Below are 55895 nucleotides of genomic sequence, written 5' to 3' on the forward strand. Positions count from 1 at the left end.
GAAAAACGATGATTTTGCCTTGTAATGGCGAGCGCCTTGTCATTTTTTCATCATCTTCGCCAGATCGGCAAAAGGGTTGTAAGTCGCGCTTTGGTGATCATCTTCACCTGGCTTGATTTCGCTGCCATAGCGCTCGTGCTCTAGGTATTTGCTGTGCTCATGGTCGTGGCAGTAGAGACAAAGCAGCTCCCAATTGCTGCCATCTTCCGGGTTGTTAGTGTGGTCGTGATCTTTGTGGTGCACGGTGAGTTCACGAAGATTGGAGTAAACAAACTCTCGGGCACAACGGCCGCATACCCAAGGATAAAGTTTCAGCGCTTTTTCACGATAGCCCGCTTCTTTGCGCGCATAACCTGCGCTGGTTCCGTAGTAATCTGATGACATGCGTGTGTCTCTGTGGAAAAAGAACGTGTTGATGGTATCACGCATACACTAATGAGACCGTGATTTAAACTTGATCGTGCTTCTCAAACCCACCAATTATCCACTTTGAATTTAAATGTAGAGATTATCCAATCGATGATTGGATTGCTCACATTTGTACCGAGTTTCTCACTCTTGCCATTTTGAAAAGCGCTCAAGAAGATAATCGATCGCTAACCTTGCTCTCAATGGCAGGAAGTGACGGTTCTGATAAACAATCCAGCTACTATTACCACTTCCCCAATAAGGCTCCAGAATAGGGACCAATCGACCGGATGAAAGGGCATCGTTAAAACTGCTTTTGGGTAGATACGCGATGCCTAATCCTTCGCTGCAAGCCTGTAAAACAGTGTGGACATTGTTGCTTTTCCATCTCCCCTGAACTTTGACGCCATCTAAGGGCTTTCCATCCTTTTCAAACAACCAGACATCCTTATTGGCAATGATGCAGCTATGCTGCTTTAGCTGCTCTGGATGAATAGGCAGACCATGTTCATCAATATAGTGCTGGCTGGCTGCTGCTGCCATGGGTCGATCAACGAGTTTTCTCGCGACCAACCCCGAATCACTCAACCGTCCATAACGGATGGCAAAGTCAAAACCATCTTCAATAAAATTGACCATACGGGTGTTGAAGTTAATTTCTACGGTGAGATTCGGATGCAGTTTCGCGAATTCCATTAGAGCAGGAGCGACATAGTTTTCAGAAAATGCGCCAGCGGCACTAACACGCAACGTACCACTTAACTGAGTTTGCTGTGTCGTAAGCTGTTCGTTCGCTTGTTGGAGCCCAATCACTAGCTCTTTGCATTGCTGGTAATACGCTCGACCGGCCTCAGTTAAGCTCACCATCCGTGTTGAACGAGCTAACAACGCCACACCCAGTCGTTCCTCTAATTTCGTCACTTGGCGGCTAACGTGACTCGTACTGCAACCTAATTGTTTTGCTGCAGAAGAAAACCCTAAGCTCTCCGCGACCGTAACAAATTCGTTGATACCCTCAAAGCTATCCATAGTTACCTTTGCTATTTAGCAATAATGTTTTGTCAAACCAGTGTATTATCACTCATTTGAATAGCAAATAGTATGAGGGTGTTGAACAAAGAGACGCAAATCATTTGAGGAAAGCAGCATGAAAAAAGTACTAATTATTGTGACAAACCACGCGACACTCGGTGATACCGACCAAGCGAACGGAACTTACGCGCCAGAGCTTACTCATGCGCTTGACCAACTGCTTGAAGCTGGCTTTGGGTACGATATTGCTTCAATCAAAGGTGGTCAGGCGCCACTGTACGGTACCGATATAGAAGGTGATGTGGTCAACGCGAAAATCTTAGCGAATGATGATTTCCAAAACCGCATCAATAACACGATCCCCGTATCACAAGTGAACGGAGAACACTATGATGCGATCTTCTACCCTGGAGGCTTTGGCCTTCTTTCAGACCTAGCAAGCAATGAAGAATTCGCAAATATCTCCGCAACACACTATGAAAACGGCGGTATTATTGCGGCAGTATGTCATGGTCCTGGTGCTCTTCTGCCAATCACACTCAGCAACGGTGAGAAGCTCATCGCCTCTAAATCCGTGACAGGCTTTACTCGCGAAGAAGAAGTTGACTTCGGTACAATCAATGACATTCCTTTTCTTCTTGAAGAGTCTCTCGCACGCAGTGCTGCACGCTACTCTAAAGTCCAGCCATGGCAAGAGTTTGTGATTGTCGATGACCGCCTTATCACAGGGCAAAATCCAACTAGCGCGCACGCTGTTGGCAAAGCCATTGTGGATTTATTGGCCTAATTAACCAATCAAACCATCAACAGCTCAATTGAATCGAGCCGCTTCGGGGGCGTTTAGTTTTAATTAGCCACCCGAAGCGTGTAGTGTTCGACGGTAATATGAGTGACTTAGCGGTTGCTCTGTTTTTCTGGGACTTGGGACTCAATAACCCGTCAGTTGAAGCTATTGATTTTTAATCCAATAGCTCAAATTTGTTTGAGTTCTCTGAATAATTTCACACTAAAACTTCTACTTTATAAACTCATGAATAACGGTATTTGCATTATCTTGGACTGACTCTTGACCAATAATTTCCGGCCAATGTATTGCTTGGTTGGCTAATTTTCCCGTTAACCCTTTTTCACTGCCCCACCAAATACCAGTCTCAAAATCCTCTGTATTTAGCATCACGTCCACATAACGTTTGGCACCCACTTCAACAGAATGTGCTTTACCAAAGAACTGCAGAACTCTCATTGTGGCATTGGTTGCCCATTTTTGATACCAAGGGAAAGCATCTGCCCCCGATGTACCCGCTGCCATTCCTGGATCAACAGTGACAAACCTAAAGTTCGGATGTTTGCGTGCCATGCTCATGGTCCATAGGGCACCCATAAGTTTTACCGAACCATAGTGGTCAGTATATGCCTTGTTTTGGGCAAATTTTTCTCCATTTACAACCGATACCCACTCTTCTATCGAGCCTTCTGTAATCGGCGGTTTCGCGGCGCCAATCTCAGGCGCTCCTCTTGCTGCAAAGCTGGCGACATACACGACCGATCCCCTAGTGTTTAACTTCCCGGTATTCATTAAACGTTCCGCTAAATGGATATTCCCTAATACATTAACTGCGAAGGTAAAAATAACACCATCTTTTGTAAGTTTTGTAGGCTCAGAACCGCCTGCACCACCAGCATTTAATACAATGCCATCGACTTGGGTATCAAGATTTTCAGCTGCTTTTCGACAGGACTCTAAATCACTTACATCTACAATCAATGTTTCGAAAATGTTCTTGCCTGTGAGTTTCTCCAACTGCTGAAGCGCTTGTTCCGCTCGCTCTTCACTTCGGCATGCCAAAATAATTTTTGAAATACCTTTTCTTTGGGCAAACTGTTTAGCAGCCTCAAACCCAAGTCCAGAGTTTGCGCCGGTAATTAAAATTGAAGAATATGTCATATCGAGTACCGAGTAGAAATAGAAGAACTACAATGAAAGCGCTATTGATATAGTGAAGAAAACTTCTGGATCAAATTTAAATTTTTACGCAGCGAACACTGAACATATAATCTTTTGAGCTGGTCGCACGACGAATTTCGCCTTTGTGCGCATTCCACCAAGAGTAAGCCAATGTGCGAATGATACCTTTAGCGTCAGATGCGCTATCGGCAGTCCAAAACTCGGTATAAGCTCCCTCTGTGATGTAAAAGCCATTCCATTTAACACCAGCAGGTCTGGCAAAGAAGTTATGTTTGTTGACTAAAGACTGATCCACCTTTTTAAATGGCCCGTCAGCTTGTGCCTCTTTTAGCTGTAAGCCAAGCTGTTGGTCACCGCCTCGCCAACCTTCTTGGTGAACTTCCTCTTCAGGCATGCCAATGCTTCGCTCAAGCTTTTTCCAGTCCTCATCTGTCGCAACTCTCCAACCCGCAGGACATAAGTTTCTCTCATCAGCGACATCATGCCAGTTGTATAGTCGACCATATTTCAACAAGTTAGCTTCATCATCTTTTGGAATGACGTCAGAGCTAACAGCCGAACCATCTTGGAACTTGGTACTTCTCAGCCCTTCAGCTAACCAGACCTGATCACCGATGGTCACCGTTCGATAGACATTACCTTCCATGTCATGAACCGTATTTTCCAGTTGGTAAAGATCCTCATTGATGTCCTTAGCAAAGGTTGTAGTAGCAAGTGCCATACTGACTCCTATAGATAGAATAATTTTTTTCACGGCAAGTCACCTTTCACTGACGCAGTGGAATTACTATATCTATCACCCAGAACAGGAAATAGGCGAATTGCTCTTTAAAAAATGCCTATTTGTATCAAATAGGCATTTTAAACTATCTAATAATTCGCTAACTACGCAATATTCTCAATCATGCCCTTGGCTTGACTCCATTGCTTAGGCGATTGGCCATACATACGTTTAAACTCACGGCTGAATTGAGAAGAGCTCACATACCCTACCGCCATTGCAGCCTCGTTAACGCCCATCCCTCCTGCTATCTTCATAGCGGCTTTGTTTAAGCGCATAGACTTCATAAATTGGATAGGGGACATACGAGTTGCTTGTTTGAATTTACGATGGAAAACTGCACGACTCATGCAAACGATAGAAGCGAGCTCATCAATAGTGACGTTCTTACTCAGGTTCAGTGACAGGTACTCGATCGCCTTCGCGATTTCGTTTCCAATTCCAAACGCTCTTCTTGCAGAAATACCAGCATCGCCTTTCAGCACTGCGTAGTAGAATTCCCGCAGACGGCTTTCACCCAAGATAGCGGTATCGATACTACTGTCGCCCAATTGAAGTAACCTAAGTAGCGCATCAGAAAAGGTATCATCCCAATTAGCCAGTGACATACCAGGTGGTTGCGAGCCACTTTCTGGTCGTTTTATCGCGCTGACGGCACTCTCCATTTCAATCACCAGTTCAGTCATAACCTTGGTATCTAGAGAAATATAAACGCCTAGCAAAGGCTCTTCTGGAGAGGCTTCAGGTGTCCCCGCTTCGACGGGTAGAGAGACTGTACAGCACATATATTGACTGCTGTCATATACGTAATGATCGCCGTCGAGAATCGCTTCTTTCTTACCACTCAAAATAACAATCACCGTCGGTTCATATACCGCAGGTGCACAGGGTATCGAGTGCGTCACTCGAAACAAACTAACACCTTTGATGCCCGTTTCGACCATGCCATCTTCAACAATCCGGCTCTCTACTATTTGTTTAATTCTCTGTTTCATTTTGTGCCTCAATCGCCGTGGTGATACAAATAGGCATTTTTTAAAGAGTATTTGACCTATTTGAGCAAACCTTTTGAGAGATATAGTCAACTATTATTGACGATACTCGCTCCGATAGCAGCTTACAAATCGAAGTAACTAGCTCAACAAGATGACAGAGGATCAGACGATGATGATTCCACAATTTAGGAAAATTTGATGTTCAAGAGGCTAATGTTTTCAGTCATAGCAGCCAGCTTAGTGGCTTGCTCTTCTCCTAATGTTTACGAAGACCTTAACGCAGTAACGACCCCAGTACCTGATAAACATGAACTCGGTATTGCTTTTGGCGGTGGTGGTGTTCGAGGGTTTATGCATCTTGGGGTTATTAAAGCGCTCGAAGAAGAGGGGGTAAAAGCAGAAGTGGTGAGCGGCACTTCCGCAGGTTCAATCGCGGCGGTCCTCTATGCATCGGGCATGAGCGTTGAGAAAATGGAAGCGGCAATTGAAGAGATTGGCATATTAGATCTGGCCGATTTTGTGGTGTCTTCAAGAGGGTTAGTTAATGGGAAAAGACTCTCTGAATGGATAAATAGCCAAGTTGACTATGATGACTTAACTGATATGCCAATACCTGTCGCCGTTACCGCTACCAATCTCACAACGCAAGAAGTCGTGATGATTCGTTCCGGAAATCCCGGTAACGCGGTGCAAACCTCATCAACAATCCCTGGGGCATTTGTCCCGATTGAGCACCAAGGAGATATTCTGGTTGATGGTGGTGTTCTTAGCGTGATTCCTGTCGATGCGGCAAGAGAGTTAGGCGCACAAAAGATCATTGCAGTCGATATATTTTGCCACAATCAACCGACTCCTGACGCACAAGCAAGCAAGGTCACCCTTGCTACTTTTCGCATGCAGAGCTGTCGGTTATCTCAGCAAGAGCTAAATAGTGCAGACATCATCATTGCCCCAAAGTTTGAGCCAAGCAGCAGCGGTGCATTTGATGAAAAAGAGCAGGCTATTGAAGCCGGGTACCTCGCCACAAAAGAGGTGATGCCAAAGATAAAAGCGCTGCTAGTGGAATAACTTCTGAATTGTGATGGGACAGAAGGATGTGGATAATTTTGTAATTCAACGATCCATTAATCAATCTGCCCAAAACAATGGTATAGCAAGGAGACGCAGCGGGAAAGCATGAGAGGTGATGAAATCTCACTCATGCTTGTGTGGCCTATAGCACCGTTAACACTGAATCAAGAGCCAGCCTCGATTTAGGTAAACTTGCATTATAGTCTTCTTCTTGATGGTGGTAACCCATGGCCAGTGCGACATCACATTGATACCCACCCAGTTCTCGGCAAAACTCTTCGCTGATTAATGCAGAGTCTACGCCTTCCATTGTAGTAGAGTCGATTCCTAATCGAGCCAACACATGTAATGTATTACCCAATGCCAAATAGGTTTGTGCTTTGGTCCAAGCAGAGGTATCGCCGGAATCATGGGTATTTAGCTCGGCAAATGCGAAACTACCAAACGCTTGCTCTCGATTCTCCGGCAAGACTCGCCCATCAGCAATCCCTTTATCAACAACCTTCGCGTAATCTTCACGGGTATAGCTAGGGTTATGCGCAAACAGAATAATATGAGAGGCTGCCTTAATATGGGGCTGATTGAAGTGATGCTTATTTCTAAACGTGCGATGCATACGCTCTTTTGCCTCATCACTTTCAATAACAATAAATTTCCAAGGTTGCGAGTTTATTGATGACGCAGACAAACGAATCGCTTCATAAATAATATTCAGTTGTTCTTGGGGAATGCGTTTATGTTTGTCGTAACGTTTTGCTGTGTACCGTTGCTCTAAATCCTTGATAATTTCACTTTTCATAATGATTTTTCCGCTTAATCAGTCTTGTCAACAATCAGTCATACACACTCAGTGTATCTAGCGCTGATTTAATATTTAATTGCAGTTTTGCCAATTGAAGCACCACTTTCTATGCGTTGATGTGCCTCTTTGAACGTCTCGACACTGAAGCCCTTCAATGTTGTGGTAAGTGTCGACTTAATACGCCCTGCATCGATCAAGTTCGCAACTTGGAAGAGAATCTCTTGCTGCTTCTGAAGATCGTCAGTGTTAAACAATGAGCGGGTAAACATTAACTCCCAGACAAAGCCTGCTGATTTACCTTGTAGTGCAGAGAGATCGACACCACCATCGAACTCTACAATTGAACTGATCATGCCTTGTGGAGCAATTAGCTCGACCATCGCATCCCAATGACCTTTGGTATCAGCCACATTGAAGATGTAGTCAACATGTTCGATGCCCTTTTCACGTACAGATTCTACTAGATTACGGTGATTGACAACGTGGTCAGCGCCCATGCCCTTTACCCATTGTTCTGTCTCAAGCCTTGAAGCCGTAGCAATCACAGTCAGATTAGTGAGCTGTTTCGCCAATTGAATAGTTATTGAGCCAACGCCCCCCGCACCACCAATAATCAAGATCGATTTCTTTTCTTCTGGACGAATACGCAGACGATCAAACAAAGCTTCCCAGCCGGTCAATGTCGCCAATGGCATCACTGCCGCAGACTCATCAGAAAGACTATGTGGTGCGTGAGCGGTAATTCGGTAGTCGACTACTTGGTATTCAGCATTAGCGCCCATACGAGTTACATCACCTGCATAATACACACGATCACCTATGTTGAAGCCTGAAACATTGCCACCCTTAGCAATCACTTCACCAACTGCGTCGTAACCGAGTACTTTGGGTTGCGCTAGAGTTTTGTCTTTTGCATTACGGATACGAATTTTCGCATCTGCAGGGTTAATGGAAGTAGCACTCACTTTGACGAGAAGATCGTCCTCTCTTAGTTCAGGAATACTTGTATCAAACTCAACCAAGCTTTCCTTCTCGGTAATTGCTAATGATCGGGTAAAGCCAATGGCTTTCATTGTATTTGGGACTGACATTGTTCATTCTCCTTTAATTGGACAGCTTAATGATAGCGTTCTGATATTCGCGATAAAGCGCCCAATCTTTTAGTCACATTCAATTAATTTTTGAAAATCAAAGGGCTCTACTGCTTAGTACAAAAAGGTCATTGCATAACCAAATAAATTTTAATGGACGAGAGTGGCAACCAAAACAAAAAGCGTATGTTATGGCGAAGAGCATACGCTTAATAGTGGAGGGAGTAGTGACAACTCACTAGTATAGTTTGATGCGTAAAACGTGGAACGGTTTGCTTGCCCCTTCCTCTCCTTCATTCAGAGCAGGATTTAGGTGCAGGGAGTTTTGCGTAATGTAGAGGTAGCCCCCGTGAATGGAGAAGCCATCCGCCCATGAGAGCAATTCATCGTCTTGTGCAAATGTCTTGAAATTCTCACTGGTTACAATACTCACCGCGTTTTTCTCAACATCGCCCACATAAATATCTCCATTTTCCGAAATGATCATACCGTCACTCGGCCGTTTTTCGTTATAGAACTCAATGGAGTGAGCTAGCTCTATGTCAGTCAGATTTTCGTTTGCAAGAGCGCCCGCTGGTAACCGGTAGATAGCGCTACCATTAACCGTGCCGAAGTAGACCCATTCGTTCGCCGCATCAATTGTGATAGGATTTAGTCCAAGGTAGAGTGCATCCGATGAACCATCTTCGCGCTTCGTCCCCATCAATGAGCCATCAATTACCACATCATACTCTGGTGATAGTAAAGCCTTATATGATTCAAGCACGCGTCTAGACTTACCAGTTTCTAGATCCACCACAATAAAAGCTGGTGCCGGCTCACCAAATAGATTTCCAAGGCTAGTATCCGCAATATACATCTGGTTGCGTTTTGTATCTAAAGCAAAGTCTTGCAGGAAAGAGTTGCCAACTGTCACATCTTTGCTTATCTCTAAACGCTTAAACAAGGTGTTTTTTTCCGTATCCCAAGCAACAATCTGCGCTGGCGCTTCAGCACTGCCCATATCGAGAATCCAAACGACACCGTCGTCTGTACTATCAATACCAATCACCGAAGACAAACCGACCTCGCCAATCTCGGGACCATTTGCCCAATCCTCACTAGGAAAAGGTTTTGTTGAACCATCTTTCATCAGCTCAACAACACGGTGTTGAGGTCCATCTAGAGGTTGCATAGATAGGAATGTGCGGCCTTGTTCAGTAACCGTGATGTTTCCTGGACGTGTTCCGTTGAGCTGGGCGACAACTTCAATATCCGCGGCTTGCGCAGTGTTTAAGATAGCCGCAATCGTAATTGCTAGAAGTGGTTTGATGTTTTTCATTCGATATACCTTAATGGGATACTCTGGAGAACGGGCTACGACAAATAACCAACGTGCTCCCAATACAGAATTACGCGATTTGAGTCATTTCGTTAATGGTAAAGCTCGCTACGGCTCCTTCTGTTGCCGCCAGGTAATCGGCTAGGTGTTTGTTCCCCATGTGTGCTTGCCACAGTTCACGGGATGCCCAGTTTTCGAAAAACAAGAAATGAGCTGGATTTTCGTTGTCTTGATGTAAGTCATAATTAACGCACCCTTCCTCCGAGCGAGTAATGTCAATCAACTTGAGTAGCTCTGTTTTTACCAGCTCAACTTTATCTTCATTCGCCACAATATTTGCAACAATAGTTAATTTAGTCATGTTTGCTTCCTTTATATATCAACGCATTAAAAATCATACAAAACAAAAAGTTAAACTCCTTCCAAAGCAAAAGAGCTTGCTATACCATTTAGTATAGATACAGTAACTTTCAGGTTTATCCTTTCATTTTTTAAGCAGTATCAAAAATCATTTGATAGTAGCGTGACCACTACACTTGGCGGCGTGTTTCGGTTCGTTTGTATAGTAGAATAATCATTTACCATTAAAAACAGGTGATAAATTGAATTATTTTCAAAAATAATTTGAAAATAGATTGCTCAAAACGCTCCATTGCTATATATGGTTTAACTCATACCTCAATGTTGTCCTCTCTGGACTGGAAAGGTCTCGTTATGCTCTTGGAAGATTTACAGGTGATTTTGAAAGTGGCGGAGTTTCGTAGTATCACCGCAGCGGCAACCAATTTAGATATGCGCACCGCGACAGCTAGTGCTGCAGTAAAGCGCGTAGAAGCCTCTTTGGGTGTCGAGCTTTTTGTGCGCACTACACGCCACTTGAGACTATCGCCTGCTGGAGAGCGCTACTTACCTAAGTGTGAGGAAGCACTAAAGCAACTTGAACAGGCCAAAATGAGCCTACACGAGGAATTAGGCACTATCCATGGTGAGATTCGTATCGCCCTATCCTCTGATTTAGGCCGAAACCTTGTCACGTATTGGTTAGATGAGTTTTTGTGCCAATACCCAAATGTATCACTGCGCTCAAACATCAGTGATAGCACTATTGATTTTTATCGTGACTCTGTTGATCTGGCATTGCGCTATGGGTCACCAACTGATGCCAATATGTATGGATTTAAGATCTGCGATGTACCTAGGGTATTGTGTGCAAGCCCGAGCTATTTATCTGAGCATCAAACGCCAACGCACCCCAATGATCTGCTACAACACAATGCACTGTTTTATCAGCTACATGATGTCTTGCAAAATGAGTGGCAATTTAGCGATCAAGGTATTACTCACAAGGTAAAGCTGAAGGGTAACAGGGCTTCAAATGATGGGGACCTAGTGAGACGCTGGTGTGTTGCAGGGAAAGGGATCGCTATTAAGTCTTGTCTCGATATGTCCGATGACCTTCTGAATGGGCGTGTCGTCAGTATTATGCGCAATTATAAGCCCACACCGACCGAACTTTGGTTGGTCTGCCCTAGCAGACAGTCAATCACGCCAACGGTTCGTTTATTGAGAGATTTGTTTAGAGAGAAAGCCAGTTCAATTCTCGACCAATTAGTGGAAAAGAAGGCAATTTAATGGGTTTACCTTCCCAATCTACCGATCACGAAGGGGTCAGCGCATAGTGATATCCATTCAGACAACGATAGGCACTGTCGCTAACTACTTAGACTGATTGGCCGTCTTCTTGGCTAGCTCTTGCATGGCTTCAGAAAACGTTGTGGTACGGCCTTTAGTTTGTACCTGGACGACCTTATATCCCATATTCTCTAGTGCTTGGCGCTCGGCCAATACGGCTTGGTCGTCTTGCTGACTGCCCTTAGCAGGTTGATGAATGTAACACCCTTCCAATTGACCATCTTCGACTAGTTGGTGGTGTTTCAGTGCGTTGATATCAAGTTTCATACGGTTTCTTGTCGTTAAAGTGGGAGTATCTGCGGCAAATCATAGGCGCTTTAGCGGTTTTACCACGCTATCTAACCCTTCAATTTTGAGTGCGAGGCACAGCTTCAATAACTGACCAAGCTCACCGTTCGGCCAGCCTTTTTTATCGAACCACAGCAGGTATTCTTCAGGTAGGTCAATGAGCATGCGGCCCGCGTATTTGCCAAAAGGCATAGGGGTGCGAGCCAGTTTGATGAGGTTTTCTTTTTCAAGCATGGTGGGGTAACCAGAGTGCGCTGTTTGGATAAATGGGTCGCGCGATACCCTAACATGACTACCCTTCTCGCACCACATGTGCGTATTCGACAATCACTTGATTGCCTTCGATATAGGCGTTTTGGATTTCGCCATCAACGCTCATACGGCTCTGCAAGTAGACAATTTTCGGTCCCTGATCGCTGCGTTCTTTTAAGCTGGGCACCACCAATTTGGGGTCTAAGTGAAGTAAGTGACAGAACTTGGTGACAAAAGGCATTGTCATCGGCGCCTCACCGCGCAGCACGCGCGAGAAGCTCAGTTGGTTCATGCCCAGTTTCTTCGCAAACTCCATTTGCGTTAGGCGCATCTTTGATTTTTGCGACATCCAAGTCGTGTAGATCGCCTCTCTGTCTTGTTCGGTAAATTCCATGCTGCTCTCGTTGTTCAATGGTCGCGATAATAAAGTTGAGTCAATAAGGCGGTATTGTCCGCGCAGCGCGTCAAGACGATGTCAGAGAGAAGTTAGCGCAATTTGAATCTTTGGCGAGAAATCTGCGGGCACAAAGTGCCCGCGATATATCGAGGGGAGAGTTAGAACAGGCTCGCTAGCAGGCGCTTAAACCAATCCACCAGCTTCTTAAACAAGCCACCTTCCTCGACAGGTTGCTGGGCAATCAGTGGGGCCGTCGCCACGGTTTCGCCATCGATGCTGTAAATGACTTGTCCTAGGGTTTCGCCTTGTGCAATCGGCGCAACAAGATCGGAACTAAATTCAACTTCGGCGGTGAGCTTGGTGACGTCTCCTTTCGCTAGAGTGATGAAAACATCTTTTTCCACACCCACGTCCACGGTATCGGTTTTACCCATCCACACTTTAGGTGAGGCGACCGATTGACCGGCTCGGGTTGGCGAGATGGTATCGAAGAAGCGAAAACCGTAGCTCAGTAACTGCTTGCTTTCTGACTCACGTGATTTGGTGCTGCTTGAACCCATCACAACCGATATCAAACGCATGTCGCCACTGGTTGCTGATGTCGCTAAGCTGTAGCCGGCGCCGCTGGTATAACCGGTTTTCATACCATCGACATTCATGCTGCGGTCACGCAATAAACCGTTACGGTTGTATTGAGTAATGCCGTTGTAGGTGTAGGAGGTTTCGCTGTAGAGCGGATAAATGTCCGGTAGATCACGAATAATCGCTTGGCTGAGCTTAGCGATATCCCGAGGTGTGGAGAACAGACCATCGCTATCTAGACCATGGGGGTTGGTGTAGGACGTGTTGGTGAGTGTCAACTTGTCCGCCCAAGAGTTCATCAAGCTAACGAACGCGTCCTCGCTGCCTGCCACATGCTCAGCAATGGCGACACTGGCGTCATTACCTGATTGAACAATCAACCCGCGGTAGAGATCCATCAACTTCACGTCGGTGCCGACTTCAATGAACATCTTCGATGAATCAGGGAAGTTCTTCGCCCATGCGCGTTGGCTAATTCGAACATCATCGTCTAAGGAGATGTTGCCTGCTTTCACTTCTTGCCCAGCGACATAGGCCGTCATCAACTTAGTCAGACTGGCTGGGTTAAGTTTGGTGTCGGCGTTTTTCTCGACTAACACGTGACCTGTGTTGTAGTCCATCAAAATATACCCATTGGCGCCCAACACCGGCGCATCAGGAACAATCGTTGGAGCAGCCACTGCTACGTGAGCAGTCGCCAAAGAAGAAAGGAAGACCGACGCTATCAAAGAGTGTTTTTTCATATTTCGCGGTAAATGTCCTGTTGGGTTAACACACATACCTGAGTATAAACAACCTGATGCTGCTTGCAGCCCTGTTGTAATCAATGGTTACTATTGAGCGAGATTTGACGTAAAAATCACACGGCAACAGGTAAAAAGAGTAAGGACGAAAAAGCCAGCGACTGGTCGCTGGCTTTAGCAATAGGTCACAACACTCAGCATCGATGCTTAGTGTGGATTTCGCTTATCAATTTGCGGATCCGGAGAGCGTTCGTTTCACCGAAAATGGATTTTTGATGCGTCGGTTGCGGTAGCGATACCAAAGGTACGTCGCGACGATAGAGAAGTAGAGGTAGCTCATCACAAATACCAGCGGTGAAGTGATTAGGCCTTGTGATACACCGAAGAGCACGCCCGCTGCGGCGACAAAAAATTTCGCGAACAAACCGAGTATCAACATCGCCAACGCCAATTGCGGGAATTGAACACGCTGAAACGCGCACCAGTAGCAGCTTGCGACTGCCAGTGTCGCAATCGAAACACCGAGCAAGAAAGAGTGAAAGTGATCAGCAGACGCTACGCCCGCAGATACAGACATCATAAGGATAAGAAACAGTTTCATTGTGTGCCTCGCTTTTTAAACCTAGAAAAAAGCTTCCTTTCATTTTCGCAAACTCATTTTGCGTATATTTTCGCCTTTCCCCCACCAAATGCAAGCGCGTTTTTTGACCCAAAATAGGCTCATCCGACCAGAATCAACAATGGTTAAATAATTGTTACAGATAGATTTACTGGAGTGATTACATTACCTGGGCTTGCAGCCTTCACACACATAAATCGGCACAAAAATTACAAGTCGATAACAAACGTTACATCTAAAAATAGTGGCTGTTTTATGATCTAAATCACTTCAACACAGGCAAAAGTAGCGCCATTTATATACAGCAAAACCCTAGTTTTCATTTTTGATCCATAGATTGGCATAAGCGCATGCGTCATCAGTTTTAAAACATCGGTTACCCCACCTCTATAACAATGCGCTGTTCGATATTTACACGCTAGTCACGCTCTGATACCTTTCGCGCACTCAACTTTGTGCATTCCAACGGATGTCATTCACTCATGCCTTCAGAATACCGAATCAAAAAAATCGTCGAAATCGGAGACACGCTCCATCGCAGCGGCTGTGCGCCTTATAAGCTAGAAAAATACACTAAGTTTTACGCCCGTAAACACGACGTCGATGTGATGGTTCAAGCCACGCCTACCACGGTGAACTATCAGTTTCCGGATGACAATAACGCCGTCGTGATGCGCCGCCATCCTCTCGCGTCGATCAATCTGAGTTTATTGGCCAATACCATCATTCGTATTAACCAACCCAGCTCCGAACCTGTTCCAGAGCCTATCGGTTACCCGAAATGGGTGATTGCTCTGGCGAACATGGGGATTCCACCGGCCTATTTGATGCTGGTCGGCAGTACCATCGATGCGATTTTACTCTCTGTGCTACTTGGTTTTGTGGTGTGGATGACGCAGCAAGTGTGTAAAGCTCGCCGTGCGATCGCGGTGGAGTTTGTCTCGGCGTTATTGACTGGCATTCTGGTGGCCTATTTTGCCAGCACATCGGCGCAGATACCGGTCTGGGCACTTTGTATTGCCTCCATCGTGCTGTTCGTTCCGGGGTTGTCGATTGCCAACTCCCTTGAGTGTCTCGCCTTCAATGATTTGGTGTCTGGCACGAGCTTACTCGGACAAAGTGCGCTCTCGTTGATTAAGCTGTTTGTCGGTATCGTCATGGGGCTCAACATTGGTGAAGCCATCTGGGGGCAAGCTGCCGCTAGCACCTACATCAATCAAGTTCCGATTTGGTTACACGTCAGTGGCCTGTTTCTGATTTCGATTTCACTCGGCATTATCTTTAACGCAAGACCAAAGGACATTTTGCTGGGGCTGCCGGTAGCGATGCTCGGCATGTGGGGGCCATTTTATTTAGGCTTTGAAAGCGGCTGGGTCGTCGGAACTTGGGTAACGACAGTGCTGATCACTTTATACGGCACATGGTTGGCGAAAAAAATGGAACTGACGGGTAGCATCTACATTGTGCAGGGCATCATCATTTTGGTTCCGGGTAGCCGCGTGTTAGTCAGTGCGGGCCAATCCGTCTTTGAACAATCGATTTTGCCCATTCCAAGTATCGGGCTTTCTGCGTTGTTTATGTTCTCAGCGATCGTGGCAGGGCAGATTACCGCATACTCCCTCTATTCGCCAAAGATTGAACGCTAACGCCAAACACTCTGGCCTCTGAAATTAAGAACCCTATTCGATAGTCACCTTTAGGCAGCTATGGAGTAGGGCTCTTTGCCTTTGTATTTCATTTTACGACTGAAACTGCCTTTGCCTTTCTTCGCTTTCTCTACTTGTGTTCGATACATCGAACTCGTCACAAGTGCTTTTAAGGCGTTATCTTTCACCACCCCTCTGCCCATATCATGCTCCAACGTCACACTAGGCGTGAAATCGCCCTTACTTTTTTCCATCACTTTTCCTTTTTCTCTTTGATTTGTTCGGTTTATAAAACGGTTTATTCGACTGATAAAACACTCAATAGCAGGATTTCACCAGTCACTTAGCCACACATTCAACCAAGCAATCGAATGTTACACTAGTTATACGAACTACGATAATATTTTCGAAAGTAAACCTAGCGCAAAATTCTAATGAAAACATTTGTTTTTCTAAATTATTTACACCGATTTTTATTGACTTAGTTGCACTTAGCATTAGACTGTCAGGCAGCTAGAAAACGGTTCTTGTTTACTTTCGCCGTTATCGTTAGATTTCTTGTATATCTGCCTTAACGTCGTGCGCAATAGCAATCTCCTTTTCCACGCTATAGGTGCCGTCATGGCTTTATAAGATTTATCAAGGATATACATTATGTCTAACACTGTTACTGGTACAGTTAAATGGTTCAACGAAACTAAAGGTTTCGGTTTCATCCAACAAGAAAACGGTCCTGACGTTTTCGCTCACTTCTCTGCAATCACTGGCGACGGTTTCCGTACTCTAGTTGAAGGTCAAAAAGTTGAGTTCGTTGTTTCTCAAGGTCAAAAAGGCCCACAAGCTGAGAACATCAAAGTACTTTAATTTTCAAGTACTAAAGAATTATGATAGCCAGCATTCGCTGGCTATTTTTTTATTGAAGTATTATGGCACTCAAACCCACTATTTATAAATTTCGCATCAACTTGTCTGATACCAATCGTGACTTGTACGATGCCACTCAACTGACGCTTGCCCAGCACCCGTCAGAAACGACCGCTCGTATGATGGCCCGCGTCTTAGCGTACTGCCTACAATGGCAACCGGATTTAGCCTTTACTAAAGGTCTCTCTACTACCGAAGAACCTGACCTTTGGGTCAAATCACTCGACGATCAAACACTGCTTTGGGTCGATGTGGGAGAGCCTTCTCTTGACCGAATCAAAAAGTCGACGCGAATTGCTCAGCAGGTGATCGTCTACTCGTTCAATAGCAAATCTGATGTATGGTGGGAGCAAAGTAAAAACAAGGCCCATCAATACCCTGCGTCGATTTACCGTTTAGACGCTGACGCCGTCGAAGCGCTTGCCAATGTGGTCGCTCGCACGATGGATTTGTCGGTGATGATCACCGGCGATAGTCTCTTTATCGATTGTGAACAGGGTTCATTTGAAGTCGCAGTCACGACACTTCAGCATCAGCACTGATCCTCTATTCGGGCGACACACCCATTGTTGTGTCGTCCTTTTCAACACATTCTCTTCAAATACACTAAGCTAATATCTGTGACTTATAGGTCACTCATAGTTATCCTTTCGGTCCTGTGCCACAATGGACGCTCACCATTGTAAAAATGGGTACTTACCTGAAAAAACACGAGATTGTGTATGCCTGAAAAGAAAGTGTTGGTGCTTTACGCACACCCCTCTTCTGCGCGTTCAGAAGTCAATCAGCGACTGTTTGATGCAGCCAAGCAATGCCAAGGTGTCACCGCGGTCGACCTCTACTGGGAATACCCAACCTACAACATCAATATAGACAGAGAGCAGCAACGTTTGCGCGAACACGACGTGGTGATTTTCCAGTTTCCGCTTTATTGGTACTCCACGCCCGCCATTTTAAAAGAGTGGCAGGACTTGGTGCTTGAGTACGGCTTTGCTTACGGGCAAGATGCCAATGCGCTACACGGTAAGGTGTTTTTTTGCGCTTTATCGGCTGGAGGTAAACAAGATGCCTACCAAACCGACGGTTACAATCACTTCCCCATTCGTGCGCTACTGCATCCCATTGAACAAATGGCGACACTCACTGGCATGACCTACCTACCACCGTTTGCTCTTTTTGGCGCTCGAACCGCTAAGGAAGATGGTCGGATTGCGGCTCACTTATCACAGTGGACCCAACTCCTGAATGATCTGGTCGCAGACCGTGTGGAGGTCAATAGCGCCGCAGATGCCGCCACACTCAATGACTATCTGAGTCAAGGAGGCCATGCATGACCCTCTATTTTCTCCAAGCCTTTATCTATTTAGTCGCGGCTGTGATTGCCGTGCCCTTAGCCAAGCGATTTGGCCTCGGTTCTGTGCTGGGCTATTTGATTGCGGGCGTGGTGATCGGGCCCATTATCGGTTTGGTCGGTGAAGAGACCACTACAATCCAGCATTTCGCTGAGTTTGGTGTGGTGATGATGCTGTTTTTAGTCGGCTTAGAGCTTGAACCTAAAATGCTCTGGTCAATGCGAAATCGTCTATTAGGGCTGGGCGGATTGCAAGTCACGCTCACGACACTGGCCACCATGTACATCGCGATGTGGTTTGGGATCACATGGACGATAGCGTTAGCGATAGGGCTGATTTTTGCCCTCTCTTCGACAGCGATTGTCCTGCAAACCTTTAACGAAAAAGGGCTATCCAAAACAGAGGGTGGGCAAAACGCCTTCTCTGTGTTGCTCTTTCAAGATATCGCCGTCATCCCTATGCTGGCCTTTATCCCGCTGTTAGCGTTACCTGAGTTGGTCGAGCAAGCACAAAACCTGGCAGCTAATGCCGCCGAGCATCATGAAGAGCTCAGCTTGGTCGCGCATCTGCCAGGCTGGGCGTATGCGATGGTGATTGTCGCCTCAATTGCAGGGCTGGTCATTGGTGGGCACTACCTGAGTCGGCCACTGCTTCGCTTTGTAGCCAGCTCCGGCCTGCGTGAAATATTCACCGCAACTGCTCTGATGCTGGTTGTGGGTATCGCCGCGTTGATGAGCTTAGTTGGCCTGTCCCCCGCACTGGGCACCTTTTTGGCGGGGGTTGTTCTGGCAAACAGTGAGTTTCGTCATGAGCTCGAATCCAACATTGACCCCTTTAAGGGCTTGTTACTGGGGCTCTTTTTTATCACGGTCGGCGCTGGCATCGACTTCTCAATTCTCTTTAACGATTTCTTCCTGATTATTGGTCTAACACTGGGCGTGATGGCACTGAAAGGTGGCATCCTTTATCTTCTTGCTTGGGCTTTCCGAATTAAAAACAACAACCGTTGGCTATTCACGCTCAGCTTGGCGCAGGCAGGGGAATTTGGCTTTGTGCTGCTCAGTTTCAGTATGCAAAATCACGTATTACCGTTTGATATCGCTCAGAGGCTCTCTTTAGTCGTCGCGCTATCGATGTTCCTCACCCCTGGCTTATTCATCTTTTACGATAAGTTTATCTTGCCGCGTTTTCAGACGAAGGCCAACGATCAGGACGCCGATGTGATTGATGAAAAAGGCTCAGTGATCATCGCTGGGATTGGTCGATTTGGCCAAGTGGTTAATCGCCTACTGGTCGCTAACGGCGTACACACCGTTGTACTGGATCACCAAGCGGATCAGGTGGATATGATGAGGCAAATTGAGACCAAAGCCTACTTTGGTGATGCGACTCGTCCTGATTTACTCCATACCGCAGGCATTGAAGAGGCGGCGATGATCATACTCGCCATGGATAATCGCGAAAGCAGCGTAGAGCTGACTAAGTACGTGAAACACACCTACCCTCATGTCAAAATTCTTGCCCGTGCGTTCGATAGAGGACACGGCTATCGTCTTCGTCAGGCGGGGGCTGATGTCATTGAGCTAGAGACGTACCACTCCGCCCTAGAGATGGGCGCGCAAGCTATGAGGGCCCTAGACTTTCATCCGTTTTATGTCGAGCAACATAAAACCGCCTACAAAGAAGTGGAAGAGCGCAAATCGGATATGCTCTATCGCGCTTGGGAGGATGATTCCCACGGCGAACGTTTTGACAACAACTATCGCAAGCTCTTTATCGAGTTAGAACAGCAAATCAAATTGTCGATGTCCACCGATAGACAGGATCAACATGAACCCGGAGAACGAGGTTGGACACCACCCCCCAAAGGATACGCGGACAAACTTGATGACAACGATCCCCAAGATCGAGCCTAGCTCGGTCGCCATGTTTTACCAGCAATGAAGTGACCATGAAGAGAAAATCCAACAGCGCTACTAACACACAGACAAGCTCACAGACAAGCTCACAGACAGCCTCATTAGGCCAGCAACTGTTCACCATGACTTGGCCTATGCTGTTTGGCGTCCTTTCGCTAATGAGTTTTCAATTAGTGGACAGTGCATTCATCGGCCAACTCGGTGTGCTTCCACTCGCGGTGCAAGGATTTACCTTGCCTATCCAAATGATCATTATTGGCATTCAAGTTGGCTTAGGTATCGCCACGACAGCAGTCATCGCCAAAGCACTGGGCGCCAACGACACTCGCTACGCCAAACAACTGGGTGGGCTAGTCCTTACCATTGGTAGCGTAGGGGTTGCGGCCTTCGCCGTTGTGCTTTATCTACTGCGCAAGCCAATACTGAGCCTACTCAGTGCACCAGACTCTGTCTTACCGATCATCGATACCTACTGGATCGTTTGGGCGGCGAGCGCATGGGTCGGCGCGGTATTGTACTTTCTCTACAGCATATGCCGCGCCAACGGCAATACTCTGCTACCCGGCACCATGATGATGGTCACCAGCGCAATAAACTTAGCGCTTGATCCTGTGTTTATTTTTACTCTCGACCTTGGGATAAACGGCGCCGCAATAGCCACCATTGTTGCTTTTGGCTGCGGTATTCTGGTCGTCGCCCCTAAAGTGCTGCGTAAAGAGTGGATGAGCTTTGATTGGAGTGACTTGAACGTGCTCAGCAGCGTGCGTTCTATTGGCAATATTATGGGCCCAGCGATGGTCAGTCAGCTCCTTCCGCCCCTATCTTCAATGCTTGCGACCAAGCTTGTTGCCGGTTACGGCACCGCTGCCGTGGCCGCATGGGCATTGGGGTCGCGCTATGAATTTTTTGCCATCGTCTCAGTGCTGGCATTGACGATGTCTATGCCCCCGATGGTCGGTCGCTTACTCGGCGCCGGCAATATTAAGGATATCCGCCAACTCGTCACGATTGCGGTTAAGTTTATTTTGCTGTTCCAGCTCGCGATTGCACTGGTGACCGGTCTTAGCTCGGGTCTGTTAGCCGATCTCATGACGGGGGAAAATCAAGTCGAATCGATCCTCTCGATGCACTTGGTGCTAGTACCATTTAGCTTAGGTCCGCTGGGGGTGTGCATGTTGATGGTCTCTATTTCCAACGCTCTGGGTAAAGCCTACACAGCGTTAACCATATCTGCCTTGCGACTGTTTGCCTTCTTCCTACCCTGTTTGTGGGTCGGCGCTTATCTCGGCGGGATTCAAGGGCTCTTTTGGGGAGCGAGCATCGGTAATCTCCTCGCGGGTGCCTGCGCTTGGGTACTGTATCAGCGTACGTTACGCTCGATTGAATCGGCCAAATAAAATAAGTTGAAATGAAAGGTGGCTTTCGCCGTTCTTAATACAAAGCAGACAAAAACGACGTACCTAGGAGAGACATATGGCAGCGCCAATCAAAGTAACCCTCTATCGCTGGGCGGGCAGTTGGGGACCATTCAAAGTGAACATTCCCTGTGGTGAGTGCACGCTGACCAAAGACATTCTCACTGATACCTTCGCCAACGAACTGGCCGATGTGCCGGTCGAACTTGAGGTGAAAGATTGGCTCTCTCATTGGTGGGAGCCGCTCAAAGCCGGAGCGTGGCATGCGCCAATTGTGATGGTCGAGGGTAAAGTGATCAGTCAAGGGGAAGCCCTCAACCGCGGTGTATTGGTGCAGTCGATCATAAAAGCATGGACCGAGCACGATACACTGAGCGGTAATATCGTCTTTGGTAAAGCAACATGCCCTTATTGTGTAAAAGCGAAGGCATTGCTCGATGAGGCTGGCATCGAATATCGTTATCACGACGTGGTCAAAGAGAGTGCGGCTTTGTATCGAATGATCCCGGAAGTAAAAGCGATCATCGGTGAAAAAACGCCCGTTACCGTGCCACAAATATGGCTGGATGGTCACTACATTGGCGGGGCAGACAACTTAGAGGCGTGGCTTGTCAACAAAGGATTAGGCAAGGTGCCTGACAATGTCGTCATTATGCAAAATCAGTCCTCTAACGGCTAGCACTGGCTATCAGGTTGACGTTTTGAACAAACAATTAAGCCCCATCGAAAATGGGGCTTAATATTATCTATTCGTTCGTTTGGCGTTAGATTCACCAGTGCCAGATTACTTAGCGATTTTGTTCAGTACACGCTTAAAGAAAGACGCTTTTTTCGCTTTTGGCTTGCCGTAAAACATTTCGTTCATGGCGTGCTTTGCAATCATTTGGCCTAGGTATGCACCTGCTAGATCGTTGTTCATGATTTTCTCCTCAAAGAATATGAGTGTGACTTTAATCACAAAAACAACAAAAGCAAGAGATATGTCACATTTATTTTATTTAATTGCACACTTGTTTCATTTTAGTGCGCGATAGATCATTTGGGTGCAAATAACGCTGCTCTCAAACGGTCACCTTCATGGCTGCGTGTCGTTAACTGCGCTTGGGTTGTTGGTAGGTTTTACCCGCCATTTGGTAGGTATCTTTACGCTTAACGTCAAACTGCGTATCGAAGAACCAAGCCACAAAGCGAATCACCTCATCCCCTTCGTTCATCACGTGCTCAATGAATTCCTGCTCTTCGCCTTGCTCGTTTTCTTGCAGAGTCACATGGTAAATACGCGATTCCCCATCGACTTCCGCTAGAGCAAACTGACCCGTCAGTGCCTCGGCCGCCTGCGCCACTTCTTCATCGCTACTGGCTTTCAGCATCTCTAATGCTTGTGGCAGACTGCCTTGTTCGCACAGTGCTTTCACTAAACTTTCAAACTCTTGGTATTCCATTGTCGATCTCTCATCGCATTCAAACCGCGCCATTGTACCTACATCCTCTACTGAGTGGTACTCCAGACGAAACCCCGTGCGTTTTCGTCGTAATCTATTAAGATGTGGTCTCATTACTTCCTAAAGCGAAACAATGAGCCAGTATGGATTGGATTCAAAGTGTACACAGTTACCTTCGTGTCGTAGACGAAGGCAGTTTTAGCGCCGCTGCGCGTAAACTCAACACCACCAACTCCGCGGTCAGCAAGCGCATTCACTGGCTTGAAGAGCGCCTCGGTGTCCAGCTGTTAAAGCGCACCACGCGCTCAGTCACCCAAACCGAAGCGGGCGCGCTTTTTTATCAGCGGGCTAAAGTCCAATTGGATGAGTGGCAATCGATCGTCGATGAAACGCGCTCGGTCAATCAAAGCCCAGCTGGGCTACTCAAAATTGGCGCGACCTTGGCGATAGGGTCGAAATTTCTTGTCCAATACCTCAATGATTTTTTGCAGATGTATCCCGATATTCGTATTCAGTTGCTGACGACGACCCCCGGCCAACTGCCAGAATTGAGTTTGGATCTTTTTATTAGCCGAGAAATCGAGCAGCTTAACTCACTAAGTTTCAAAGCCTCCGCCTTGTTTGAACACAAAGGCGCCTTCTATGCGTCACCGTCCTACATCGCGCAGTATGGGGAACCTAGCTCAGCGGATGATCTGCTCAATCATAATGTTCTGATGTGGGGAGAACGCCCACAGCGTGAAGTGAGACTCAGTCAAGGACAGCGCTTGAGTTTATCCGGAAATTTCGCCACCACCAATCCAGAGGCGCTGTTTTATGCGGCCAAAAGTGGCATGGGCATTTTGCTCACTTACGATGTGATGATTAAAGAGGATCTCAAGTCCGGTGCGTTAAAACGGATCATGCCCGACATCACTGCCGACGAAGCGACGGTGTATGCGTACTACCCAAAACTTGATTATCAGCACACTCGAACCCAACTGTTTCTCGATTATTTAAAGGCCAGACTCTCTGAAGAGCGCGTCCCTCTGTAGACGATGTTCTCACCCGCACTGCGAAGTTGAGCAATTGAGCAACCTGTCCATAGTTAAAGCGCTAGAGTCCGCTGAAGATCAAACACAGTCGCGGCGATCGCTTGGCTAAACACAATCAGAAGTGGGATTGAACAAAGGTACGGCGCACAATCATTGGCGAGATTACAAAGGGACTTCGATGGTCATCATCACATCGCCTTCGTAGTCATCATGCCAGCGGTAGTCGAGCCTCATTCTTGGCTCGCCGGCTTTTTTGTCACCAAAACCGACACTGAACTGCAAACCATGATTGCGTAACCACTCATCCATGCTCATCGTGGCCATCTTCTCTTCGAGCTCAGAAGGCATCCACACGCCGATACCAAAATAGTTGGACGATAAGTGGCGGGACAAAATTGGGTTGCTGGCACTTTTCAATACCCAATCATCCCAGTAAGAGGCGTAGTCTCGACTGTCATCATCGAGATAGAACTCAAGATCGTCGAGCGCTTTAACCGTGTACTCGATGCCATCTAGCATCGAAAAGCAGAGGCCTTGGGCTGAGTGAAACATCAGAGAGTTGGACGGCTTGTTTTTCTCTTCATACGAATAATCGTATAAATCGCATGCTTGTGATGCGAATGCCATTGCACCAAAACAAAACCCTATATATTGAGAAAAACGCATTCATATCTCTTATGTAACCACTAAATACACCCTCAATAATACGCTTTTTTACTCAATATGCGATTCACTTTTTCTGTTGTCAGGTGGGAAATAGGCGACTTGTCCTGTAGGGCATTTCTTATGTCCGTACTGCGAATCGCCACCTTTTCTGGACAACTCAATACAGACCAACGAGTTAGGATCTCCTCGGCGTTATAAAACTTGGCAAAGTTTAATAAGTTGTCTGGCCCCATCACAAAAGTTAAATGGGCATTAGAGTATTGCGCCTCTAACGCTTGCAGGACAGCAAACGTCGTAACGCCACCATCTTGGCTAAGCAAACTTTCTTCGATTGGCGATCGCTCGACATTAGGCAGCGAGAGATCATCAATAAACGCATCCACCAGTTCACAACGCAGCGCATAATCGAGCATCACTTTGCCCCATGCATGGGCAATACTTGGCACGAGCAGCACCTTATCAAAATGAGTCAACGACTCTATGACGCTTTTATGCCCTAAACTGGGTGGATTAAACGCGCTTCCAAACACCGCAATATGGCTCATTTTCTTCCTTTCTGCTGCTAAACGGTCGTAGCAGTTTTCTAATCTGTTCAAATTGGTATGATATCGGCTAGACGCTTTAAGGGTATCAAGAATATCCGCAAATTTGAAAATACATTTCTTGCAGGAAGGAAACACAATGGAACAGTTGATTCGCGATGAGATGCGTGTCTTACCTTCAATTGACCCTGAATTTGAAGTGACACGTCGAGTCGATTTTATTAAACGCAAACTGCGAGAAGCAGGCTGCAAGTCTTTGGTACTGGGGATCAGTGGAGGGGTGGACTCCACCACTTGTGGCCGCTTGGCTCAGCTAGCCGTCAACCAACTCAATGAGGAAACCGATGGCGGTTACCAGTTCATTGCCGTCCGATTGCCCTATGGTGAACAGAAAGACGAAGATGAAGCCCAAATTGCATTGAAATTTATTGAGCCGACACATTCTGTCTCCGTCAATATTAAAGCGGGTGTGGATGGTATTCACGCCGCCACACAAACCGCCCTTGAAGGCACCGACTTGCTACCGACTGACGCACCAAAATTGGATTTTGTTAAAGGCAACGTGAAAGCGCGCGCGCGCATGGTTGCGCAGTACGAGATCGCAGGCTATGTGGGCGGGCTCGTACTCGGCACCGATCACTCAGCGGAAAACATCACTGGCTTTTACACCAAGTTTGGCGACGGCGCCTGTGACCTTGCACCGCTATTTGGTTTGAGCAAACGTCAAGTTCGTGAAGTGGCAGCTCACCTCGGCGCCCCAGAGCTATTAGTGAAAAAGACGCCAACCGCGGATCTTGAAGAACTGGCACCACAAAAAGCCGATGAAGACGCGTTGAACCTCACCTATGATCAGATCGATGATTTCCTAGAAGGGAAACCGGTATCAGAGGAAGTCTCGCAGCGTCTTGTGCACATCTACACCATCACGCAGCACAAACGTCAGCCTATCCCGACCATCTACGATTAATCTTATCGATAGATGCAGCGCGTTTGACGCCCCGTCACACGCGCTGCCCCACCACCCATCACCCAATTATGCCCTCCCCCTACCCAACGTCCACCTAAGCCGCTTTATTCGCTATTATTGGTCGTATCAATAAAACGACTAGCACCTCGGCACTGTTTTCACTAAAATGCGACCGATCAAACAAATTTCTTTCATTATCGCGTTAATATACCCATTAAGCGCCGCTTAACGTCGCGTTGGCTTGGGTGATAATGAGCGACGTAATAACCAAAAACCATGCATGTTGCAGCCCAGGTGGCTGACTGTAGAAAAGTGTGATTGTTTATGGATCAAGATAAGTTTACCAATATTTATCGCTTACCCACGGCGATTCAAATTCGCATTGGCAAATGGCAGCAGACCTTCAACGGAACATCAGACATTGTGCTTCACCGTGCTATTGAAGCGCGTAATAAACAGTACCGTAAACCTGATTTTTTCCCGGCGGGGTGGTGCGTCAACCTGTTTGATAATCAGGACATCTCCATCACCGAGCATGGTAAGTATATTCAAACCGCGATGCGTACCATGATGGACCGTAAGGTGTCGTATAAACGCATTTACCTCTCTCGAGTGCCGCTTGAGCAAGCGACGCCAGCCCTGGTCGCGTTCAAACAAGAGTTCATCGCCAAGCACAATCGTGTGGCGAAAAAATACAATCAAATTAAGAAAAAACAGTTCTTGCGCTTCGCATTAGAAGAGCTAGAGACACTCTATCCCTCGATACCAAAAGAGAAGTTTGACGTAACCCTGTGGAACAAATTGGTGGTGTCAGAGCTCGGCCAAGCGAAGAAATTTGCTAACCCCTACTTCGTGAAAAAGCACACCGTCTAGACGGCGCTGAGATTACACCGCCTTGACGATATCAGTCTGACGTTAGAGGCCGCTATCATCACAGTCCGTCACTCGTATTTGGCTAAAATCTCTTGATAACGGCTTTGTCCTTGCTCACCTGGCATCGATTTAAGCCGTTCAATGCCGCGCTGCAAATTAGCGATGTTTTTAGACGCGTGCCCACTTTCTGATTCGCGGCACAGTTGGTGCTTTGGTGACCAAGAATACCGCCAAAGCGGCTAAAACAAAGCCCATCACGCCCATCGCATCGAACGATTCACCAAACATCAACCACGCTTGGAAGGCGGTGACGGGCGGAACCAGGTAAAACACCGACGCCACACTCGACGCCACGCCATTTTCCACCATATAGAGTAGCAAGAGAATCGCAATGCAAGAGAGCACGACCACCATCCATACCAAGGTCATGATAAAGGCAGGAGACCAAACAATCACATTGGTTTCAAAGGTCAGCGCGACGGGTACAAACAGCAGTCCCGCGGCAAAATACTGCACGGTGGCCCCTCCAACCATATCCACGCCTTGGCAAAAACGCTTTTGGTACAGGGTGCCCAATGTAATGCCGATGAGCGACACCAAACAGACGGCAACCGCTAAGGTTTTGTGTTGCTCGGATTGCCAGTCCATTTTACCCATAAGCACAAGGCTAATACCCGCAAACCCAATCACCAGCCCTAACCACTGCGAGGGTTTAAACGAGTGCTGAGTAAAGACCACCAACAAAAACGCAGTAAGAATGGGTTGCAGACCAACCAACAGAGAGCTAAGACCCGCAGGCATACCAAGATGGATCGCAAAGTACGTACCGCCGAGATAAAAGCCGTGAATGAACAGCCCTACCACGCCACTATGAAGTAACGCTTTACCTCTCGGCAAGCGACGACGAAGTAGCACAATCAACAGCAGGAATAACGCGACGTTGGCGATCATTCGCAGTGACAACAAGGTCGCTGGCTCGGCGTACTGAAGACCAAACCTTGCTCCAACAAACCCCGATGCCCAAAGCACCACAAACACAAAAGGGATCAATCGCGCCCACATACACATTCTCCTCGCTTTTTATTCTGTTTTAACGTTACTGTAGTGGGTACAGGTTGATTTTAAAGGCACAGATCAGGTTAGTTTTATGGGTACAGAAAGATGGACAGTCGCAGCAAGTATCGCCAAGTAGAGCAGCTCATTCGCCAAGGTATCGAGGAGGGTCGATATGCCAGTGATGACAAATTGCCCTCTATCCGCACTTTATGCACGGAGTTAGACGTGGGCAAAAACACCGTCATTCGTGCCTATCAAGAACTCGAGGCGCAAGGCGTGATTTATACGCAGCAGAGATCGGGCTACCGAGTCAGCGCCAAAACGACACCACCGGCCCCCACTCAAAGGCCCATGCAAGTCGATTTACTGAGCGCTTGCAAAGAGATTCTCACCTACACCCCAAGCCAAGAACGGCTCGTAACCGGGTCTGCACACCCTTTTATCGACACACCGGCGATCAAAAGCCTGTACGCCGAAATTGGCCGCCACAGCCGACGCCAAGCACACATTCCTAGCCATTACCAACTGCCACCGGGGAACGATTTGCTGATCCGGCAGCTGGCGAAAATAAGTCATGATTTGGGGGTGGATGCACGCGGTGAGTCTTTGTCTGTCACCCATGGTGCCCAACAAGCGATCAGCCTCGCCCTGCGTGCACTGACACAGCCAGGCGACATCGTCGCGGTCGAATCGCCTTGTTACTTTGGCAATCTGCTACTGATGGAATCGCTGGGCCTTAAAGTGGTAGAAGTGCCGAGTTGTCCTCGAGATGGCTTAGATCCGAACGCACTTGAACAAGCACTTGACCGCTGGGATATTAAGGCGATTTTAGTCACTCCCAACTTTACCAACCCAACGGGAGCCTGCATGCCACTCGCGGCCCGTATTCGATTACTAGAGGTGTCAGGCGCGGTGCCCATCATTGAAGATGATGTGTTTGGCGCATTGGCCTACGACCAAAGCATCACGCCACTGAAAACACTCGATAAGGACAACCGGGTCATCTATGTCAATTCGCTCTCGAAGATGCTCGATTCGCGGTTGCGGATCGGCTGGATTATGGCGGGTCAATACCAAGCGCAGATTGAGCGTTACCTGATGAGCGATAACATGGGCAGCCTTAACCTGATGCAGTCTGCCGTGGCAGAGTTTCTCACCACCGGTAAATACCGCTCGCACGTGCAGAAAATGCGCCGGCTCTATCAGCACAACACTAAACTGTTTATCACCCAGTTGGATCTCGCCTTGCAGCGCTATCCCACCCTTTCAGGTCGCTATTCACTACACCAACCGCAAGGCTCTTTTTTAGTCTGGCTAACCTTGCCCGACCACTGCGACAGTCAAACCATCTATCAACACGCGAAGCCACGTGGAATAAGCCTTCTCCCCGGCTCACTCTTTGCCACCGGCACGCAATTCCAACACTCGATGCGCTTTAGCTGCGCCAACTTAACCACCACCGCGGATTGGCAGCAAGGTATTGAGGATTTGGCAAGCCTCATCGCTCAATCCTCTCACTGAGTCTTGTTAGACAAGTAAAAGGGAGCCTGTGATTACCCTCACAGGCTCCCTTTTGTCTTTTTCGCTGATTGATTTAGGCAGCAGCTTTCTTTAAGCGGATAATGGCTTTAAGCAGATGATGACTTTAAGCACCTGACTATATTACGCGTTAGAGGCTTTGCGATGCCCTTCTTGCAGGTGGACAAAATCCACCAGATCGTCACCAGATACTTGATACGCCTGACCAAATCCCTTAACGAACAAGCCCTGCTCTGCTTTGAGATTAAACAGCACAAAGTCTTGCAACTGACTCAAGCCATCAATGATCTCACCAAAGCGCTCTTGCATCTGCGCGATCACTTGTCGCCATTGCTCGCTTTCTCGCTCCACAACGTGTGCAGTGGCATCAAAGGTTAAGCGCTTGCGAGCAAAGAGTTGCTTGGAGCTGTCTTCATCTTCAATCAACATGATGGACACCGTCGGGTTCGCCTGCAAATTGCGCGCGTGACGGGCAATCTCAGAAATCAGCACAAAGTATCCCTCTTGATTTTGTACAAACGGCGCGTAACTGACATTGGGTTTGCCATGTTCGTCGACTGTCGCCAACTGCAATGTCTTACGCGCTTGACGAAATTCTTTGATTTCTGGACCTAAGCGACCTTGCAAGCGTTCCTGCTTGACCTGTTGTTCCATGTTGAGCTCCTGATTGTCTTTCTCAATTTTATGATTGTTGTTAAGTCCTGGCGGTGCGCGGTTACTTTGATAAACCTTTATAATGCGCATGCCACTGGTGAAACTGTTCAACCTGACTCGCAATGAGTTCACGTTTTTCATTGCGCCCCAAGTAGATCTTGAAGATGTTGTTGCCCTCTTGACTAAAGAAACCAAAATAGTGGCTCTCACGTCCCATAAAAGGCTTACTGACTAAGGCAATCGCACGTACGTTGTCGAGTTTGAGATGCCCATGCATCTGACCTTCGCGTCCCATTAGGTTGTAGTAGCCGCGGGCCACTTTCCCTTTTGGAAACGGCGCTTTGACTTCAAAAATAGAGCCAAATGAGTGGACTATTGTCGTCACTGGCCCAAAGTCAACCAACGCTTCCAGCATAGCTTGCGCATGGTCGCCCGAGATCAAGGTCACCATCTCCGTCGGCAAAGCGGCCACCACGTCATACTCACTGACTCCTAACTGCTCTGCGATGGCAGCAGGCAATAATGCTGGGTCGCTGTCTAATAGCGCTGCGACTTGCTGAGCAAGCGTGTCTGGCTGTTGGGTCTTTGTCATTACTGAATCCATAAACGTTCCATTTCTAAGCGATTGAACCGACATGATGAGGGCTCATTGAGGCGGGTTGATAATAAAATTGTAGAACCTTGATCGCCGCTTGTGCCAAGTCTTGAGGTTTTATCCGCGAAGGCAAAATGCAACGGATCAGAGGTTTCTTTACCGAGCACTGATTCATCAAATTGATGGATATCCAACATGCTATTTACTCGCTTAGCGCTTGTCAGCTCTTGCTTCGCGCCAAAATCTTAAAAACTGGACAAGATCATAATTCCGCGTTAATGATAATGCAATTGATAATTGATCTTATTTGCATTGTAAGTAATAATCTTGGCAATTTGTTGATGTCGGACAAGAGAATTCACCGTGAATGTCAAACGCTACACTATCGCAGGAACGCTCTCACTAGCGGTTCACGGGGCCATATTACTCGTCGCTCATGAAGCGAAAGTATTTGCGATGCCCGCGGGAACGCAGTCTCAAAGTGTCTCAATTAACTTTAAAGCAGCGGCAGTTCCAGCGCCTAGTGTCTCGCCAGAGGCCGACCTGCCCGTGAAACCGGAACCTGCACCGATCGAAGCGGCAGCTATTGCCGAGCCGATCCCGACACCGATGTCCACGCCAGATAAACCTGCGGTGAAGACAGACACAGCTATTGTGAAACCGGACACAGCTGTAGTGAGGCCAGACAAAGCTGCGGTTAGACCAGAAAAAACAATAGTGAAAAAGCCGGTCAGCAAAGACCCAATCAAAAAGGTGGTCGCCAAACAAGAAACGACGAAACCAGTCGTGGCGAAAACGCCCCCAAAAAAGGCGGCGCCTAAGCCGAAAGAAACTGCCAAGGTGGCCAATACTCAGGCAGCGCCTGCCAACGCCAAGCCAACAGAAGCAACACCGGCTGAGCCTGCCCCAACGGACACCGCAAAGGTCCCACAAAAAGCCAATCAAGGCGCCAGCGCGCAGCCCATCTTGGTCGAGAAGCCCTCTTTCTTGAGTCGCCCAACCGCGCCTCACTACCCAAGACTGGCGAGAAAACGGGGCTTGGAAGGCGTCGCTTTGTATGAAATTTGGCTCGACGATGAAGGAAATCAAGTCAAACAGGTGCTTATCAGCTCATCCGGAGCCACCTTGCTCGATAAATCCGCGTTGGATGCGATTAAGCAGTGGCAGTTTTCTCCTCACACTGTGAATGGGCACTCCATGGCCCACCGCGTGCATATTCCCGTTCGTTTTAAGTTGGATCGATAATGGAACACATTGAACAAATACAGCAACAACTGGGCCTTATGGCTTGGCCCTTGATTTTCTGCTCTGCACTGACGGTCATGATCATCCTCGAACGCTTGTTCCAAGTTCTGGTTAGCACCGGTGTTGGCAAGCGCGCCGTATCAAGAGAACTCAACCAACTGAGCCCGACGGACAATCAAGCCATTGAGCAACTTGCGAAACGTTGGTCACCACGTCGTCCGCTGCTTTTTAAGGGTGTGGCCATGGTGTTAGCCCATCACTCCTTTGCTAAGTCACTTCGAGAAGATGTGGCCGGGATGTGGTTACAAGAAAAACGCCACCAGCTCAATTCTGGGTTGCGCCTATTGACCTTGATTGGCGTCATCAGCCCGTTGATCGGATTGCTCGGCACCGTGCTTGGGCTGATTGAGATGTTTAAAGGCGTCGCGGCCTCTTCGGGTAACATCACGCCCAATGATCTGGCTGACGGCCTTGGCCTCGCCATGCGTACCACCGCTGCAGGGCTTTTGATCGCGCTGCCCGCCATCGCTGGCGCGCAGTTGCTGGGATTGTGGGCCGACCGCGTTACCGCCAAGCTCGAGCACACATTAAATTACGTCAATTTATGGTTGGAAGGGGTCAGCGTGCAAGCCAATACACCACCGATGACCGTGACCAAAAACTCTGATGAGCATGTTCACCCCATCCGAGAAAAGCGAGTGAACGCATGATCAAGTTACCCCAAAATGAATCACGATTTGGGCTGACACCGGATCTCACACCACTGCTCGACATCATCTTCATCGTGATGGTGTTTTTGATGCTGACCGCGGCGGTAAAACTTGATTCATTGGAAGTGGATCTGCCCACCACAGACTCGAATCAGGTGTCTACGGTGGATAAGCGCTCTCTGACCATCAACATTCTCGATGCGGCGCCGCATTGGGCGATAGACGGCCAAACCTATCTCGATTGGCACAACTTTACGCTCGCTTTGCTCGAGCAACACCAATCGAACCCGCAACCGATCGTTATCGGCGCAGAGAAAACCGCCGACGTTCAGCATTTGGTCAAACTGCTGGCCTACTTACAAGAAAACGGCATTCAAGCCACGCAGCTGCTGACTGAGCAGCCCAATTAATTTAAGGCAAACCTTGTTTATGACTCAACGTACCACACTATCTCAGCACCCTAGCCAGACAGCGCGTGCTACACGAACTTTCTCAAAAGCAAGATGGGGACGCACGATCGGCCGCCTCACTGCGGCGGTGTCACTGTGTGCGCTCTCGCTCACCGCCTTCTCTCACCATGCGATGGCAAGTGAGCGCATCATAAGCGCCGGCAGCGCCGTTACTGAGCTATTGATTGCGCTAGACCAGCAGCAAAGTCTCGTTGCGGTGGATGTCACCAGTGAGCTGCCAGAGGGACTCACACTACCCAAAATTGGCTATCATCGCCAACTGTCATCAGAGGGGCTATTGGCTTTAGGCCCGAATCGACTCATTGGCTCCGATGAAATGGGCCCCGCTTCTGCGCTCGCTCAGCTTAAATCAGCGGGCGTCGCGGTGGATATTGTCAACACCAAACCGACTGCCGAAGGTCTACTTGAGCGCATTGATGAGATTGCCGCGCTGACGGATTCTAGCGAGCATGCTGCGCAACTCAAGCAGAATGTCGAGCGTCAACTGGCCAATTTAGAGCAGCGCCGTCAGCAGATCGCGACGCCGAAAAAAGTGCTGTTTTTGTTGATACATGAAGGTCGCCCCGCCAACGTCGCCGGTGCCGACACCACGCCTAACGCGATTATTGAACTTGCGGGCGGCATTAACCCTGCAGCTTCGACACTTTCTTCCTACAAACCGCTGTCGAGTGAGGCGATGGTCGAGATGCAACCCGACATTATCCTCGTCAGTGGCCGCAGCTACCAAAGCTTGGGCGGTGCGGATGAGATATTAAAAAAGTTACCGATGCTCGCCGCCACACCTGCGGGTCAAAACAAAGCCTTCATCCAAATTGATGGTCATGCTTTAGTCGGTGGATTGGGGCTGAAAAGTTTGGCTGAAGCGGAGCGCATCAGCGCGTTGCTGCTATAACCCGCCACTCAAGCGACAAGCCTCAGACTGGCAACATACAAGACTGGATTGTGACTTTAACGCTATGATATTAAACCTATGATTTTGAAAAGAATCCCGCTACCCATTACGCTCGGTCTTTTTGCTGTCTTGCTGCTTATCACAGCGATCAGCTCAATCACCGTTGGGCCAATGAATATTGGATTTATCGAGAGTGTACAGAGCTTGTTGCTTAAATCGGAGCAACTGGCACCGCACGTGCATTTGGTGATCCATGAAATTCGCTTTCCGCGTACCCTACTGTGTATGTTAGTCGGCGCGATTTTAGCCCTGTGCGGCACGGTGATGCAGGGGCTGTTTCGCAACCCACTGGCCGAGCCGGGGATCATTGGTGTCTCTGCTGGGGCCTCCTTAGGGGCAGCGATCGCCATTGTGATGTTTGCCGATGTGTTCGCCGAATACCCAACCTTGATGAATATCGCCGCACTGCCCATGTTTGCTTTTTTGGGCGGCGCGTTAACCACGGTCCTGGTCTACAAATTGGGCACCAGTAAGCTCGGGACGTCTGTCACCATCATGCTGCTAGCAGGGGTAGCGATCAGTGCCCTCTCTGGGGCAGGCATTGGCTATATGAATTTCATCGCGGACGATCAAATGTTGCGCGATCTGTCGCTCTGGTCGATGGGCTCACTGGCGGGCGCAAACCTCACAAGCCTTGCGCTTTGTAGCGTCACCTTGCTGATTCTTGGCGCTTGCTTTTATCGACGGGCGATGGCGCTCAATGCTCTCTTGCTTGGCGAAGCGGAGGCGGCGCATCTTGGCATCGCCGTTCAGCGTCTCAAACGTCAGTTGATTCTACTGACCGCCATTGGCGTTGGGGTCACGGTGAGCGTCTCAGGGATGATCGGCTTTATTGGCTTAGTGATTCCCCATTTAGGACGCATGTTGACCGGACCAGATCACCGCAGCCTGTTGCCTATCTCTGCACTGATGGGCGCACTGCTGCTTACCTTTGCCGATATGTTTTCTCGTGTTGCGGTCGCCCCAGCTGAACTGCCTGTAGGCATCGTCACGGCGATCATTGGCGCACCGTTTTTCATCTATCTGCTGTTTCAACAAAAAGGGAAGATTTTGTAATGGACGCTCCATCCATCTCCGCTCAAGGTCTGTCGATGCACTTTGGTCAGCGCTGTGTATTGGATAACATCGACCTTGATATTCACGCCGGAGAAGTGACTGCGCTGCTCGGGCCAAACGGCGCGGGGAAAAGTACCTTGCTGAAATTGTTGTGTCGGGAGATCCCTTCACGTCACGATATTCGCTATTTTGGCCGCGCAGCAAACCAATGGCCAAATGATGAACTGGCCAGACACTTAGGCATGCTTCCTCAGCACAGTACCCTGAGTTTTCCGTTTCTTGCCCATGAAGTGGTGGAGCTTGGGGCAATACCGCTCAACTTGGCGCACAAACAGACCCAAGCGGTAGCGGCTAAGTACATGTCGCTCACCGATGTCAGCCACCTGAGTGAACGCTTGTACCCCTCCCTGTCTGGCGGAGAGAAACAGCGCGTGCATCTCGCGCGAGTGTTAGTCCAACTCGATCAGTCCGCTGAGAAAAAAATCCTCATGCTCGACGAACCGACCTCCGCACTGGATCTGGCCCATCAGCACAACACACTGCGAATTGCACGCCAATTAGCCGATGAACACCATACCGCCGTCGTCGTCGTGTTGCACGACCTCAACCTCGCGGCGCAATACGCCGATCGACTTGTGATTCTGCATCAGGGAAAAATTGCTTGTGACGCCAAACCTTGGCAAGCGTTAACTCCAAGTCTCATCGAGCAGGTGTACGGCTACCAAGCATTAGTCAATCGCCATCCCTCGTTGGACTTCCCCATGGTAATGCCCGCTGCGTAAATCTTAAGAGAGCAGGCGCCGTCTTAAGCCGGCGCGCTCCAATACACGCGCGCAAATTTCTTCCACGGATAACGAGGTGGTATTGATGTAGGGAATGGCCTCACGGCGAAACAGTGCTTCAACATGTTCAAGCTCTTGTTGGCACTGCTGACTACTTGCGTAATCGCTGTCAGCCAGTCGGTTCTGGCGAATCTGCGTTAGGCGCTCAGAATCGATAGTGAGGCCGAACAATTTGTGCCGCACCACTTCAAACTCCGGCAACAACCTCAAACGCTGAATATCTTGCTCGATAAACGGGTAGTTCACGACCCGCAAACCAAACTGCATCGCCATGTAGAGACTGGTCGGTGTTTTACCGCTGCGCGACACGCCCAATAAAATGATGTCCGCCTCATCCAAGCCTCTGAGAGTAATGCCATCATCATGTGCAAGGGTGTATTCAATGGCGGCAATGCGGTCAAAATAGCGATGTGAATCTTTACTGACACTACGCGAACGTTGCAACTTGGGTTTGGCCTCCATCTGAATATCGTCTTGGACTTTTTGCACCAAGCTTTCCAATACGTCGTAGCAATGCGCCGGAGCCTGCAATAGCTTGGCCCTTAGTTCACCAATCACCATAGAGAAAAACACCAGCGGCTTGACTCCGTGGGTACGATACGAGGCGTCAATCTCTTTAACTAGCGCCGCCAATTTCTCTTCACTTTCCACGAACGGAAAGGTCTTTTCATTCGCGTAAAAAGAGAACTGCCCCAAAACGACATGCCCTAATGTCTCGCACGTGAGTGCCGTGCCATCAGAAACATAGAATACATCACGACTTTGACTATCAGTTTGCATGGTTTGTTGAATAGCTAAAATAATGTTGAGTAGGATGACATTCATACTATCGATAATAAAACCCTGCTGACTATTACGTCCCCCACAGCTTTTTAAATTGGTTCGCCTTTTTTAAGTTGATACGTAATCGTTTGCTTTAAGTCCCTACAAGCTGCAATGTTTCTGGAGAAAGACATGCAAAAGAACACCCTCTGGTTTAATGGTCTATCCATGGATGATGTCGACAAAGTCGGCGGTAAAAATGCGTCCCTCGGAGAGATGGTGTCCAACCTAGCCAATGCGGGCGTGAGCGTCCCCAACGGCTTTGCCACCACCTCTTATGCGTTTAACCGCTTCCTCGACTTTGAAGGCCTAGATGACCGAATTCACCAACTGCTCGATGACCTGAACGTCGACGATGTTGAAGCCCTACGCCAAACCGGCGCCACCATACGACAATGGGTGCTTGATGCCCCATTCCCCGCCGACCTCGAAGCCGATATACGTGAGCATTATCTGCAATTGGTCGACGGTAACCCCGAGCTTTCCGTCGCAGTGCGCTCTTCTGCCACTGCCGAAGATCTTCCCGACGCCTCCTTTGCCGGACAACAAGAGACCTTCCTCAATGTCACCGGTGTAGAAGGCGTACTCGAAGCGACCAAGCACGTCTATGCCTCGCTCTTTAATGACCGCGCGATCTCTTATCGTGTGCACCAAGGCTTTGATCACCGCGGCATCGCCCTGTCTGCAGGGATCCAGCGCATGGTGCGGTCCGACAAAGCGGCCTCCGGCGTCATGTTTACCTTAGATACCGAATCGGGCTTTGACCAAGTGGTGTTCATCACCTCGGCGTGGGGGTTGGGAGAAATGGTGGTTCAAGGGGCGGTAAACCCAGACGAATTCTACGTCCATAAACCGCTTCTCGAAGCCGGTCACCAACCGATTGTGAAGAAAACCTTTGGCTCAAAACTGATCAAGATGATCTACGCCAATGACACCACGATTGGCAAACAAGTCGAGATTGTCGATACCAATGAGAAGGAACGGGAACAGTTTTCTCTGACCGATGAAGAAATCAAACAGCTTGCCCAACAAGCGATGATCATCGAGCGTCATTATCAACGCCCGATGGACATTGAATGGGCCAAAGACGGCATTGATGGCAAACTCTATATCGTCCAAGCGAGGCCAGAAACAGTCTGCTCTCAGAATGAACAAAACGTCATTGAGCGCTATGAGCTTAACGACAAAGCAAACGTGCTGGTCGAAGGACGCGCGATTGGGCAACGTATCGGCCAAGGTCCTGTGCGTCTTGTCGACTCACTGGATGAAATGAGCTTAGTCCAAGAAGGCGACGTGCTGGTTACCGACATGACCGACCCCGATTGGGAGCCGGTGATGAAAAAAGCCTCAGCCATCGTCACCAACCGTGGTGGGCGAACTTGCCATGCGGCCATCATTGCGAGAGAGCTTGGCATTCCTGCCATCGTTGGCTGCGGCGACGCCACGGAGCGCCTTTGCAGTGGCCAGGCGGTCACCGTCTCGTGCGCAGAAGGCGAATCAGGTTATGTCTATGAAGGCGAGCTGACGTTTGAGATCAAACGCTCTTCGGTCGATGAGCTCCCTCTTTTGCCAACCAAAGTGATGATGAACGTCGGTAACCCAGATCGCGCTTTCGACTTTGCCCAAATCCCCAATGAGGGCGTTGGTCTTGCGCGATTGGAGTTCATCATCAATAAAATGATTGGCATCCACCCGAAAGCATTGCTCAATTTTGACCAGCAAAGCGACGCGCTCAAAACTCAGATCCGCCAACGTATCCGCGGCTATCACGACCCTATCGACTTTTACGTCAGCAAACTGACCGAAGGGATTGCCACCATAGCGGCAGCGTTTTGGCCCAAACGCGTCATTGTGCGCATGTCGGATTTTAAGTCGAACGAGTACAGCAACCTCATCGGCGGCCAAAGTTATGAGCCTCATGAAGAGAACCCCATGCTCGGTTTCCGTGGCGCCTCGCGCTATATATCTCCTGTATTCGAAGACTGTTTTGAGCTGGAAACCTTAGCCATCAAGCGCGTACGCAACGAGATGGGATTAAAGAACGTTGAGATCATGATCCCCTTTGTTCGCACACCAAGCGAAGCTGCTTCGGTGATCGATCTTCTCGCCAAGTTCGATTTACGACGCGGCGATCAAGGGCTGAAAGTGATCATGATGTGCGAACTGCCGTCAAACGCAGTGCTCGCTGACGAGTTTTTAAAATACTTTGATGGTTTCTCGATTGGCTCTAACGACATGACGCAGTTAACCCTCGGGTTAGACCGTGATTCTGGCGATGTCGCACATCTGTTTGATGAGCGAAATCCGGCGGTCAAAGCCATGCTGAAAATGGCCATCGACGCGGCTACCAAAGCGGGCAAGTACGTGGGGATCTGTGGTCAAGGGCCATCAGATCATGATGACCTTGCCGAGTGGCTAATGCAGCAAGGGATCAGCTCCGTCTCTCTTAATCCTGACACGGTGATCGATACTTGGCTAAAACTGGGGACGGTTAAACCAAACCAGTAGCCCAGGCTGCGTAGTCAACTTAGCTAGCCCCTCTCGCGCCGCCTTCAAAGGCGGTGCTTTTTGTTATGATACCGAGCGCCATACGTCACTTAAGTGTTAATTTTTAGTAAGTTATCGTTTTGTCAGACTTACAAAATGACGCTGTTCCTTTAAGGTAAGCACACACTTGAAACAGGATGAATCGAGCTATTATGATGAACAAATCCCTCACTTTACTCTCTCTCTGCACTCTACTCGCTGGGTGCCAAGCCACACAGCGTCAGAACGCTACCACAGGTGAAACCGAAACCAATGCAACCACTCAAGGTGCCCTAATTGGCGCGGTATCAGGCGCACTCGTCGGCCTAGCGACAGGCGATAACGCAACAGAACGCAGACAACGTGCACTGGCAGGGGCCGCAGCGGGCGGCGCGGTGGGTGCTGGAGTGGGTTATTACTTTGACCAGCAAGAAGCGGCGCTGCGTGAAGAGTTACTCAATTCAGGGGTTCAGGTGAAACGGGTGGGAGAAGATCAAATCCAACTTGTGATGGAAAACGGAATTGGTTTCGCCAGTGATTCCTACCAGTTGGACGCATCGATCTACAACACGCTCAACGGCGTCGCGCGTATATTGGTCGAATATCCAGATACCGTATTGATGATTGCAGGACACACGGACAGCACAGGAAGTGAAGCCTACAACCAAAGTCTCTCACTCAAACGCGCGGAGTCAGTGAGAACCTATTTGATGTATCAGAAAGTGGCGACCAACCGCTTATCAACCCTTGGAATGGGCGAAAGTACGCCAATTTGTAGCAATGACAACGCACAAGGGCGAACCTGTAACCGACGGGTAGAAATTAGCATCTATCCCGCCAAGTAATTACTGCTCGCGTCTGCTCCTTAATCACAAACAACCAGCCACAAACAACCAGCGCCAGCGCATCAACTCGCTGGCGCAGATTCCCCTTCTCTGGCCCACTCCATCTCTTGCTGACGCAGCATCTCATCAAGCTCTGCTTTGCGCGCCTTGAAGCTCGCCATTTCTGCTTTTGGAACCGAGTTGGCCATCGGGATATTGGCTTTCATCGCATTCACCGCGCGGCCGCGGTCAAGGAGTTCGTAGTGGATATGGGGGCCGGTTACCCTCCCCGTCGCTCCAGATAAACCAATTCGCTGCCCACGACTTACCGTTTGGCCTTTGCGAACTAAGATTTTACTTAGATGCAAATAACGCGTTTTGTAGCGGCTGCCGTGTTCAATCACCACGTATTTACCTGCGTAAGGGTGGTCACGTGTCATGACGACAACGCCATCGCCCGTTGAGACAATCGGAGTACCGGTTGGGGTTGCCCAGTCCGTGCCGTTGTGCGGTGCAACACGTCCGGTAACAGGATGCAGGCGAGTAGGGTTAAAATGCGAACTTAAGCGATAGTTGCCACCGACTGGCTTACGTTGGAACGCACGCTGTAGGCTGTCCCCTTTCGCATCATAGTATTGGCCGTCACTGTGCAAATACGCCGAGAGGGTTTGACCACGATTGTGGATCTTAACCGCTTGTATCTCGCGATTACCCGTCAACGTTTCACCGACGTATTGACGAGACTGTACCACTTCGAAACGATCGCCCGCTCGCAAGTCACGAGCAAAATTGATCTTATCTTTCAGTAAGCTGACAATCTGGTCGACTTCGCTGCTGCCAAGGCCAAGCGCGTAGCCAGATTGCGAGAAGGTGCCGTTGATTTCGCCCACCATTGGAAAGGCTTTCCATTCGCCTGGAATTTTGACGTCGCTGTACTCATAGTTGCCATCATCCAACCGCGTGTAAACTGCACGCTCGACCAAGCTAAACTCAAGCTCCATCTTCGCCAGTTTACGGTTTTCATCACGCCAAAAACGCAAGGTATTACCAGGGCGCAGTGTATCTAGAGCAAGATAGTTTAAATCCGTCTCCATGATCTGCATCAGCTCGCTATAACCAAAACCCAATTGATTAAAAATGGTGCTTAGGTTATCGCCTGATTGGATCACGTATTCGTAATCTGGGATATCCACCGTCTCGTCGTGTTCAGCGAGCCAGTCATTCATCAGTGTGGATTCTGGGAGAGAAAGCTCGATAGTGCGATGATAGCGACCTGAATTCGGCGAAGACGACAAAGCCACAGCGATAAAAATCGGTAAACTTAATACGGCCATCTTTTTACGCTTAGAGAGCTCTTTCAAGCGTAATGTCAGACTTTTCGCTTGCACAATGCTACCTATAGAGAGAAATAACGAAGCCGTAAGATTACGAATTTATCCACTAAAAGTCATCTTTTCTAATGTAAAGATTGGATCGAAAAAGGCGCTTACGCGCCTTTTTGCAGTTGATGTCGCTAAAACCCTAAAAGCTCTATTGATAGGTCGATAGCAAGCCGTTGTCATCACCAAAGCCATTCGGCTTATATTGGTCTGCATTGGCATCATTGACCCACTTGTTGTTGTCGACCAAATAACGAAATTCGAAGTGTTGGTCTTTGGGTAGTCGGGTTTTGAATTTGAAGCTTTTCGACTTCGCCACTTTCTTCATTTCGACCGGTTGCCAATCAAGAAAATCTGCGACGAGTGCCACCGATTGGTCAGCGTTTGCTGCATCCAACTCGAAGGTGACTTCGACTTCATCTTTGGTTTTGAAAAAACGTTTGTTGATCATAGTTTACTCCGTTAACGACGTTAAAATGTCCATCTCATCTTTGTTAGCTTACAAATATGCGCAACAGTTTGCATCAAAAACAATGTAAAACCCTATTAATATTATGGTCGAATTGCCCAACTATTTTGTTCGGTCACAGTCATCATTATAGTGCGCGTTACTTTGGGTTCCTCACTCATAGGTTGATCTTCCTCACGAGTTCGCAGTGTAACGGCGATCACATCCTGATTGCGCTCTACCGCTTCCACCACGATTCGATCACCCAGCAGCACTGCATCACGCGAGATCATTCTCTGGCGGGTGGAATCATATTCAAACAGGGCTAGATAGTAAAAAAGACCACTGCCTTGATTGGATACGATGAGCGGCGCGGCGTAGCGGCCCTCTCCCAGTTCGATCAATTGATGCGTGTCGACCCAAATATCACCGCGTACTTCACCGTCTTGATATTGTCCTATCGCTCTTGCGTCTTGACGTCGAGTAAGCAAGCTGTAGGCGGTGGTTTCTGGCACTTTAATCGTCCAGGGATTGGGCGTCGCAATGCCAAAGACCTGTTGCATGAGAGCATCTTGCGTAGGTGTAGGCTGAGGAAACTTCGCTCGAATCTCCTCATCAGACAAACTGAAGCGGTAAAGACCGGCTGCGGCAACGACCACCAGCAGGACAATCGGAATCAATAAAATAAGGGGAATGGGAAGTCGGCGCTTTTTCATGATGATCACTTCACAACAGAGTTCTTCAAAGAGGGTGATTTTCAAACACATCGTATTTTCAAACATATAGTAACAGGCGGGTCAGTGAGGCAAAACGCCTATCCACGATTAATTTCGCCTACGGCTCTGTGCCACCACGAAATCACCATGCGCGTTCTGCTAAGAAGCCAGATAAGGAGGCCACATAAGTCAGCTGCAACTTTTGGGCTGACGCGTATAATGTCCTGCTTAACAAAAGGGGGATCACGGTGATTTCAAAACTACCACGCTGGGTGGAGCACGGCGCATTTTTATTGGCACTACTGGCCGGAACCGTCAATGCGATTGGCTTGTTGGGTTTCCAGCACCAGTCCGTGTCTCATATCTCGGGTACCGTGACACTACTGGGCACCAGCCTCTACCTCTTCGATCAACAGACGCTGCACCTCTTATGGGTGGTACTCAGCTTTCTGCTCGGCGCGATACTCAGTGGCGTCTTTATCGAAAGCACCGCGCTGAAATTGGGCCGCCGCTACGGGGTGGCACTCTGCTTTGAAAGTGGGCTACTTTTGCTCGCCTACCTGTTGCTTAAGGAGGGGCACACCAGTGGTCAATATCTCGCGTCTGCTGCTTGCGGGCTGCAAAACGCCATGTTAACCACCTTCAGCGGCGCGGTTGTGCGCACCACCCACATGACGGGTATCGTCACTGATTTGGGCATTATGATCGGTGCACGCTTGCGCGGGGAAAAGTTCGATTATCGTAAAGCCAAACTCTTCTCCTTTATTTTCGCCGGATTCTTGCTCGGCGGCACTGCCGGAGCGGTTTTATATGCACAGCTCAGCATTGCAGCACTGCTTGCGCCCGTTACCCTTGCCTTGTGTCTCGCGCTCAGCTATTGGCTCTACCTCTATATTTCACCCAAATAAACCCGCTTAGTTGCAACACAATCCCAAACAATTTAACATTCACAAAACAAATTACTGCATTACCAAGCTAATATCGAGTTTATGTCTGAATATTTAAGGATAATTATTGAATAGTATTGCACGGCATGACAAAAGGCAGTAATCTTGCGCCCCATGACTAAATAGGGATGTTTAGTGAATATGTATGCCAAGGGATACGGCAATACTATTGACCAGATGTAACACGAGATTTGTAATGCAAGAAAACGCTCAATCTATCAATCAGCCAAAAGGGAAGAAGAACTTCTGGATGTTCTTTATTCCGTCTTTGTTGGGTCTGTTTGTCTTTATGGCGCCGATCACGTTTGACGGTGACATCACTATCCCTGTGGCCGTATTGGCGAAATCGATTCAGGCACTGTTCGGTGACGCTCTGGTCGGCATGGTGACGTCCATCATTAGCTTCATGGCGGTTGCCTCGCTGCTTTGCCGTATTAAAACGCCAGCTTTTATTGCCAACAGCGACTTTTTAAACGGCCTGTTTAACCCATCACCACTTTGGCTTGCTGTGCGTGTGATCGGTGGTCTTGCCGTTGCGATGACCTATTTCCAACTGGGCCCAGAGGCGATTTGGGAAGAAAACACCGGCGGCCTAGTGCTGGAAGGTTTGTTGCCAACTCTTTTCTCTGTGTTCATTTTTGCTGGCTTGCTGCTTCCTTTGCTGCTCAACTTTGGCTTGCTAGAATTGTTTGGCACCTTGCTCAGCAAAGTCATGCGCCCAGTATTCAATCTACCTGGACGCAGTGCGATTGACTGCATGGCTTCTTGGCTAGGCGATGGCTCCGTCGGTATCCTGCTGACCAGTAAGCAGTACGAAAACAAGTTCTACACGCAACGCGAAGCGGCGGTCGTTGGTACGACCTTCTCTGCCGTCTCCATTACGTTTAGTTTGGTGGTATTGGCCCAAGTCGAACTTGAGCACCTATTCCTACCTTTTTACGGCGCTATCTGTTTAGCCGGTGTGGTTGCCGCGATCATCATTCCAAGACTGCCACCCCTAAGCTACAAGAAAGACACCTTCATCGACGGTACTAAACCGGATGCCGAAGCGGACGCTCTGCCAGCTGGACATAACAGCTTCACTTGGGGTCTAGAGTTGGCCCTGAAGAAAGCCTCACAAGTGACCTCGTTAAAAGGCGTGTTTTCTGAAGGTGTGCGTAACGCTGTTGACATGGTGTTTGGCGTACTGCCAGTGGTTATGGGTCTGGGTACGATTGCACTTGTGATTGCTGAGTACACCTCGGTGTTTGCCTTCTTAGGCCAGCCATTCATCCCATTCCTAGAGCTACTACAAATCCCAGAAGCCGCAGCGGCGTCGCAAACCATGGTGGTCGGTTTTGCGGACATGTTTATCCCTGCCATCCTTGCAGCTTCTATCGACAACGAAATGACGCGCTTTGTCATCGCTGCGATGTCTGTGACCCAGCTAATCTACATGTCTGAAGTGGGTGCACTGCTGCTTGGGAGCCGCATTCCTGTCAATATTTTTGAGCTGTTCGCCATCTTTATCTTGCGTACGCTCATCACCTTACCTGTGATTGCGGGTGTCGCGCATTTGATCTTCTAATGTGCGCCTCTGGTGACGATTGACGCAAAGCCCCGCTATGGATTTCATAGCGGGGCTTTGCGGTTTCTGTGCGTTGTCTATACTCAATAAATAAGAATCAATATTGATAAAAGGTTTTGCTCACCTGCAAAACAATCATATAATCAATAATTATATTAAAAAGACGTTATTGTCCGGACCTTTGGGGAGAGATCATGAGAAGAGTGCTTGCGCTGTTCGCTGCGTTGTCTGTTTTTAGTGCTTCAGCCTCTAGCTTAGTGATTCGCATCACCGATCGCGATCCTATCACCCTCTCTCATGAAGACATCATAGCGAATTTCGAACCCTCTACCTTCTCTACGACCCTACCTTGGTTCGACGGCAAAAAAACCTTCACCGGCTTCAAAGTCTCATCGTTAGTTGATTACTACCGCGCGAACAATACCTTCTCCGTCTCTTTTGTCGCCCTAAATGATTACGCGGCGAGCTCAAGAATCGAAGACATTCTTAAGTACGAGCCTATCGTGGCGTACGAAATGGATGGAGAAAAAATGAAAGTGCGAAATAAAGGCCCCTATTGGCTGGTCTTTAACTTAAGTCAGTTCCCTGAAATAGATAATGCTGCATTTCGTTCACAAATGGTGTGGCAGATCGATGAGATATTAGTGCATACCGCCGATGATGAGTCCAAAGAGTAAAGACGACCACTTACACACCATTCTTGCCAAAGCGAAAGTACTGTTAATCGTACTTTCGGCAACCCTGTTCATCATTAACCTCTATTTTCTTACCTCAACACGCCAGTTAGCGGCCTCATACAATGAACAGCAAAACCAAGCCACATGGTTTTTGTTTCAGTTAAACAAAGAGTTTTCTGAACTCAGAGCGATTACACCGTTCGCAGCGGACAGTGAAGAGTACTACGATCGCACCTTACTCAAATATGAGTTGACCTGGAGCCGTTTCGACATACTTCTCAGTAGCAAAGAGGCGGACAACCTGATTAGCCTTCCCGGTGCCGCCTCATTCTTTAGTGACTTGTTCCGTCAGTTTAAGCAGCTAGAACCCGAGCTAATAGCGCTCAACTCACCGGATCAGGCCAAAGCGCTGTGCGATGATATTGACGCGCTCTACATGTCGATGATTCAGTACGTCAACACCAATTTTAGAATTAAAAGTCCGCTCTACCTGTCACAAATGAGCCAAGCGCAAAGTTTAACTCAGGCGCAATTTGTCTTGATGGTATTGCTGTTTGTCTGCGCGTGTTTAGTCGGCTACATCATTCACAAAGAGGCCATTTACCACAAGCAATTGGCGCTCACCGATTCTCTCACCGGAGTGTCCAATCGGTTGGCCATGTTCAACGATATGGCCGAGTGGGTGGAACAAGGCCAGTCATTCAACCTCTACCTTTTAGACTTAAACGGCTTTAAGGAAGTGAATGATCGTCATGGTCACCAAGCGGGCGATGAAGTGCTCGCCACGGTTGCCCATCGCCTTAATAGACTGGAAGCCTACTGCTATCGAATCGGCGGCGACGAGTTTGCTTTAGTCTACCTTGGGGATACGCATCCACAGCATCACTGGAAGCAGATTGAAAGCTGCTTTAGAAAGACTATTGCTATCCGCGCGGGTACCCAAGTCTCCCTATCGACCAGTATTGGTACAGCGCACTACCCGCATGATGGTGCATCACTGAGCCGACTCATCTCTATTGCCGATGCCAATATGTACGAAATGAAGTTTGCCAAGCTTGAACAGAAATCCATTGGCTAACGCCTGTTTTGACGATTAATCAATGGTATCATGGCCGAAAATCCACTTCGTCAATGATTAACCTTATGCCTCAACACCCGATCAAATTCATTGCTGCCGACATGGACGGTACGCTGCTCGATGAAAACAGCCAGCTGAATCCGGAATTTTTCGAACTCTATCCACAACTCGAAGCGAAAGAGATCATTTTCGCGGCGGCCTCAGGCAGACAGTACTACAGCCTGATGGAAACCTTCTCCCCAATAAAAGATCGTATGATGTTCATTGCCGAAAACGGCACGCTGGTGATGCATCAAGGTCAAGAGCTCTACCGCTGTGAAATCGACAAGCAAGATATTGCCGATATTATTCGAGAGGCGAGACGCATAGACGGCGCCTACATCGTGCTGTGTGGTACTCAATCGGCATACATCGAAACCCAAGCAGAAGAAGCGCTCAACGAGTTCAAAAAGTATTATCATCGCTGTCAGTATGTCGAGGATCTTCTCGACGTTGACGATGACTTTATCAAAGTCGCCATTTTGCATTTCGGTGGCAGCGAAGCGCTGGTTTACCCAAGTGTGTCCTCACAGTTTGGCGATTCTCACCAAGTGGTGGTGAGCGCAAAAATCTGGCTCGACATTATGAACAAACACGCCTCCAAAGGCGCGGCGATCGAGCATCTACAATCCACACTGGGTTTCTCTTTCGAACAGACGATGAGTTTTGGCGACTACCTCAATGACCTAGAAATGCTCAAAGTGAGCTACCACTCCTACGCCATGGATAACGCGCATCCGAAAGTGAAAGAGGTCGCCCGTTTTCTTGCACCGAGCAATAAAGAGGCAGGGGTGTTTAAGGTGATCAAGGCCACCCTTCTCAGCTAACCTCGGCGTTGATAGAGTAAGCGTCGCGCAGTATGACGTTTACTCTTCTCCTTTACCCACATTTACACGACTTGACCTTACTTGACACCCGGCTTGCTACGCTTTAATTAGCCAAATAGAGGGAGGATTTGTCATGAAACGGGTTCTCGTCGGCATCGCAATGATGGCTGCTCTCGTGACGGGGCTATGGCTATTCGCTGAGCCGTCACTATTGGGTTCATCGCTTATATTTCAATGGCGCTCGGCACTGATTCAGTACTCAGGCATTGTGGCTATCATGTTGATGTCTCTCACCATGGTGTTGGCACTGCGCCTAGATTGGGTTGAACAGGTCACGCAAGGGTTAGACAAATCTTACCGACTTCACAAGTGGACGGGGATCGCGGGTGGTGTACTGGCTATCATCCATTGGCTCTTCTATCACCTTCCTATTCAATTGGTCAGTGCAGGGATTCTCACTGCGCCGCAACGCTTTTCTGGCCGTGGGCCTGCGCACCTTGGTAACGACCTACTCTCAAGCTGGATTCTTGAACTTCGTTCAACCGGTCTCGCTTTAGGTGAGTGGGGATTTTATCTGTTGATTGCCTTGATTGCGCTCTCGCTCTGGACCGCCCTTCGCTATCGCCCGTTTCGCGTCTCACATAAATTGATGGCTGTGGCCTATTTGATGGTTGCCGCACACTCTGCCCTGCTGCTCAAACACAGCTATTGGGGCACGCCAATTTACTTTCTCACCATGGCATTCATCGTGATTGGCGTCTTGGCTGCGATATATAGTTTGCTGGGGTTGATCGGACGTTACCATCAATATGATGCGCGGATTAGCCGCGTTCAATATCACCCTCTGAGCCGCATTTTAGATCTTGAACTGCATATGCCCACCTCTTGGCCCGGTCATCGCTGTGGACAGTACGCTTATCTTCAATTTTGCCATGAAGATCCCCATCCGTTTACGCTAGTATCTGGCTGCAAAGGGGATAAAGTGCGATTTCTTATCAAAGAGTTAGGCGATTTCACTACTGGGCTAAATCAGCGGGTTAACCTAGGAGATTCGGTTCGAGTCGAAGGGCCATATGGGCATTTTTCACTCCATCAATCTAGCCCACAAATTTGGATCGCTGGCGGTGTCGGCGTGGCACCCTTTGTGGCGGCTTTACACGGTTATGCCGAGCAGCCACCACGCGATCCGGTCTTCTTTTTCTTCAGTTGTCGCGGAGTGGATACGGCCATGCTCCAAGAATTGCATCAACTTGCGACACGCAGTGGGGTGACGTTGGAGATTGTCGATACGCGATACCAACCGCGCCTCACCATCGAAGGATTGGCGCAGCGCTTTGTGCATTTAGACCACTACGATGTCTATTTTTGCGGGCCAGAGTCGATGTCTGCTCAGCTTAAAAATGATCTTAAACGCCATCGTTTCGATACCGCGCATCACTATCACGAAGAGATGTATGCGATGCGTTAGCCACCAAATCGTACCGTCACCACTCGCCCGTTCGCGGTGACGGTATTGCAATAAGACCAACCTTGCTGCTTAACCAGCCTATCGGTGAGTTCCAGTCCTAGCCCAAAGCCTAGATCGCTGTCTTTCTCCTGGTCAGTGTCATTGTGGTTTTCAATCACCAATGTGTCACCCGTTTGCGAGATGACCACTTGGCCTTTCTGCGTGTGTTGGAAGGCATTACGCACTAAGTTCGTGATGACGATACGCGTCAGGCCACTGGGCAGTGTCACCTGAGTATCGTCGGTCGACTCAACAACGGTGACCGCTTTGCCATGCAGTAAATAGTTGAGCTCCTGACGGATCTGCATCACTAACTGGCCGATGGCGAACGAGGTGCTCGGTAAGGCTTTCTCCTCACGACGATTGAGCCACAGTAGGGTTTCGGTCAGATCGGTCATGGTAAGCGAAGCACGCTCAATGCGCGCCAATACCTCACTCTGCTTAGCGGGCTCAACCTGACGCTCGATCATTTTGCCCAGCAGCTCGGTATTGGTTCGCGTGACCGCAATCGGCGTGCGTAGCTCATGGCTGGCATAGCCAAGAAAACGCTTTTCACGCTCGACACTGGCTTGTACAGAGCGCAAGCTCGACTGAATCATCTCGGCGAGCGCATTAAGCTCTCGGTAGTGAAAATTGGGTATCGCCGCATCCAGCTTATCTTCATCCAACGATTTCGCCCATGCGCCCAACTGTTCAACAGGTGCCGACACATTACGAATAATCATCAGCAACACCACGGAAAAAAGCGCTATCGCACCAATCGCGGTAAAAACGATATAGAAAAATGGCGGCAGCTCATCACGGCTCATCGGCGTGGTGCGATCACGCTCGCCTATCTCTATAGCGGCAAAACGGCGCTCGCCATCTTGCTCAAGCTGCATAACAAAATAGCCTTTCTTCGGCGGACTGAGTAAGGGAATGCCTTCGATGTGTTTGAGTAGGCGGCCATCGGCCAAATCCTCTTGATCAAAATGCTGCGTGATACGGGTGGGTAAGTCTTGCCATCGCTTCGCAACCAAGAGGTCATCTTGCTGTGTGACCTGACCCGGCGCAACGTCGAGATGAAACGCTTGAGAATGGACAAAGCCGCGCATGGCCTCATCCATCCCTGAGAAAAAGTAGCTCACCGCAACGCCTGACATCCCGACAATCGCGCTACTGCCCATCGCCACCATCGCCAACACAAAATAGAGCCGTAGACTGCGCCTTAATCGCATACTCGCTCCTCACGTTTAAGCGCAAAGCCTCGCCCCACAAGAGTCTGTATCCGTTTGATTCCACTTTGGCCATCCACCGCCTTGCGAAGGTGGTACATGTGCACTTTCAAGCTGTTGCTGTCGGGCTGTTCATCCCCCCAGACGCTCTGCACCAGTTTGTCTCTCGAGACACTGTTTGGACTGGCGCGCAGTAACGTTTCCAGCAGTTTGTAGCCTATCGGTGTCAGTTTCATCTCCTGCCCATCGCAGGTCGCGGTTTGTGTGGTGAGATCGAGTTCGACTCCTTCCGCACTCAGTAGTGTCACTTCGCCACTGCGCCGACGCGAAAGCACTTGCGCGCGAACGATCAACTCTTCCATCGCAAACGGTTTAATGAGGTAGTCGTCTGCCCCGGCGGAAAAGCCCCCCAGTTTGTCGTCCAAGGTATCGCGTGCCGTCAGCATGAGAACCGGCACATCAAGGCCACTGGCGCGCAGTTTCGCGCACACTTCTAGGCCATCCATTTTGGGCAAATTTAAATCTAGGATCACCACATCGTAGCGCTGATTTTGTATCAGGCTGAGCCCCGCCACACCATTCGCCGCGTGGTCACACTCAATGCCCTCTAGCGCGAGGTAGTCGATAACCGCAGTGGCCAAATCGAGATCGTCTTCCACCAGTAAACACTGTAAATGGTCGCTTTTCATGCTCTCCTCCACACCCACCATCGATGTTCATTCTTTGCATAATAAGGGCTTAGACAATCATAGCCTAGTTCACTTGTTGAGTAACTCGACGTCCCGCTCCACTGATGCGCTGCTTGAGTGCCAACAAGAGCGCTCTGAGATCCTGATCAATCATCAACAGTGATGGCGTTAAGATCAAAGTGATCAAAGTAGCAAACAAGATGCCGTAACCCAGCGCTGCAGCGGCAGGGATCAAAAACTGCGCTTGCATCGAAGTCTCACTCAACAGCGGCGCAAGACCGGCAAACGTGGTCACGGATGTGAGCAGCACCGCTCTCAGTCGACCTGAACATGCCTGTTCAATCGCTTCTGATACCGACAGTTTGGCCTCTTTGACCAGCTCATTGTAACGAGAAACGAGGAGCAAGCTGTCGTTAACCACGACGCCACTTAATGCCAACACCCCATTCAGTGACAAGATGCTGATGGTCAAATCGTTCCACCAGTGACCCAAGATAGCGCCAACAATCCCAAACGGAATGGCGACCATGATGATCAAGGGCTGAACGTACGACTTGAGTGGAATCGCAAGCAGCGCAAAAATGACGATCAGAGCCAGCACGAACGTCGACTCCATTGAGTCGGTGGACTCCTTTTGCTGCTCAGCTTCACCGGTAAAGTCGATTTTGAGCGTCGGATAATCCGCTTTCAGTGTCTTCACCAAGGTGTTTTCAAGTTGTGCGACTAACTCATTCGAGGCGAGGATATCTTTGTCCACCGAGGCACTGACATACACCGCACGTAAGTTGTCGATACGGGTGATCTCTGACGGCTGATAATCCGAGTACAACTTCGCCACCGCCGACAAGGGCACCACAGTACCATCGCTGGTTCGCACGCTTGATTGCGCGATGTCCGCTAGCGTTTGACGCTCACCCTCAGGGTAACGGACCCGGACTTTGACTTCGTCTTTGCCCCGCTGAAAACGCTGTACAATGTCGCCACCAAACGATTGTAAGACTTGCTGAGACAGGCTGGCGGTATCCATGCCCATTGCACGGCCTTGCTCTGTCAGTTCAAATCGATACTGCGGCTCACCTAAATCAAGGTTGTCATCAATACCACTCACCCCGTCAATCGATTGCAGTACCGCTTTCATTCGGTTCCCGGCATCAGTCACAATCTCGTCGCTACTCGCTTTGAGTTCGACTTTAAAGTTGTCCACCATCTCCTGATGAGAGCGAATGCTGAGCTTTTTAACCCCTTCCATGTTACCCGACATCGCCAGCCATGCATCAGCAAACTCATCAATGTTATACGGCGCCTCTGGCGCTAGTTCCACTTGGATAGAGCCTGAGCGGTCGGCCGTGGCCGACACCTGTAGACTGGCAATCGCCGACGTATCGCTCTCGCCTCGCAATTGGGCATCCACCGTAAGCGCATGGCGCTCGAGGGTCAGTAAATTGGTTTCGGTTTGACCAAAACTGACATCGTTGTACATCGACATTTGAGCCGAGACGGTGTCGCCGGCGATGTCTGGAAAAAACGCAACGCGCACGGCGCCGGTGAGCGGCATACCAATCACTAAAATGAATAACGCCAAAAAGCTGAGTACGACGGCATAGCGAAATTGCAGTGCGATTTTAATCAGCGGCTTATACACACGTTGGTTGAAGCCGTTTAACCCTCGCTCCGCGCCGCTCTGAATGCGGTTCCAAATCCCTTTGTTGTCTTTCCGGTGAGTGTCAATATGCGCCAGGTGCGCCGGTAGAATGAACTTAGACTCCACCAATGAGAGCAATAAACAGATGGTCACCACGGTGGCAAATTGCGCATAAATTTTGCCCATGTTGCCATCAATGGCGGCAATCGACAAAAAGGCAGCCACGGTGGTCAGAACCCCAAAGACGGTCGGCGCCGCCACTTTGAGCGTGCCTTTAATGGTGCTCTCTATGGTGTCACCCTCAGCTCGGCGGGTCGCGTAAATGCTCTCGCCCACGACCACCGCATCATCCACAACGATGCCGAGCGCCATGATGAAACCAAAGGTGGTCATCTCGTTGATGGTCAGCCCAACGAAGGAGTCGGTCATAAAAAACAAGGTGCCAAAGAAGACAAAGGGCAAACAAGCTGCGACCCAAAATGCCACGCGCAGGTTAAGAAACAGCGCCAACACAATAAACACCATCGCAATACCGGTGAGCGCGTTGGTGGCAAGCAGTGATAGACGCTCTTTGATCATGGTACTTTTGTCATACCAAGTTTCCATGTCGACATTGTCAGGCAATACGTTACTTGCTCGCCACTGCTCAACCACCTGTTTGGCCTGCTCAACAATGTTGACCACATCACTGCTGTCATCCATCAAAATCTGGATGCCGATGGCATTTTGCTGGTTATAACGGGACAACGAGTAGCTATCTTCTTCGAACGTGTCGCTGACCGTGGCAATATCGCCAAGTAGAATCTGTGCGCCTGACTGAGTTGTAATGATGGGAATTTGGCGAAAATCTTCCACTTGATACGCTTGCTCTGACGCTTTGAGGCGCACGGTTTTTTCGCTGTTGCGCAGGCTGGTCGAAATGGCCGTCGCGCTTTCTGCGTTGATGGCATCCGAGACATCCGTGAGTGATAAGCCATAGGCCTGCAAAGCCTGCTCATTCACCTCCACCGAAATCATCCGCTCTAGCTCTGCATTGATAGAGAGATCGCTGATCGCACTCTCACTCAACAAATCGGATTTCAGATCTTGAGCCAAGATCTGCAATGTCGAACGGTCCGCATCGCCATACAGTTGCACCCAAATCGCATGATCCTGACGACGTGCTTTTTCGATGACCGGATTGTCCGCTTCCGCTGGCCAGTTGTTGATGGCATCCACTTCGTTTTTGACATCCGTCAGCAAGGTATCCAGATCGTAACTGCTCTCTTTTTCAATCGACACATAGCTGCCAGTCGAATCCGACGTAGAGGTAATGCGTTTGATGCCCGGTACGGTTTCCAGCGCTTCTTCAATTTTTATCGCAATCCCTTCTTCCGCCTGAACCGGATCGCCACTGTCATAGCTGACAGCAACACTGACCACATCAGGTTCAAGAGTAGGGAATGCCTCTTTACGCAACGAACTGACGGAAAACAACCCCACGATGATCACACCCATCATCAATAAGTTTGCCGCCACTGGGTTGCGAGCAAACCACGCAATCACACCCGTAGAGTGATTCGACTGACTCATGATTTGCCCTCCTCATTGGCCAACACTTTCATGCCGACTTGAAAACTGCTCAACGGACGCATCACCACTTGAGCCGCTTCTTCGCTCAGCGGATCAATATAGACGAAATTGTTGCGCTCAAATCGCTTAGTTGCAGCGGCTTTGACCAAGCTGCCTTGTTGGTTGACCATCCAGACTTCCCCTTGCTGCGAATACGCAGATGCAGGAATTTGCCAAAGGTTATCGACCTCAGGCCCAGTTAAAGTAGCTTTGACAAATGTACCCGGGTACAGCGGAGACGCCTGCTCAAGAGGAGTTTCCACCACCGCAATCACTGAACGCTGGCGAGTGGTCTCTGTGATATGTTGGTTAGCGCGATCGACGCGCGCTTGCCATTGGTGTTGGCTTTGACTGTCCGTCAACGTAACTTGCCACTGCGTGACATCACTCTGGCCGTCTGCTTGTAAGGTCAACCACTGCTGCTCCGACAAGGCTAACTCGACTTCAACACGATCCACGCTGTAGAGCGTCGCAATGCTATCGCCGGTCGAGACGTAGCTGCCCGGCTGAATAGAGCGGGCCACAATCAGCGCATCAAATGGGGCACGAATGCGGGTGTCCTCGAGATCTTTCTTCGCAGCCGTGAGGGCTTTTTCTGCGTTATCCAATGCCGCTTTAGCGCTCTCGAGCTGGGGTTCACGTAGCACCAAGGTGGAACTTGGTTCACCGGATAATCCAGAGCGTTGCCACTCTGATTTGGCTTGTTCACCTTCACGCTGCTCTTCTAGGTAGGCAAGCTTTGCCGCCGCGACGTCCGCTTCTGCGCTCGCGACCGCTTGCTGGTATTGCGTATTATCCAGCGTGGCAAGGATCTGACCTTTTTTCACCACTTTCCCCGTTTCAAAATCATCAGCCAAGCTCACCACGCGGCCATTGACCTCACTGGTGAAACTGAGGTTGTATCTCGGCTGCGCCTCAGCGTAGCTGGTGATTTGCGCCTGATAGCGGTTAGCTTGAGTGGTCTGTACCGCAACTTGTGACAGCACGCGACTGGCCGATGCGCTTTGCTCTGGTTGTACCCTTTGCGCTTCCTGCGCGGGGGTCTCTCCAGGGCCCTTGGGCGGCGCCAGTTGGCTTCCATTGTAGGCAACAGCGGCAAAAATCGAACCCGCGGCAACCAGCGTCACGGCTAGGGTCAGTGCATTTTTTTTCATCAAGATACTCCTAGGCCTAGCGCGAGGCCCAAATCAATTCGGTTTAACAATCGCTGGTACGTGGCGCTCGTGAGTTGCGCTTCGATGTCGTAGGCTTGCTGCTGAACAGTGAGAAGGTCAAAAATATCCACCAGCCCCTCTCGATACTTTTGTTCATAACTTTCGACGCTGCGGCGCGCGCTCTGTAACGCGCTCTCGAGATGTTGCTGCTGCTTCTCCAAAGCATGTTCTTGGCCGACAGCGGTTTCTACTTCACTTACGGCATCAAGGAGTGTCTGTTGGTAAACCC

General features: G+C 49.0%; 60 protein-coding genes (1 of these 60 running past the window's edge). 28 read left to right on the top strand and 32 right to left on the bottom strand.

Annotated elements, in window-relative coordinates:
* Positions 1–39 precede the first annotated feature (39 nt).
* Positions 40–384, bottom strand: a complete 345-nt coding sequence (locus AC6R0S_RS03070) for a YajD family HNH nuclease (protein WP_500637186.1) — start codon at positions 382–384, stop codon at positions 40–42.
* 168 nt (positions 385–552) lie between these two features.
* Positions 553–1437, bottom strand: a complete 885-nt coding sequence (locus AC6R0S_RS03075) for a LysR family transcriptional regulator (protein ID WP_500625512.1) — start codon at positions 1435–1437, stop codon at positions 553–555.
* Positions 1438–1555: 118 nt separating this feature from the next.
* On the opposite strand from AC6R0S_RS03075, the gene AC6R0S_RS03080 reads away from it, so the two are divergent.
* Positions 1556–2227: a type 1 glutamine amidotransferase domain-containing protein gene (locus AC6R0S_RS03080; RefSeq protein ID WP_487903655.1), complete on the top strand. Its 672-nt coding sequence runs from the start codon at positions 1556–1558 to the stop codon at positions 2225–2227.
* A 228-nt stretch (positions 2228–2455) separates the two neighbouring features.
* Here the strand turns inward: AC6R0S_RS03080 and AC6R0S_RS03085 are convergent, their stop codons facing one another.
* The 3 genes from AC6R0S_RS03085 to AC6R0S_RS03095 form a co-directional block, all read right to left on the bottom strand.
* Positions 2456–3385 carry an SDR family NAD(P)-dependent oxidoreductase gene (locus tag AC6R0S_RS03085; RefSeq protein WP_500637187.1) on the bottom strand — a complete coding sequence of 310 codons (930 nt, stop codon included), beginning with the start codon at positions 3383–3385 and terminating at the stop codon, positions 2456–2458.
* A gap of 76 nt (positions 3386–3461) precedes the next feature.
* Positions 3462–4127, bottom strand: a complete 666-nt coding sequence (locus tag AC6R0S_RS03090; RefSeq protein ID WP_500637188.1) for a fibrobacter succinogenes major paralogous domain-containing protein — start codon at positions 4125–4127, stop codon at positions 3462–3464.
* A 164-nt stretch (positions 4128–4291) separates the two neighbouring features.
* Positions 4292–5182, bottom strand: a complete 891-nt coding sequence (locus AC6R0S_RS03095) for an AraC family transcriptional regulator (protein WP_500637189.1) — start codon at positions 5180–5182, stop codon at positions 4292–4294.
* A 198-nt stretch (positions 5183–5380) separates the two neighbouring features.
* Between AC6R0S_RS03095 and AC6R0S_RS03100 the strand changes: the two genes are divergently transcribed.
* Entirely contained in the window at positions 5381–6250 is an 870-nt protein-coding gene (locus AC6R0S_RS03100) for a patatin-like phospholipase family protein (RefSeq protein ID WP_500637190.1), read from the top strand.
* A 145-nt stretch (positions 6251–6395) separates the two neighbouring features.
* Here AC6R0S_RS03100 and AC6R0S_RS03105 read toward each other — a convergent pair whose 3' ends face one another.
* From AC6R0S_RS03105 to AC6R0S_RS03120, 4 genes are all read right to left on the bottom strand, one after another.
* On the bottom strand, positions 6396–7052 hold the full coding sequence (locus AC6R0S_RS03105; RefSeq protein WP_500637191.1) for a nitroreductase family protein: 657 nt from the start codon (positions 7050–7052) through the stop codon (positions 6396–6398).
* A 68-nt stretch (positions 7053–7120) separates the two neighbouring features.
* Positions 7121–8146: a zinc-binding alcohol dehydrogenase family protein gene (locus AC6R0S_RS03110; RefSeq protein ID WP_500629635.1), complete on the bottom strand. Its 1026-nt coding sequence runs from the start codon at positions 8144–8146 to the stop codon at positions 7121–7123.
* A 238-nt stretch (positions 8147–8384) separates the two neighbouring features.
* Positions 8385–9467, bottom strand: a complete 1083-nt coding sequence (locus AC6R0S_RS03115) for an L-dopachrome tautomerase-related protein (protein WP_500637192.1) — start codon at positions 9465–9467, stop codon at positions 8385–8387.
* 70 nt (positions 9468–9537) lie between these two features.
* Positions 9538–9828, bottom strand: a complete 291-nt coding sequence (locus tag AC6R0S_RS03120; protein ID WP_500629633.1) for a putative quinol monooxygenase — start codon at positions 9826–9828, stop codon at positions 9538–9540.
* A gap of 353 nt (positions 9829–10181) precedes the next feature.
* Here AC6R0S_RS03120 and AC6R0S_RS03125 point away from each other — a divergent pair, with 353 nt between their 5' ends.
* On the top strand, positions 10182–11099 hold the full coding sequence (locus AC6R0S_RS03125) for a LysR family transcriptional regulator (RefSeq protein WP_500629632.1): 918 nt from the start codon (positions 10182–10184) through the stop codon (positions 11097–11099).
* A gap of 84 nt (positions 11100–11183) precedes the next feature.
* Here the strand turns inward: AC6R0S_RS03125 and AC6R0S_RS03130 are convergent, their stop codons facing one another.
* From AC6R0S_RS03130 to AC6R0S_RS03150, 5 genes are all read right to left on the bottom strand, one after another.
* Complete coding sequence (locus AC6R0S_RS03130; RefSeq protein ID WP_500629631.1) at positions 11184–11426, bottom strand: hypothetical protein; 243 nt, start codon at positions 11424–11426, stop codon at positions 11184–11186.
* 39 nt (positions 11427–11465) lie between these two features.
* The gene (locus tag AC6R0S_RS03135; protein ID WP_500629630.1) at positions 11466–11681 is read right to left on the bottom strand and encodes a DUF3820 family protein; all 216 of its coding nucleotides are present in this window, start codon (positions 11679–11681) and stop codon (positions 11466–11468) included.
* Between the two features lie 58 nt (positions 11682–11739).
* Positions 11740–12093: a helix-turn-helix domain-containing protein gene (locus AC6R0S_RS03140; RefSeq protein WP_334553355.1), complete on the bottom strand. Its 354-nt coding sequence runs from the start codon at positions 12091–12093 to the stop codon at positions 11740–11742.
* Positions 12094–12254: 161 nt separating this feature from the next.
* Positions 12255–13421, bottom strand: a complete 1167-nt coding sequence (locus AC6R0S_RS03145) for a serine hydrolase (RefSeq protein ID WP_500637193.1) — start codon at positions 13419–13421, stop codon at positions 12255–12257.
* A 226-nt stretch (positions 13422–13647) separates the two neighbouring features.
* Positions 13648–14022, bottom strand: a complete 375-nt coding sequence (locus tag AC6R0S_RS03150; RefSeq protein WP_334553352.1) for an NADH:ubiquinone oxidoreductase — start codon at positions 14020–14022, stop codon at positions 13648–13650.
* A gap of 500 nt (positions 14023–14522) precedes the next feature.
* Between AC6R0S_RS03150 and AC6R0S_RS03155 the strand changes: the two genes are divergently transcribed.
* Positions 14523–15686, top strand: coding sequence for a threonine/serine exporter family protein (locus AC6R0S_RS03155; RefSeq protein WP_500637194.1), 1164 nt, complete (start codon positions 14523–14525; stop codon positions 15684–15686).
* Between the two features lie 50 nt (positions 15687–15736).
* Here AC6R0S_RS03155 and AC6R0S_RS03160 read toward each other — a convergent pair whose 3' ends face one another.
* The gene (locus AC6R0S_RS03160; RefSeq protein WP_500637195.1) at positions 15737–15940 is read right to left on the bottom strand and encodes an alternative ribosome-rescue factor A; all 204 of its coding nucleotides are present in this window, start codon (positions 15938–15940) and stop codon (positions 15737–15739) included.
* Between the two features lie 400 nt (positions 15941–16340).
* Here AC6R0S_RS03160 and AC6R0S_RS03165 point away from each other — a divergent pair, with 400 nt between their 5' ends.
* From AC6R0S_RS03165 to AC6R0S_RS03190, 6 genes are all read left to right on the top strand, one after another.
* Positions 16341–16550: a cold-shock protein gene (locus AC6R0S_RS03165; RefSeq protein WP_038204438.1), complete on the top strand. Its 210-nt coding sequence runs from the start codon at positions 16341–16343 to the stop codon at positions 16548–16550.
* Between the two features lie 62 nt (positions 16551–16612).
* Positions 16613–17152 carry a YaeQ family protein gene (locus tag AC6R0S_RS03170; protein WP_334553343.1) on the top strand — a complete coding sequence of 180 codons (540 nt, stop codon included), beginning with the start codon at positions 16613–16615 and terminating at the stop codon, positions 17150–17152.
* Between the two features lie 180 nt (positions 17153–17332).
* Positions 17333–17944 (top strand): NAD(P)H-dependent oxidoreductase, encoded by a 612-nt coding sequence (locus tag AC6R0S_RS03175; protein WP_500637196.1) that lies wholly within the window; start codon positions 17333–17335, stop codon positions 17942–17944.
* Complete coding sequence (locus AC6R0S_RS03180) at positions 17941–19878, top strand: monovalent cation:proton antiporter-2 (CPA2) family protein (protein WP_500629625.1); 1938 nt, start codon at positions 17941–17943, stop codon at positions 19876–19878. Before AC6R0S_RS03175 ends, AC6R0S_RS03180 begins: the two co-directional genes overlap by 4 nt.
* A 125-nt stretch (positions 19879–20003) precedes the next feature.
* Entirely contained in the window at positions 20004–21278 is a 1275-nt protein-coding gene (locus AC6R0S_RS03185) for an MATE family efflux transporter (RefSeq protein WP_500637234.1), read from the top strand.
* A 76-nt stretch (positions 21279–21354) separates the two neighbouring features.
* Positions 21355–21975, top strand: coding sequence for a glutaredoxin domain-containing protein (locus AC6R0S_RS03190; RefSeq protein WP_500630864.1), 621 nt, complete (start codon positions 21355–21357; stop codon positions 21973–21975).
* A 105-nt stretch (positions 21976–22080) separates the two neighbouring features.
* Here the strand turns inward: AC6R0S_RS03190 and AC6R0S_RS03195 are convergent, their stop codons facing one another.
* A complete protein-coding gene (locus AC6R0S_RS03195) occupies positions 22081–22215 on the bottom strand; it encodes a hypothetical protein (protein ID WP_500625496.1) in 135 nt (44 codons plus the stop codon).
* A gap of 172 nt (positions 22216–22387) precedes the next feature.
* Positions 22388–22738 (bottom strand): hypothetical protein, encoded by a 351-nt coding sequence (locus AC6R0S_RS03200; protein WP_500637197.1) that lies wholly within the window; start codon positions 22736–22738, stop codon positions 22388–22390.
* A gap of 143 nt (positions 22739–22881) precedes the next feature.
* Between AC6R0S_RS03200 and AC6R0S_RS03205 the strand changes: the two genes are divergently transcribed.
* Positions 22882–23772 carry a LysR family transcriptional regulator gene (locus AC6R0S_RS03205; protein WP_500637198.1) on the top strand — a complete coding sequence of 297 codons (891 nt, stop codon included), beginning with the start codon at positions 22882–22884 and terminating at the stop codon, positions 23770–23772.
* 162 nt (positions 23773–23934) lie between these two features.
* Here AC6R0S_RS03205 and AC6R0S_RS03210 read toward each other — a convergent pair whose 3' ends face one another.
* Together AC6R0S_RS03210 and AC6R0S_RS03215 are read right to left on the bottom strand one after the other, a co-directional pair.
* Entirely contained in the window at positions 23935–24438 is a 504-nt protein-coding gene (locus tag AC6R0S_RS03210) for a hypothetical protein (RefSeq protein ID WP_334553329.1), read from the bottom strand.
* Between the two features lie 32 nt (positions 24439–24470).
* Entirely contained in the window at positions 24471–24983 is a 513-nt protein-coding gene (locus AC6R0S_RS03215; RefSeq protein ID WP_500633273.1) for a nicotinate-nicotinamide nucleotide adenylyltransferase, read from the bottom strand.
* 136 nt (positions 24984–25119) lie between these two features.
* Here AC6R0S_RS03215 and nadE point away from each other — a divergent pair, with 136 nt between their 5' ends.
* Together nadE and AC6R0S_RS03225 are read left to right on the top strand one after the other, a co-directional pair.
* Positions 25120–25947: an NAD(+) synthase gene (gene nadE, locus AC6R0S_RS03220; protein ID WP_500630868.1), complete on the top strand. Its 828-nt coding sequence runs from the start codon at positions 25120–25122 to the stop codon at positions 25945–25947.
* A 324-nt stretch (positions 25948–26271) separates the two neighbouring features.
* Positions 26272–26820 (top strand): MSHA operon transcriptional regulator, encoded by a 549-nt coding sequence (locus AC6R0S_RS03225; protein ID WP_500630869.1) that lies wholly within the window; start codon positions 26272–26274, stop codon positions 26818–26820.
* Positions 26821–26988: 168 nt separating this feature from the next.
* Here the strand turns inward: AC6R0S_RS03225 and AC6R0S_RS03230 are convergent, their stop codons facing one another.
* Entirely contained in the window at positions 26989–27882 is an 894-nt protein-coding gene (locus tag AC6R0S_RS03230) for a DMT family transporter (protein WP_500630870.1), read from the bottom strand.
* Positions 27883–27981: 99 nt separating this feature from the next.
* Here AC6R0S_RS03230 and AC6R0S_RS03235 point away from each other — a divergent pair, with 99 nt between their 5' ends.
* The gene (locus AC6R0S_RS03235; RefSeq protein WP_500630871.1) at positions 27982–29397 is read left to right on the top strand and encodes an aminotransferase-like domain-containing protein; all 1416 of its coding nucleotides are present in this window, start codon (positions 27982–27984) and stop codon (positions 29395–29397) included.
* A gap of 141 nt (positions 29398–29538) precedes the next feature.
* Here AC6R0S_RS03235 and hutZ read toward each other — a convergent pair whose 3' ends face one another.
* The 3 genes from hutZ to AC6R0S_RS03250 all read right to left on the bottom strand — a co-directional run bounded on the left by hutZ (position 29539) and on the right by AC6R0S_RS03250 (position 30861).
* Positions 29539–30069 carry a heme utilization protein HutZ gene (gene hutZ / locus AC6R0S_RS03240; protein ID WP_487902734.1) on the bottom strand — a complete coding sequence of 177 codons (531 nt, stop codon included), beginning with the start codon at positions 30067–30069 and terminating at the stop codon, positions 29539–29541.
* 61 nt (positions 30070–30130) lie between these two features.
* Positions 30131–30661: a heme utilization cystosolic carrier protein HutX gene (gene hutX / locus AC6R0S_RS03245; protein ID WP_500630872.1), complete on the bottom strand. Its 531-nt coding sequence runs from the start codon at positions 30659–30661 to the stop codon at positions 30131–30133.
* The gene (locus AC6R0S_RS03250; RefSeq protein WP_500630873.1) at positions 30661–30861 is read right to left on the bottom strand and encodes a hypothetical protein; all 201 of its coding nucleotides are present in this window, start codon (positions 30859–30861) and stop codon (positions 30661–30663) included. The genes hutX and AC6R0S_RS03250 overlap by 1 nt, the downstream gene beginning before the upstream one ends.
* 166 nt (positions 30862–31027) lie before the next feature.
* Here AC6R0S_RS03250 and AC6R0S_RS03255 point away from each other — a divergent pair, with 166 nt between their 5' ends.
* The 6 genes from AC6R0S_RS03255 (at position 31028) to AC6R0S_RS03280 (ending at position 35879) form a co-directional block, all read left to right on the top strand.
* Complete coding sequence (locus AC6R0S_RS03255; RefSeq protein WP_500630874.1) at positions 31028–31909, top strand: energy transducer TonB; 882 nt, start codon at positions 31028–31030, stop codon at positions 31907–31909.
* Positions 31909–32619 carry a MotA/TolQ/ExbB proton channel family protein gene (locus AC6R0S_RS03260; RefSeq protein WP_500630875.1) on the top strand — a complete coding sequence of 237 codons (711 nt, stop codon included), beginning with the start codon at positions 31909–31911 and terminating at the stop codon, positions 32617–32619. The genes AC6R0S_RS03255 and AC6R0S_RS03260 overlap by 1 nt, the downstream gene beginning before the upstream one ends.
* Entirely contained in the window at positions 32616–33029 is a 414-nt protein-coding gene (locus tag AC6R0S_RS03265) for an ExbD/TolR family protein (RefSeq protein ID WP_334553309.1), read from the top strand. Before AC6R0S_RS03260 ends, AC6R0S_RS03265 begins: the two co-directional genes overlap by 4 nt.
* A 19-nt stretch (positions 33030–33048) precedes the next feature.
* Positions 33049–33981, top strand: coding sequence for a heme/hemin ABC transporter substrate-binding protein (locus tag AC6R0S_RS03270; RefSeq protein ID WP_500630876.1), 933 nt, complete (start codon positions 33049–33051; stop codon positions 33979–33981).
* Positions 33982–34059: 78 nt separating this feature from the next.
* Entirely contained in the window at positions 34060–35097 is a 1038-nt protein-coding gene (locus AC6R0S_RS03275; protein WP_500630877.1) for a FecCD family ABC transporter permease, read from the top strand.
* Complete coding sequence (locus AC6R0S_RS03280; protein WP_500630878.1) at positions 35097–35879, top strand: heme ABC transporter ATP-binding protein; 783 nt, start codon at positions 35097–35099, stop codon at positions 35877–35879. The genes AC6R0S_RS03275 and AC6R0S_RS03280 overlap by 1 nt, the downstream gene beginning before the upstream one ends.
* 3 nt (positions 35880–35882) lie before the next feature.
* Here the strand turns inward: AC6R0S_RS03280 and ppsR are convergent, their stop codons facing one another.
* On the bottom strand, positions 35883–36719 hold the full coding sequence (gene ppsR / locus AC6R0S_RS03285) for a posphoenolpyruvate synthetase regulatory kinase/phosphorylase PpsR (protein WP_500630879.1): 837 nt from the start codon (positions 36717–36719) through the stop codon (positions 35883–35885).
* 156 nt (positions 36720–36875) lie between these two features.
* On the opposite strand from ppsR, the gene ppsA reads away from it, so the two are divergent.
* Both ppsA and AC6R0S_RS03295 read left to right on the top strand, forming a co-directional pair.
* The gene (ppsA, locus tag AC6R0S_RS03290) at positions 36876–39269 is read left to right on the top strand and encodes a phosphoenolpyruvate synthase (RefSeq protein ID WP_500630880.1); all 2394 of its coding nucleotides are present in this window, start codon (positions 36876–36878) and stop codon (positions 39267–39269) included.
* Positions 39270–39463: 194 nt separating this feature from the next.
* Positions 39464–40132, top strand: coding sequence for a YiaD family glycine zipper/OmpA-like lipoprotein (locus tag AC6R0S_RS03295; RefSeq protein ID WP_500630960.1), 669 nt, complete (start codon positions 39464–39466; stop codon positions 40130–40132).
* Positions 40133–40194: 62 nt separating this feature from the next.
* On the opposite strand, the gene shyA is transcribed toward AC6R0S_RS03295, so the two are convergent.
* From shyA to AC6R0S_RS03310, 3 genes are all read right to left on the bottom strand, one after another.
* Complete coding sequence (shyA, locus tag AC6R0S_RS03300; RefSeq protein ID WP_500637199.1) at positions 40195–41499, bottom strand: peptidoglycan DD-endopeptidase ShyA; 1305 nt, start codon at positions 41497–41499, stop codon at positions 40195–40197.
* Between the two features lie 142 nt (positions 41500–41641).
* Positions 41642–41941 carry an isoamylase early set domain-containing protein gene (locus AC6R0S_RS03305; protein WP_334553297.1) on the bottom strand — a complete coding sequence of 100 codons (300 nt, stop codon included), beginning with the start codon at positions 41939–41941 and terminating at the stop codon, positions 41642–41644.
* A 101-nt stretch (positions 41942–42042) separates the two neighbouring features.
* Complete coding sequence (locus AC6R0S_RS03310) at positions 42043–42705, bottom strand: hypothetical protein (protein WP_500637200.1); 663 nt, start codon at positions 42703–42705, stop codon at positions 42043–42045.
* A 197-nt stretch (positions 42706–42902) separates the two neighbouring features.
* Between AC6R0S_RS03310 and AC6R0S_RS03315 the strand changes: the two genes are divergently transcribed.
* The 6 genes from AC6R0S_RS03315 (at position 42903) to AC6R0S_RS03340 (ending at position 49257) form a co-directional block, all read left to right on the top strand.
* A complete protein-coding gene (locus AC6R0S_RS03315; RefSeq protein WP_500633267.1) occupies positions 42903–43562 on the top strand; it encodes a YoaK family protein in 660 nt (219 codons plus the stop codon).
* A gap of 235 nt (positions 43563–43797) precedes the next feature.
* Positions 43798–45168, top strand: a complete 1371-nt coding sequence (locus tag AC6R0S_RS03320; protein ID WP_500630883.1) for a YjiH family protein — start codon at positions 43798–43800, stop codon at positions 45166–45168.
* Positions 45169–45362: 194 nt separating this feature from the next.
* On the top strand, positions 45363–45845 hold the full coding sequence (locus tag AC6R0S_RS03325; protein WP_500633266.1) for a putative pterin-binding protein: 483 nt from the start codon (positions 45363–45365) through the stop codon (positions 45843–45845).
* On the top strand, positions 45826–46923 hold the full coding sequence (locus tag AC6R0S_RS03330; protein ID WP_500637201.1) for a GGDEF domain-containing protein: 1098 nt from the start codon (positions 45826–45828) through the stop codon (positions 46921–46923). The genes AC6R0S_RS03325 and AC6R0S_RS03330 overlap by 20 nt, the downstream gene beginning before the upstream one ends.
* A 65-nt stretch (positions 46924–46988) precedes the next feature.
* Positions 46989–47789 carry a Cof-type HAD-IIB family hydrolase gene (locus AC6R0S_RS03335; RefSeq protein WP_500628555.1) on the top strand — a complete coding sequence of 267 codons (801 nt, stop codon included), beginning with the start codon at positions 46989–46991 and terminating at the stop codon, positions 47787–47789.
* A gap of 133 nt (positions 47790–47922) precedes the next feature.
* Entirely contained in the window at positions 47923–49257 is a 1335-nt protein-coding gene (locus tag AC6R0S_RS03340; protein WP_500637202.1) for a ferredoxin reductase family protein, read from the top strand.
* Here AC6R0S_RS03340 and AC6R0S_RS03345 read toward each other — a convergent pair.
* The 5 genes from AC6R0S_RS03345 to AC6R0S_RS03365 form a co-directional block, all read right to left on the bottom strand.
* On the bottom strand, positions 49254–50513 hold the full coding sequence (locus AC6R0S_RS03345; protein ID WP_500637203.1) for a sensor histidine kinase: 1260 nt from the start codon (positions 50511–50513) through the stop codon (positions 49254–49256). The two genes, AC6R0S_RS03340 and AC6R0S_RS03345, sit on opposite strands and share 4 nt — an antisense overlap.
* Positions 50504–51199 carry a response regulator transcription factor gene (locus AC6R0S_RS03350; RefSeq protein WP_500637204.1) on the bottom strand — a complete coding sequence of 232 codons (696 nt, stop codon included), beginning with the start codon at positions 51197–51199 and terminating at the stop codon, positions 50504–50506. The genes AC6R0S_RS03345 and AC6R0S_RS03350 overlap by 10 nt, the downstream gene beginning before the upstream one ends.
* 64 nt (positions 51200–51263) lie before the next feature.
* Positions 51264–54413 carry an efflux RND transporter permease subunit gene (locus AC6R0S_RS03355; protein ID WP_500637205.1) on the bottom strand — a complete coding sequence of 1050 codons (3150 nt, stop codon included), beginning with the start codon at positions 54411–54413 and terminating at the stop codon, positions 51264–51266.
* On the bottom strand, positions 54410–55606 hold the full coding sequence (locus AC6R0S_RS03360) for an efflux RND transporter periplasmic adaptor subunit (protein ID WP_500637206.1): 1197 nt from the start codon (positions 55604–55606) through the stop codon (positions 54410–54412). The genes AC6R0S_RS03355 and AC6R0S_RS03360 overlap by 4 nt, the downstream gene beginning before the upstream one ends.
* A protein-coding gene (locus AC6R0S_RS03365; RefSeq protein ID WP_500637207.1) for a TolC family protein crosses the window boundary here: on the bottom strand, positions 55606–55895 show its end. The gene runs 1084 nt beyond the window's last position; only the last 290 of its 1374 coding nucleotides appear in the window; its start codon lies beyond the right edge, outside the window; the stop codon is at positions 55606–55608. Before AC6R0S_RS03365 ends, AC6R0S_RS03360 begins: the two co-directional genes overlap by 1 nt.

It is taken from the genome of Vibrio sp. R15-SG3-ISO1B (genome assembly GCF_059833835.1).

Excerpts from the sequence above, each read along its gene's own strand:
- AC6R0S_RS03150 (WP_334553352.1), bottom strand. The coding sequence starts at position 14,022 with ATGAAACTGTTTCTTATCCTTATGATGTCTGTATCTGCGGGCGTAGCG.
- AC6R0S_RS03165 (WP_038204438.1), top strand. The coding sequence starts at position 16,341 with ATGTCTAACACTGTTACTGGTACAGTTAAATGGTTCAACGAAACTAAA.
- AC6R0S_RS03080 (WP_487903655.1), top strand. The coding sequence starts at position 1,556 with ATGAAAAAAGTACTAATTATTGTGACAAACCACGCGACACTCGGTGAT.
- AC6R0S_RS03350 (WP_500637204.1), bottom strand. The coding sequence starts at position 51,199 with ATGAAAAGCGACCATTTACAGTGTTTACTGGTGGAAGACGATCTCGAT.
- AC6R0S_RS03180 (WP_500629625.1), top strand. The coding sequence starts at position 17,941 with ATGACCCTCTATTTTCTCCAAGCCTTTATCTATTTAGTCGCGGCTGTG.
- AC6R0S_RS03355 (WP_500637205.1), bottom strand. The coding sequence starts at position 54,413 with ATGAGTCAGTCGAATCACTCTACGGGTGTGATTGCGTGGTTTGCTCGC.
- AC6R0S_RS03310 (WP_500637200.1), bottom strand. The coding sequence starts at position 42,705 with ATGTGTTTGAAAATCACCCTCTTTGAAGAACTCTGTTGTGAAGTGATC.
- AC6R0S_RS03155 (WP_500637194.1), top strand. The coding sequence starts at position 14,523 with ATGCCTTCAGAATACCGAATCAAAAAAATCGTCGAAATCGGAGACACG.
- AC6R0S_RS03095 (WP_500637189.1), bottom strand. The coding sequence starts at position 5,182 with ATGAAACAGAGAATTAAACAAATAGTAGAGAGCCGGATTGTTGAAGAT.
- AC6R0S_RS03115 (WP_500637192.1), bottom strand. The coding sequence starts at position 9,467 with ATGAAAAACATCAAACCACTTCTAGCAATTACGATTGCGGCTATCTTA.
- AC6R0S_RS03330 (WP_500637201.1), top strand. The coding sequence starts at position 45,826 with ATGATGAGTCCAAAGAGTAAAGACGACCACTTACACACCATTCTTGCC.
- AC6R0S_RS03335 (WP_500628555.1), top strand. The coding sequence starts at position 46,989 with ATGCCTCAACACCCGATCAAATTCATTGCTGCCGACATGGACGGTACG.
- AC6R0S_RS03145 (WP_500637193.1), bottom strand. The coding sequence starts at position 13,421 with ATGAAAAAACACTCTTTGATAGCGTCGGTCTTCCTTTCTTCTTTGGCG.
- AC6R0S_RS03215 (WP_500633273.1), bottom strand. The coding sequence starts at position 24,983 with ATGAGCCATATTGCGGTGTTTGGAAGCGCGTTTAATCCACCCAGTTTA.
- hutZ (WP_487902734.1), bottom strand. The coding sequence starts at position 30,069 with ATGGAACAACAGGTCAAGCAGGAACGCTTGCAAGGTCGCTTAGGTCCA.
- AC6R0S_RS03325 (WP_500633266.1), top strand. The coding sequence starts at position 45,363 with ATGAGAAGAGTGCTTGCGCTGTTCGCTGCGTTGTCTGTTTTTAGTGCT.
- hutX (WP_500630872.1), bottom strand. The coding sequence starts at position 30,661 with ATGACAAAGACCCAACAGCCAGACACGCTTGCTCAGCAAGTCGCAGCG.
- AC6R0S_RS03105 (WP_500637191.1), bottom strand. The coding sequence starts at position 7,052 with ATGAAAAGTGAAATTATCAAGGATTTAGAGCAACGGTACACAGCAAAA.
- AC6R0S_RS03100 (WP_500637190.1), top strand. The coding sequence starts at position 5,381 with ATGTTCAAGAGGCTAATGTTTTCAGTCATAGCAGCCAGCTTAGTGGCT.
- AC6R0S_RS03125 (WP_500629632.1), top strand. The coding sequence starts at position 10,182 with ATGCTCTTGGAAGATTTACAGGTGATTTTGAAAGTGGCGGAGTTTCGT.
- AC6R0S_RS03225 (WP_500630869.1), top strand. The coding sequence starts at position 26,272 with ATGGATCAAGATAAGTTTACCAATATTTATCGCTTACCCACGGCGATT.
- AC6R0S_RS03175 (WP_500637196.1), top strand. The coding sequence starts at position 17,333 with ATGCCTGAAAAGAAAGTGTTGGTGCTTTACGCACACCCCTCTTCTGCG.
- AC6R0S_RS03265 (WP_334553309.1), top strand. The coding sequence starts at position 32,616 with ATGATCAAGTTACCCCAAAATGAATCACGATTTGGGCTGACACCGGAT.
- AC6R0S_RS03070 (WP_500637186.1), bottom strand. The coding sequence starts at position 384 with ATGTCATCAGATTACTACGGAACCAGCGCAGGTTATGCGCGCAAAGAA.
- AC6R0S_RS03120 (WP_500629633.1), bottom strand. The coding sequence starts at position 9,828 with ATGACTAAATTAACTATTGTTGCAAATATTGTGGCGAATGAAGATAAA.
- AC6R0S_RS03345 (WP_500637203.1), bottom strand. The coding sequence starts at position 50,513 with ATGCGATTAAGGCGCAGTCTACGGCTCTATTTTGTGTTGGCGATGGTG.
- AC6R0S_RS03340 (WP_500637202.1), top strand. The coding sequence starts at position 47,923 with ATGAAACGGGTTCTCGTCGGCATCGCAATGATGGCTGCTCTCGTGACG.
- AC6R0S_RS03275 (WP_500630877.1), top strand. The coding sequence starts at position 34,060 with ATGATTTTGAAAAGAATCCCGCTACCCATTACGCTCGGTCTTTTTGCT.
- ppsR (WP_500630879.1), bottom strand. The coding sequence starts at position 36,719 with ATGCAAACTGATAGTCAAAGTCGTGATGTATTCTATGTTTCTGATGGC.
- AC6R0S_RS03160 (WP_500637195.1), bottom strand. The coding sequence starts at position 15,940 with ATGGAAAAAAGTAAGGGCGATTTCACGCCTAGTGTGACGTTGGAGCAT.
- AC6R0S_RS03320 (WP_500630883.1), top strand. The coding sequence starts at position 43,798 with ATGCAAGAAAACGCTCAATCTATCAATCAGCCAAAAGGGAAGAAGAAC.
- AC6R0S_RS03090 (WP_500637188.1), bottom strand. The coding sequence starts at position 4,127 with ATGGCACTTGCTACTACAACCTTTGCTAAGGACATCAATGAGGATCTT.
- AC6R0S_RS03280 (WP_500630878.1), top strand. The coding sequence starts at position 35,097 with ATGGACGCTCCATCCATCTCCGCTCAAGGTCTGTCGATGCACTTTGGT.
- AC6R0S_RS03250 (WP_500630873.1), bottom strand. The coding sequence starts at position 30,861 with ATGTTGGATATCCATCAATTTGATGAATCAGTGCTCGGTAAAGAAACC.
- AC6R0S_RS03200 (WP_500637197.1), bottom strand. The coding sequence starts at position 22,738 with ATGGAATACCAAGAGTTTGAAAGTTTAGTGAAAGCACTGTGCGAACAA.
- AC6R0S_RS03230 (WP_500630870.1), bottom strand. The coding sequence starts at position 27,882 with ATGTGGGCGCGATTGATCCCTTTTGTGTTTGTGGTGCTTTGGGCATCG.
- AC6R0S_RS03135 (WP_500629630.1), bottom strand. The coding sequence starts at position 11,681 with ATGCTTGAAAAAGAAAACCTCATCAAACTGGCTCGCACCCCTATGCCT.
- AC6R0S_RS03195 (WP_500625496.1), bottom strand. The coding sequence starts at position 22,215 with ATGAACAACGATCTAGCAGGTGCATACCTAGGCCAAATGATTGCAAAG.
- AC6R0S_RS03270 (WP_500630876.1), top strand. The coding sequence starts at position 33,049 with ATGACTCAACGTACCACACTATCTCAGCACCCTAGCCAGACAGCGCGT.
- AC6R0S_RS03140 (WP_334553355.1), bottom strand. The coding sequence starts at position 12,093 with ATGGAATTTACCGAACAAGACAGAGAGGCGATCTACACGACTTGGATG.
- AC6R0S_RS03185 (WP_500637234.1), top strand. The coding sequence starts at position 20,004 with ATGACTTGGCCTATGCTGTTTGGCGTCCTTTCGCTAATGAGTTTTCAA.
- AC6R0S_RS03085 (WP_500637187.1), bottom strand. The coding sequence starts at position 3,385 with ATGACATATTCTTCAATTTTAATTACCGGCGCAAACTCTGGACTTGGG.
- AC6R0S_RS03260 (WP_500630875.1), top strand. The coding sequence starts at position 31,909 with ATGGAACACATTGAACAAATACAGCAACAACTGGGCCTTATGGCTTGG.
- AC6R0S_RS03205 (WP_500637198.1), top strand. The coding sequence starts at position 22,882 with ATGGATTGGATTCAAAGTGTACACAGTTACCTTCGTGTCGTAGACGAA.
- nadE (WP_500630868.1), top strand. The coding sequence starts at position 25,120 with ATGGAACAGTTGATTCGCGATGAGATGCGTGTCTTACCTTCAATTGAC.
- AC6R0S_RS03130 (WP_500629631.1), bottom strand. The coding sequence starts at position 11,426 with ATGAAACTTGATATCAACGCACTGAAACACCACCAACTAGTCGAAGAT.
- AC6R0S_RS03235 (WP_500630871.1), top strand. The coding sequence starts at position 27,982 with ATGGACAGTCGCAGCAAGTATCGCCAAGTAGAGCAGCTCATTCGCCAA.
- AC6R0S_RS03295 (WP_500630960.1), top strand. The coding sequence starts at position 39,464 with ATGAACAAATCCCTCACTTTACTCTCTCTCTGCACTCTACTCGCTGGG.
- AC6R0S_RS03305 (WP_334553297.1), bottom strand. The coding sequence starts at position 41,941 with ATGATCAACAAACGTTTTTTCAAAACCAAAGATGAAGTCGAAGTCACC.
- AC6R0S_RS03075 (WP_500625512.1), bottom strand. The coding sequence starts at position 1,437 with ATGGATAGCTTTGAGGGTATCAACGAATTTGTTACGGTCGCGGAGAGC.
- AC6R0S_RS03170 (WP_334553343.1), top strand. The coding sequence starts at position 16,613 with ATGGCACTCAAACCCACTATTTATAAATTTCGCATCAACTTGTCTGAT.
- AC6R0S_RS03110 (WP_500629635.1), bottom strand. The coding sequence starts at position 8,146 with ATGTCAGTCCCAAATACAATGAAAGCCATTGGCTTTACCCGATCATTA.
- ppsA (WP_500630880.1), top strand. The coding sequence starts at position 36,876 with ATGTTTCTGGAGAAAGACATGCAAAAGAACACCCTCTGGTTTAATGGT.
- AC6R0S_RS03360 (WP_500637206.1), bottom strand. The coding sequence starts at position 55,606 with ATGAAAAAAAATGCACTGACCCTAGCCGTGACGCTGGTTGCCGCGGGT.
- AC6R0S_RS03190 (WP_500630864.1), top strand. The coding sequence starts at position 21,355 with ATGGCAGCGCCAATCAAAGTAACCCTCTATCGCTGGGCGGGCAGTTGG.
- AC6R0S_RS03210 (WP_334553329.1), bottom strand. The coding sequence starts at position 24,438 with ATGCGTTTTTCTCAATATATAGGGTTTTGTTTTGGTGCAATGGCATTC.